Raw genomic sequence first — 57,671 nt, forward strand, 5'->3', positions numbered from 1 at the left:
CAAAACCAGTTGCCGAAAAACGCTCCCAACTACTTCGCCCTGAACATCCTGCCTGCGGATAAACAGGCCTTCACCGATCACCTGATCACGGTGTCGGCAAAATCGGCACCCTTGTACCCGGTAGTCCCGGGCCGCCTGATCAGCATCAACGGCGAACCGGTGCAGCAAATCGTCACCAAGGAATCAGCCGGGGATCGGGCCATCCAGCGCGACCTGAGCCTGACCTGGGCGGCGGACCTGCCAGCGGGCAACAAACTCACGGCCGGCAATTGGTGGAACCAGCAAGCGCTGGACGATATTCCCGGTGTGTCGGTGGAAGGCAAGGTCGCCGAAAGCCTGAAGCTCAAGCTCGGCGACCATCTGGTTTTCAGCGTTGGCGGGGTCAATCGCGAGGCGAAAGTCACCAGCCTGCGGGAGATCAACTGGGACAACTTCCAGCCGAACTTCTTCATGATCTTCCAGCCTGGCACCCTGAAGGATCTGCCGGCGACCTACCTGACCAGTTTTTACCTGGCACCCGGTCATGACCCACAAATTGTCGAGCTGTCCCGTGCCTTCCCGGCGGTAACGATCCTGCAGGTCGAAGCCTTGCTGGAGCAACTGCGCAGCATCCTCGCCCAGGTCACCCTGGCGGTGGAATACGTGCTGTTGTTTGTGTTGGCGGCAGGGATGGCCGTGCTGTTTTCCGGTCTGCAGGCGACACTGGACGAACGCATTCGCCAGGGCGCACTACTGCGAGCGCTGGGGGCCGAACGACAATTACTGGTGAAGGCGCGGCGTATCGAGTTCGGCTTGCTCGGTGCGGTCAGCGGTTTGCTGGCGGCATTGGGATCGGAACTGGTGAGCCTGGTGCTCTACCGTTATGCCTTTGACCTGCCATGGCATCCGCATCCCTGGCTGTTGCTGCTGCCACTGCTGGGCGCCGTGCTGATCGGTGGTGCCGGGGTGTTCGGCACCCGTCGGGCATTGAACGCCAGCCCGCTGACAGTCTTGCGCGAGGGTTGATAGACTCCAGCCGTCGCCACCACAAGAAGTTGCCATGAGCCGTTATCGCCCTCCCCGCACCGCCGGCACCGCGCTGATCACCCCTGAAGGTGAAGCGCGGATGCGTGCCGAGTTCCATGAACTGTGGCATGTACGCCGACCCCAGGTGACCCAGGCTGTCAGCGAAGCCGCCGCCCAGGGTGATCGCTCGGAGAACGCCGAATACACCTACGGCAAAAAGATGCTGCGAGAGATCGACAGCCGCGTGCGTTTTCTCACCAAACGCCTGGAGGCGCTGAAGGTCGTCAGCGAAAAACCCAGCGATCCGAACAAGGTCTACTTCGGCGCCTGGGTCACGATCGAAGACGAGGACGGCAAAGAGTCGCGCTACCGCATCGTCGGGCCGGATGAACTGGACCTCAAGCTCGGCCTGATCAGCATTGATTCGCCGTTGGCCCGGGCCCTGATCGGCAAGGCGCTGGACGCCGAAGTCCGGGTGCAGACACCGACCGGTGAGCAGTGTGTTTATATCGTTGCGATCGACTATCCGTAAAATTCAACCGCGGGTGATCAGCCCTTGCCGGGCCACGCGGGTCAGTTGCCTGATCACTTCGGGCGCGTCTTCGAGGCTGGGGGATTGAATCACCGCCAGGTCGAAACTGTCGTCGGCAAAACGGGCGAGCGACTCACCGTCTTCGACAAACTGGATCAGGAAAGCAGCGGGGCCGCCGGTACGACGTGGCCAGCCATCGAGATAACGCAAGAGCGTCGGCTGATGTTTACCGCCAAGCAGGATTTTTGGATTGCGCTGGGTGAGATGTGCCGTGATCGGCGCGGGACGTACAACGGGGTTTAGTGCATTCATTGTGTCGTGTCTCTGCCTCAAAAGTCTGCATGGCAGGTGAGAGGCAACACCGAACCAGCGCTTTAGCGGTATTTCGAAGCCCGTTCCGGCTTCTATCGGCAACTGGATGAGTCACCTGGCGCCCCGCAAGTAGCTGTTTAAATCGGCGCATGGACAACATCCTAGAGAAGCTGACCGGAGAGTGTCAAGAATGACGCGCAACAAAAAAGGCCCGCACAATGCGGGCCTTTTCGTTGAGCCAGAGCGGTCAACCGGCGATGACACGGTCCGCCGACAGTTTGCCCGCGCCTTCGATCAATACCGCGATACTGCCACCGAGCAACGCCAGGGCGAATTCATAACCGTTGTTGGCCATGAACAGGCCATTGCTGATGTGCACCGTGAAAATCGCGACCAGCGACAGGAAGGTCAGGCCCAGGGCGGCTGGGCGAGCCAACAGGCCGACGATCAAGGCCAGGCCGGCGAAGAATTCGGTGCCGCCCGCCAGTGCCGCCATCAGGTAACCCGGTGTCAACCCGAGGCTTTCCATGTACTGCGCGGTTCCGGCCAGGCCATGGCCGCCGAATGCCCCGAAGAGTTTCTGCGAGCCGTGAGCGGCGAAGACAATGCCGACAACGATGCGCAGTACGGTCAGGCCGTAGCCGGCGCGGGTGAACAGTACCTTGTTGATCAGAGTGCTCATGCTGTTTCATTCCTTGTGTGTTGGTTGGCCGCTATATTAATCAGTAAACCGTATGTTAAAAGCGCAAAAAACCCGCCATAACAATCAGATAAGTTGATCATTTACGCGAAACGACCTTTTGTCCCTGGGGCTCCAACGACTCCCGCTCCCGATCGAACGCCAGGTAATACTTGTTCACACTATTAACATAGCTGACAGGCCCCATACCCACCTGCTCCAAGGCAACGCGTTCGACCTGGAAGAACCACTGGTTGGGATTCAAACCGCGCCGCCGCGCTTCGGCGCGCATGCCCTGAACCCGCTCCGGCCCGATGTTGTAGGCCGCCAGCACGAAGGCCATGCGTTCGCGCTCGTTGAGTTTCGGGCTGGCAAAGAACTTGCGCCGGATCATCGCCAGGTACTTGGCCCCGGCCTGCACATTGCCATCAAGCTCCTGAAAATTGTTGACCCCCACCCGCTGCGCAGCAGCAGGCGTGATCTGCATCAGGCCGGTCGGGCCACCGCCACTGCGGGCGGTGGGCTGCAACGCTGATTCCTTGAACGCCAGCGCCGCCAGGTTGAGCCAGTCCATGCCTTGGGCATCGGCGTGTTTCTGCAGCACCGGGCGAAGTTTTTCCAGGCGCTGGCGGTCCGCCTTGGCCAATGGGTAATGCACTTGGTAGAGACGCCGATAGATCCGCAGGAATGCGGCATCCTGATCCGACGGTTTTTTGTAGACGGTGAGGAAGCGATCGATGCTGGCACGCAGCATCGAGGCATCACGGCGCACGAACCAGAATTCCTCTCCCGGATCACTGATGACTACCTGTTTGTCCACACGCAATTTGGGCAGGATCTTGCCCCAGCGTTCGGCAATCGGCTGCTCGACGATGGTCAGGTGGAAGATGCCGCCCTGCACCATCTCCAGCACATCCTCGACGGCAAGGCTCGGATCGACCCATTCGATTGTGACCGGTGGCAGTTTGTGCAGGGCAAGCTTTTGATTGATCTGGCTGACGGCATCCCCGGCGGCGCTGCCGGCCGGTAACGCCAGGGTCTTGCCGGAAAGCTGTTCAAGTTTGCTGTAGCGGCGTTCGCCCTTGATACCGACCAGGACCAACGGAATGTTGCTGGCGATCGGCTCACTGGTGCTGACGGCGAAGCCTGGTTGCAGATCGAGCAACTCGCCTGGCGCCACCAGGTCGCCCTCCCCGCGCTGCAATGCGCCGAGCAGTTGATCCTTGGCCTTGGGAATGATTTTGAGGGTGATTTCCTGCCCGTCACGGGCATGGCCGTTGAGGTATTGCTCGAACGCTCTCAGGCGATGGTATTCAACCCCGATCGCCTGCCCCTGGACTTCGCCGGAACTGTTGCGGCTCTGGTTGACCAGCACCCGCAGCACTCGACTGCTGCGGATTTGCGCAAGGTCGCGCACCTGGCTGGCCGGTACGGCTTGCAGCGGCCCGGGCAGCCGCGCAACCGCCGTCATCGGCAGTAGCAGCGAACAGCACAGCAGTAGCAAAACCGAGGGACGAATCATCCGCTCTCCGGAAAGAATATGAGGCGCGCTTCAATGATGAATGGCATCAAGCACAGCAACAAAACAGAGCGCCCACGGCGCTGACAACGTGCGAAAGACTGGCACAATGATGGCGAAACTACCAACCCGGCCCGTCCCGAGGCTCAAGAGACAGCGTTAACTCGTTGTAGTTCTTGGCTTTTCTTATAAATCCGTAGCTCTGATATGCTTTCCGGCCTTTGAGCCGAGGTAGCACCATGCAACTCATCGATATCGGCGTCAACCTGACCAACGCCAGTTTTGCCGACAAACACCAGGCCGTGCTCGACCGCGCCTACGCGGCCGGCGTGTGCCAACTGGTGCTGACCGGCACCAGTGTCGAGGGCAGTGAACAGGCCCTTGAGCTGTGCCGACAACTGGACGAAAGCGCCCAGCGCCTGTTCTCAACTGCCGGTATCCACCCTCACTGCGCCAGCGACTGGAACGCCGACAGCGCCCGAGGTTTGCGCAGCTTGCTCAAGGAGCCGAACGTGGTGGCCGTGGGCGAATGCGGGCTGGATTTCAACCGTGACTTCTCCCCGCGTGCGCAGCAGGAAAAGGTCCTCGAAGAACATCTGGCCATGGCCGTTGAGTTGCAACTGCCGGTGTTTCTGCACGAACGCGACGCCAGCCAGCGTTTGCTGGAGATCCTGCGCGACTTCCGCGACCGGTTGCCGGCCGCCGTGGTGCACTGCTTCACTGGCGAGCAGAAGGCTCTGTTCAGTTATCTAGACCTGGACTTGCACATCGGCATTACCGGCTGGATCTGCGACGAGCGCCGGGGCACGCATTTGCATCCGCTGGTCAAGGAGATCAAGCGTGGACGCCTGATGCTCGAGAGCGATGCACCCTATCTGCTGCCACGCAGCCTGCGCCCCAAGCCGAAAAACGGGCGAAACGAACCGGCGTACCTGACCGAAGTATTGCGCGAAGTAGCATTGCATCGCGGGGAAAGCCAGGAGGATCTGGCGGCGCACACAACAGCCTGTGCGCGGGCGTTTTATGGCCTGCCGATGATCTCCTGATCACCATAAACCCCACAGGTTTGAAGTTGATCTGCATCAAGAGTCGACTACCTGAGTAGCGGCACAATAATGGCACCTTGCCAAAACTGTTTCCGCTATCAGAGAAGACCTCCATGGGTGCCTGGCTTAGCAATATCTCGCTGAAATACAAATTCTGGGCGGTCAATGCCGTCGCCTTCGTCACCACGCTGCTGTTGGTGCTGTACGCCGTCCACCTCGAGCAACAGGCCCGCGCTGATGCGTCCCAAGCCTCGGCTCAGGCGCAAGCGCGATTGCTGCTCGACTGGCCTGCCGGGCAGCCTCTGCCCCAGACCAATAACCTGCTGACGTTCGATCGCGCACAGACTCCGTCGTTGAACGGGCAACCCATGCCGGAACTCACCCACGCAAACGGCTGGGTCGAGATCAACTCGATGCCGCTGTTCGGTGACAATCCGTTGATGGGTGCCGAAGTGTTCGCGCGCGCCGACGGCCAGCGGGTCGCCGTGATTGCCCACGGTCCAAGCCTGGGCCAGGTGTTCAGCGAGCGCTTCAGCCACTACGCGCTGGCGGTGTTCATCCTGATGCTGGCGATGCTCGGCGCATCGCAGCTGTTGATCCGCTTCCTGCTCAGCCAGCTCAACACCTTGAAGGACGTCATGCTGCACGTGGAGAAAACCGGCGACCTGTCGGCCCGCGTGCCATTGGCTTGCAGCGACGAGGTCGGGCAAATGGCCAATGCCTTCAACGCCATGCAGGCCGGTTATCTAAGGGTGGTCAACACCGTTGCCAGTACCGCCCGGCAACTGGATGACGGTGCCGCGCGGCTGGCGGCGAGCATGAATGAAGTGCGTCACGGCATGCTCGGCCAGCAGAGCGAAACCGATCAGGCCGCCACGGCGATCAATGAAATGACCGCCACGGTCTATCACATTGCCCAACACGCGGGCGCCACCCGAGACCTTTCACAATCGGCCGACACCCTGGCCGGCAGCGGGCAGGAGGTCGTGAACCGGGTGCAGCGTTCGATTGCCGGACTGTCCACCGGCGTCCAGCAGACCGCCGAGATGATTCAACGCCTGGCCGAGGACAGCCAGAAGATCAATGGTGTGGTCAACGTGATTCACAGCATCGCCGAGCAAACCAACCTGCTGGCACTGAACGCCGCCATCGAAGCGGCCCGGGCCGGCGAAATGGGTCGCGGCTTTGCGGTAGTTGCCGATGAAGTGCGCAACCTTGCCAAACGCGTGCAGGCCTCGACGGACGAAATCACCCTGATGGTCTGCGCGTTGCAGGCCGGCACGCGGGACGCCGTGGACTTCATGCAGGAGAGCTCGCTCAAGGCCGACGATTGCGTGCAACAGGCGCAAGAGGCCGGCGCGGCATTGGCCGAAATCACCGGCGCGGTGGCGCAGATGCGTGAAAGCAATACGCAGATCGCGGTAGCGGCCGAGCAGCAGAGCCAGGTGGCGGAAGAGATGAACCGGGCGGTGGTGAGCATCCGTGACGTGACCGAGAACACGGTGCAGCAGACGGTGACCTCGGCGAATACCAGCAATGAGTTGGCGGCGTTGGCTGGGGAGTTGAGCAAGGCGATAGGTCAGCTCAAGCTTTGAGGGCCCTTTCGCGAGCAGGCTCGCTCCCACATGGGATCTATGTATGCCCGGAATCATATGGTCACCGAAGATCAATGTGGGAGCGAGCCTGCTCGCGAAGGCGTCAGAACCGACACCATCAATTCCAGTCATGTCACCTATCAAGCCAATAGCCAGCCTTGATTCGCGGCCAGCATTGACCGGGCCTATTCTTAATCACATGTATTGAACATGGATCGAGGATCAGCATCATGGGCAAGCGTCACCCCAACCTTCCCGCCTGGCAATGGCGAGCGTACCCGAACAATCACCAGCACCCGACCAATCTGGTGTTGCACCTGATCGCGGTGCCGCTGTTCATCGTGGCGTTTCTGCTGATTGTGTCCGGAGTGTTCAGCCTGACCCTTTCGAACATCGCCATCGGCGTGATCGGCGTGATTGCAGCGTTGGCCTTGCAACGCCACGGCCACAGCATGGAGACGCAAGCTGCCGAGCCGTTCGATGACCGCAAGGATGCAATATCGCGCCTGTTGGTCGAACAGTTCCTGACTTTTCCGCGGTTCTTCCTCAGCGGTGGCTGGTGGCGCGCCTGGCGTGAGCGCCACCGCCGTCACTGAGTCAGGCGAATACCGTCACCGTCTGCCGGCTCATGGCGATCAACCGGCCGTCGGCGCTCCACATTTTCGCGGCGGCATGCCCGTAACCGTCGGCGGCGTGCTCGGTCTCGACGAGGTATTTGCACCATTGCAGGGTGTTCAATTGCAGCAGCGGCTGCACGAATTCGATGGTCCAGGTCAGCGTGCTGCCCATCGCCGGCTTTTTCAGAAACGGCATCAGGGCCGGCGGCCAGGCGTCTACCAGGGCCAGGATGTGCGCCTCGCTGATGGCTTCTTCTTTCACATCGCCGCGCAAACGCACCCAGCCACCCATTTGCCGCGATGTGCTGCCGCTGAAGGGCAGCCCGCCGACACTCCAGCGCATCGCCAGATGCCGCATGAACTCCGGGATGACACCTTCGATAAAGGGTAATTCCTGGCACTCGTCCCAGTGCTTCATTTCAGGTGCCGGTTCAGCGGTCACCGCCACTTCCGAGGGACGTGAGGCACCAAAGCTGCCCTGGATCAACGTCACCACCTGCCCCTTCTGCATCACCCGGCCCAACACCTGGCTGACGGCCTTGCCTTCGCGCAAGACGTCGACTTCAAAACTGACCGCAACCTCAGGCTCGACCGGGCCGACAAAGGTGATTGCCAACGAGCGCACCGGGCGATCCGCCGGCACCCGGGCACGCATGGCTTCGTACTGCAAGGCGGCCACCAGGCCACCGAAACTGGCGCGCCCCTGGGCCCAGGAGGCCGGGACAGACAGTTCCTGCGGGTGGCTACGGACAGCGTCGAGCAGTTCGGAAAAACGCATGCAAACCTCAGCGGGCGAAAAAGGATGAAGGGATCTTACCCAGCCGGAGCAGGCTATACAGCACCCATTCCGGCCAAATTGACTGACAGATGAGCCGCACAAGGCTCGTGCCTACAATGGATCTGCGGTGTTTTCAGGATTTGAAACAGGCCTTGCCGAGTTTTTCCAGCACCCGGTCCGCACGGCTTTCGGCCTCGGCCATGGTGGCTTGCCACACGGCAACACAGGGCTGCAAATCCGCTTCCTGTTCGGCCATGGCCAGCCATTGCAGGCAATCGTGCCAGTCACCCAGCGCCCCTTGGGCCGATTTCAACCGGGGCATGGCCGCTTTCGGCAAACGGTCCAGCTCGGGGTAAGCATCGATGCCGTAGCGCACACGCTTGATCAGCAGGCGCAGCCGATGGCGGTCGTGGGCGGGGTCGTGCAGTGCCTTGTTGAGTTTTTGCCACTGTTTGCCCAGGCGTTTTTCGATGAGTTTGCGCAAGCCCTTGAGCAACCCCTGGCGCTGGGCAGCCCGTAGAAAACGCGGAAACGCATCGAGGACGATCAGCAATTGCGCGAGTTCGGTACTGGCCGCCACGGCCGGATAGGCCTCGGCCATTTGCGCCATGCGCCACTGTGCAGCTTGAGGTTGGCCATGCTCGAGCAGATAAGCCGCCAACACTTCACGATCACGCAATGGCGTGGTCAGATCACCCACCCGTGAGGCGGCCGCTTCCAGTTGTTCGACACCCGGCAACTCGCGCAAAGGCCGCAACAGGCTGCGCAACCGCCGCACGGTAGTGCGCAGATCGTGTAACGCTTCAGGGTCAGTACGCTCTTTCAAGCGGGCCTGACAGGCCAACACACGAACTTCCAGGCCCAGAACGCGGGCCACCAACCGATCGATCATGAGGGTTTGCTCCGTAAACAGCGCCATGCGTCACCTGTAGGAGCTGGCTTGCCAGCGATGGCGATATCAGGCCACGGTAACATTCGAGAGCCTATCGCCGGCAAGCCAGCTCCTACAGGAGTAGCAGTGTTTTCAACGCCCCGCGCGCGATTCACGAATATAGAAACGAGCCTTCTCGGCTTTTTTGGTGCAGCCTTCGAACCCCTCGAATTGCTGCTGGGTCTTGGCGGCGGTCAACAGCGACAGGGCCTTGGAGTAGCTGACCGTCCCGGCGAAACCTTCGGCTTTGGCCAGGTCCAGTTCATGCCAGGCCGCATCCAGGCCACTTCCGCAACTGTCGCGATAAGCGGTTTTGCCGGCACAACCGGCGAGCGCCAGGGCAATCAATGGCACACAGATCCAGGCTTTCATCACTCACTCCTCAAAGATAGGTCAACAGTCATGCAGGTAAGACGGTGCGGCGACGCAAAAGTGCCGTTGGTCCGCCGTGCGAACTATAGCGCTGACGAGAACAACCCTGTGCCGCCATGGAGTGTCGAAAATACGACGCTCCTGCTTCATCGAGCGACCATGGCGATTGAAGCATGACCCTCGATGGGTGCATTGTTGAACCATTAAAACGAGGGCGATTGATGAAAAAGCGTGTCGCACTGGTATTGGGCTCGGGTGGGGCCCGGGGTTATGCACATATCGGGGTCATTGAAGAGATCGAACGGCGCGGCTATGACATTGCCTGTATCGCCGGTTGCTCCATGGGCGCGGTGGTGGGCGGGATCTACGCCGCCGGCAAACTCGATGAGTACCGCGACTGGATCGAGAGCCTGGATTATCTCGACGTGTTGCGCCTGGTGGACGTCAGTTTTCGCCTGGGGGCGATTCGTGGCGAGAAGGTGTTCGGGCAGATCCGCAAGATCGTCGGCGAGATCAACATCGAAGACTTGCGCATCCCCTACACCGCCGTTGCCGCCGACCTGACCAACCAGCAGGAAATCTGGTTCCAGGAAGGTTGCCTGCACCAGGCGATGCGCGCCTCGGCAGCGATTCCCAGCCTGTTCACCCCGGTGATGCAGGGCAACCGCATGCTGGTCGATGGCGGCATTCTCAACCCGCTGCCGATCGTGCCGGTGGTGTCGAGCCATTGCGACTTGATCATCGCGGTCAACCTCAACTCCACCAACCAGCGCCACTATCAATTGCCGGTCATCCAGCGTCCCGCCGCCTTCAAGACCCGCTTCGACAGCCTGATCAACTCTCTGGGCTCGAAGCTGCCGTTCCGCCGCAAACAGGCCGAGCAATTGTTGATCCTCGAGCAGGAAGCCCTGAGGGCCGAAGGCGCAGATTTCAATCCGTGGATCGAATCCGCCGAGCCTGAAGCCCAGCAACCCGCGGCGGCGCCGGAATCCAGTGGCGCACCGCGCTCCGCCACCGGTTCGTTCATCATCGACAACGTCGGACCGGCGTCCTTGCTGGACTTGATCAACCAGAGTTTCGAGGTGATGCAGACATCGCTGGCGCAGTACAAGATTGCCGGATATCCGCCGGACATCCTGATCAACGTGCCCAAGCGCGTGTGCCGGTTTTTCGAGTTCTACAAGGCGCCGGAGCTGATCGCACTGGGAAGGGAGATTGCGCGGGATACGCTGGACCGGTATGAGAAGGAGCAGAACTGAAAGCCTGAAAGTTCTCGAGTGAATGTAAGGGCCTCATCGCGGGCAAGCCCGCTCCCACAATGACCGCGTCGATCACAAATCCTGTGTACGCCGCTAACCCTGTGGGAGCGAGCTTGCTCGCGAAGGGGCCGGATCAGTCACCACAAATTTTCAAAACTATTCACTCAACAACCGATACCCCACCCCAGCCTCTGTGACGATGAACCTGGGTCGGGTCGGATCATCCGCCAGTTTCTGGCGCAGGTGCCCGACCACGATGCGCAGGTAGTGCGTGTCTTCGGTGTGCGTCGGCCCCCAGATGTCCTTGAGCAATTGCTGCTGGGTGATAACCCGCCCGGGATGCCGCGCCAGTTGCGCGAGCACGGCGTACTCCTTGCGGGTCAGCGCGACTTCGATGCCGTCGAGCAGCACCCGGCGATACGCCAGGTCGACCGTCAATGGACCGAAGCTCAGCGCGGCTTGCGGGACCTCGCCGACGGTTGCCTGGCGCAACAGCGCACGAATCCGCGCCAGGAATTCCTGAATGCCGAAGGGCTTGGTCACGTAGTCATTGGCGCCACCATCCAGGGCCTCGACTTTCTGCCCTTCACTGGCACGCACCGAGAGCACCAGCACCGGCACCGTCGACCACTCGCGAAAATCGCGCAGCACCTGTTGGCCGTCCATGTCGGGCAAGCCGAGGTCGAGCACCAACAAGTCCGGCTTGTTCAACGCAGCCTGGGCCAATCCTTCACTGCCGGTGCCGGCCTCCAGCACTTTGTAACCCTGGGAAGCGAGGCTGATGCGCAGGAATTTGCGGATCTGCGGTTCGTCGTCGATGACCAGGATGGTCGCAGTCTGGCTCATGAGTTCACATCAACACTTAGAAGTGGCAAGAGAGTAGCGCATGCACGATCAGGCTTCACTCTCGTATCCGGGCTGAGCCTGTAGCGGCAGGTGCAACGTGATGCAGGTACCGCGCCCGTCGATGCCGTCGGCGACGCTGATGTGCCCGCCATGGGCACCGACCATGCCCTGACAGATCGCCAGCCCCAGTCCGGTGCCCTGCCCGCCACGATCACCTCGCGCCGCGGTGTAGAACATGTCGAAAATCTTCGCCCGCTCCTCCTCCGGAATCCCCGGTCCCTCATCGCTGACCGAGAAAAACAACTCACTGTCATCGGCCCCGGCGCGTAGTTGTAAACGCCCGCGGGGTGGCGAAAACCGCGCAGCGTTTTCCATCACGTTGATCAGTGCCTGTTCGATCAGCGCGGCATGGACGAACAGCAGCGGCAAATCCGCCGGCACTTCGGTGCTGACCTGCAGCGACGCGAGTACCGCGCGCAAGCGATTGAGCGCGCTGCCGACGATATCCGCCGGCGACACCCAGTCCCGCGCCAACTTCAGGGCACCGTGGCCGAGGCGGGTCATGTCGAGCAGATTCTGGATATAACGATCAAGGCGCTCGGCTTCATCGCGAGTACCTTCGAGCAACTCACGCCGGTCCTCCAGCGGGATCGCTTCGCCCAGGGCCAACAGGCTGTCGATACTGCCGCGCATGGACGTCAACGGTGTACGCAAATCATGGGACACCGAAGCCAGCAAGGCACTGCGCAGTTGCTCGGTTTCACCGTGCAGCCGCGCCGCTTCCAGGTCATCGGCCAGTTGCGCCCGGGCCAGCGCCTGGGCCAGCGGCTGGCTCAGCGCGGTCAACAAGCGGCGGCGCTGGCCGCTCAGGGTCTGGCCTTCCCTGGCGCAGACACCGAGCAACGCCAGCGGGCCGTCCTCCACCGATAACGGCCACCACCACCAGCGGCCGAACGGCAAGGTGCCAGTGCCCGCACCCGCCGGTTGGTCGTGCTGCCAAGCCCAGTCGGCGGCAGCGCGTTCGGCTTCGGTGAACTCCAGCGGGCCACCGGTTTCGACTTTCCAGCCGTTTTGCCCATCGCGGTTGAGTAGACACAGTTGCACGTCGCTCCAACCGTTGAGGTGCTGGGCGGCCGCGCTGACCACGGCCTGGCGATCGGTGGCGGCGGTCAGTTTGCGCGACAGGTCGAGCAGTTCGGTAGTCTCTTCCTGGGTATCGCGCAGGGCCTGCAATTGCCTGCGCTGGCGCGCCGCGAGGTTGCCCGTGAGGGCCGCCATCAGCAGGAAGAACAACAAGGTCAGCACGTCTTCTTCGCGCTGGATGCTGAAAGAAAAATTCGGCGGAATGAACAGAAAGTCGTAGGTCAGAAACGACAGCGCCGCACAGGCCAGCGCCGGCCCGAGACTGCTGCGCACAGCCACCAGCAGCACGGCGGCGAGGAACACCAGCGAGATGTTCGGCAGCGGCAGAACACTCGCCACGGCCCAAGCCAGGGCGCTGGCCAGAATCGTCGCGACCACGGCCAACGCGTAATCGAACCAGACCAGCGCCCCCATCGACCGCTGATGAGGCCGATGCTGTGCGTGATCGCTATCGAGCACATTGATTTCCAGTCCGCGCGCATTGCGCAACAGGCGCGCCGCCAGCCCGCCACCGAACAGGCGACGACGCAATCTCGGCCGGGACTGGCCGACCAGCACCAGGCTGGCACGCCGCTCGGCGGCATGCTGGATCAGGGTTTTCGCCACCTCACCGGCGCGCAGCAACACCACTTCGCCACCCAGGCGTTCGGCCAGTTGCTGGGCACTTTGCAGGCGCAGGCGCGACTGTTCGTCACGCACGCTGCCGTTGTCCACATGCACCAGGCTCCAGGGCAGGTGCCGCCGCTGGGCCACGCGGCTGGCATGGCGTACCAGACGCTCCGCCTGGGCATCGCCATCGACCCCCACCAGCAAACGCCCGCGCACGGCCGGTGCCGCTTGACCGAGTTGGCGATAACCCTGGGCCAGATCGTTATCGACCTGAGCCGCCGCGGTTTGCATCGCCAGTTCGCGTAGGGCCGTGAGGTTGGTCTGGGAAAAGAACGCGTCGATGGCCGCCCGCGCCTGTTCCGGTACATAGACCTTGCCGTCGCGCAATCGCTCGAGCAGTTCCCGTGGCGGCAAGTCGATCAGCAGCAGTTCGTAGGCTTCCTGCAACACCCAGTCCGGCAGGGTTTCGCGGACCTGCACGCCAGTGATGCCGCGTACCTGGTCGTTGAGGCTTTCCAGATGCTGGACGTTGACCGTGGTGTACACGTCGATGCCGGCGGCGAGCAGTTCCTGAATGTCCTGCCAGCGTTTTTCGTGACGGCTGCCGGGGGCGTTGGTGTGTGCCAGTTCGTCGACCAGCACCAGTTTTGGTTTGGCTTTGATCAGTCCGTCGAGATCCATTTCTTCAAGCAACACGCCCCGGTACTCCGAGCGCACCAACGGCTGCTGCGGCAAACCGCCGAGCAGTGCTTCGGTTTCGGCCCGGCCGTGGGTTTCGACGACGCCGGCCATGACCTTCACCCCTTGGCGCAGCTGGATGTGGGCCGCCTGCAGCATGGCGTAAGTCTTGCCCACCCCCGGCGCGGCGCCGAGAAAGACCTTGAGGCGGCCACGGCCATCGCGGGGCAGGTCTGCTAACAGCGCGTCGGCGCGGCCGGAGTTGCTCATGCTTGGGAATCTCTTTTTTCAGATGTTGTTGTGGTGATTGTGAGGCCGTCATCGCGAGCAGGCTCGCTCCCACATTTGGAATGCGTACTCCTGTGGGAGCGAGCCTGCTCGCGAATGGCTGCGCCGCCGATCTACAGGTTTTCCAGCGCCAGATTCAACTCAAGCACATTCACCACCGGCGGGCCTACCAACGGCTGCTCGATGTGGGCATCCAGCAGTTGTTGCAGGGTCGCTACCGGTAGATTGCGCGCCGCCGCGACTCGCGCCAGTTGATAGGCAATCGCCGCCGGTGGCAAGTGCGGATCGAGGCCGCTGCCGGACGTCGTGACCAGCGCCAATGGCACCGGCCCCTGGCCTGGCACAAACAGTTTGGTGGCATCGTCGATCACCCGCGTTGCCAGCGCCGGGTTGCTCGGCGACAGGTTGCTGGCGCTGCTCGACACCGTGGCAAAGGCACCGGCGGAAGGCCGTGGGTGGAACCAGGCGTCGCCAACGAAGTCCTGGGCGATCAGCGAGGAACCGCGGACCTTGCCGTCGGCATCACGCACCAGGCTACCGTTGGCCTGATCCGGGAACGCAACCTGGGCCACGCCAGTGACCACCAGTGGATAGGCGACGCCGGTGATCAGCGTCATCAGGACCAGCAGGCTCAGGGCCGGGCGTATCAATGTGGACATTTCAAAATCCTCGAATTCACATGAAAATCCTGTGGGAGCGAGCTTGCTCGCGATGGATCTGAAGGCGCCGCGCTTTGTCAGAAAGGGCGCGTTATCGTTAACGCCCATCGCGAGCAAGCTCGCTCCTACAGAGGGCAGTCAAACCAGATGCAACGCCGTCAACAGCATGTCGATCGCCTTGATGCCCACGAACGGCACCAGGATCCCGCCCAGGCCGTAGATCAGCAGATTGCGTCGCAACAACGCCGCCGCACTCGCCGCCTGCACGCGCACACCGCGCAATGCCAGTGGAATCAGCACCACAATGATCAAGGCGTTGAACACGATCGCCGAGAGAATCGCGCTCTGCGGACTGCTCAGGTGCATCACGTTGAGCACGCCCAGTTGCGGGTAGATCGCGGCGAACAGCGCCGGCAGGATCGCGAAGTACTTGGCCACGTCGTTGGCGATGGAAAAGGTCGTCAGCGCACCGCGGGTGACCAGCAATTCCTTGCCGATCTGCACCACGTCCAACAGCTTGGTCGGGTCGCTGTCGAGATCGACCATGTTCGCGGCTTCACGTGCCGCTTGCGTGCCGTCATTCATCGCCATGCCGACGTCCGCTTGAGCCAGCGCCGGGGCGTCGTTGGCGCCGTCGCCACACATCGCGACCAGGCGACCGTCGTTTTGCTCGTGACGAATGCGCGCCAGTTTTTTCTCCGGCGTGGCCTCGGCCAGCACGTCATCCACACCCGCTTCGGCGGCGATGGCAGCGGCGGTCAACGGGTTGTCGCCGGTGACCATGACGGTGCGGATCCCCAGCTTGCGCAGCTCGGCGAAACGCTCGCGGATGCCGGGCTTGACCACGTCCTTGAGGTGGATCGCACCCAGTAATTTACCGTCGGCACACACCAGCAACGGGGTGCCGCCACTTTGCGCGATCCTGTCGATTTCACGGGACAAGGGGGCAGCCAGATCAGCCCGCTTGAGGCCGACGAACGCCAGCAGCGAATCCACCGCGCCCTTGCGGTACACGCGCCCTTGATAGTCGACACCGGACAGGCGGGTTTCGGCACTGAACGGTACGGCTGTCAGCACCTCGGCGGACGGTTCCGGTTGCGGATGAGTGCCGCGCAGGTACTCGACGATCGACTTGCCTTCAGCGGTGTCGTCGGCCAGCGAGGCAAACAACGCACCTTCAGCCAGTTCCTTGGCAGTGACGCCCGGAGCGGCATAGACCGCTGTGCAACGACGGTTACCGAAGGTGATGGTACCGGTCTTGTCCAGCAGCAGGACGTGCACGTCCCCCGCCGCTTCCACCGCACGACCGGACTTGGCGATCACGTTCAGGCGCACCAGGCGATCCATCCCGGCGATACCGATGGCCGACAGCAAACCGCCGATGGTGGTCGGAATCAACGTGACCAACAGCGCCACCAGGAACACCAGCGGCAGGCTGCCATTGGCGAAGTGCGCGAACGGTTGCAGGGTCACGACCACCAGCAGGAAGATCAGGGTCAGGCCGATCAGCAGGATGTCGAGCGCCACTTCGTTCGGGGTTTTCTGGCGTTTGGCGCCTTCGACCAGGGCGATCATGCGGTCCAGGGTCGACTCGCCAGGGTTGGCGGTAATCTTCACCAGCAGCCAGTCGGACACCAGCCGGGTATTGCCGGTGACGGCCGAGCGGTCGCCGCCGGACTCGCGGATCACAGGGGCCGATTCACCGGTAATCGCCGCTTCGTTGACCGCCGCGATGCCTTCGATCACCTCGCCGTCACCGGGGATCATCTCCCCCGCTTCGACGCGCACCACATCGCCTTTGCGCAGGCTGGTGGCCGGCACCACCTGGAACGTGCCGTTGCCGGTTTTGCGCCGGGCGCTCAAGCCCTCGCTGCCGGCCTTGAGGCTGTCGGCGCGGGCCTTGCCGCGACCTTCAGCCAAGGCTTCGGCGAAGTTGGCGAACAGCACGGTGAACCACAGCCACACCGCGATTTGCGCGGCGACGAAAGTCGGCACCGCCGTGTCGGGAATGAAGCACAACACCGTGGTCAGGATCGCGGTCAGTTCGACCACCAGCATCACCGGCGCACGCTGCAATTGCCGTGGGTCGAGCTTGACGAAGGCTTGCACCAGCGCCGGGCGCCACAGGGCCGAGATCGCGGTTTTCGGTTGCTCCGGTGCCTTGGCGGCGACCGGTTTGGTTGCGGGCATATTCATCATCAGCTCCTTAGAAGCCCATGCTCAGATGTTCAGCGATAGGGCCCAGCGCCAGGGTCGGCAGGAAGGTCAGGCCGCCCACCAGCAGAATGGTCACGGTCAACAGGGTCACGAACAGCGGGCCGTGGGTCGGGAAACTGTTCTGGCCAATCGGTGCGGCTTTCTTCATCGCCAGGCTACCGGCCAATGCCAGGACCGGGAGGATGTAGCCGAAACGACCGATCAACATGCCCAGGCCCAGCATCAGGTTGTGGAACGGGGTGTTGGCACCGAAGCCACCGAACGCGGAGCCGTTGTTGGCACTGGCCGAGGTGTAGGCATAGAGCAACTGACTGAAACCATGGGGCCCCGGGTTGCTGACGGCGGCCACCGGGCCAGGCAGGCTGGCGGCAATCGCGCCGAGCACCAGCACGCCGATCGGCATGACCATCAGGGTCACGACCAGCAATTGCACTTCTTTGGCTTGCAGTTTCTTGCCGAGGTATTCCGGTGTGCGCCCAATCATCAGGCCAGCGAGGAACACCGCGATCAGCACGTTGAGCAACATGCCGTAGAGCCCGGCGCCGACACCCCCGAAGATCACTTCGCCGACCATCATGTTGACCAGCGCCACCATGCCGCTCAGCGGGTTGAGGCTGTCGTGCATACCGTTGACCGAGCCGTTGGACGCGGCCGTTGTGGTCACCGACCACAGCACGGTGGCGGTGGTGCCGAAGCGCGCTTCCTTGCCTTCCAGCGGCGCGGTCTGTTCGACAGCGGCATTGTTCAACGAAGGGTTCGGCTGGTACTCCGCCCACAACGAAGTCGCACCGCCGATCAGGAACAATGCCAGCATGCAGGCAATGATCGCGCGGCTCTGACGCAAGTCCTTCACGTAATGGCCGAAGGTGAAGACCAGCGCGACGGGGATCAGAATGATCGAGGTCACTTCGAACAGGTTGCTCCACGCCGTCGGGTTCTCGAACGGATGCGCCGAGTTCACGCCGAAGAAACCACCGCCGTTGGTGCCCAGTTGCTTGATCGCAATCTGACTGGCAGCCGGCCCCAGCGGAATCACTTGGTCAACACCCTGCATCGTCAGCGCATTCACGTACTGCGCGAAGGTCTGCGGCACGCCCTGCCACACCAGGTACAGCGCCAGCAGCAGGCACAGCGGCAGCAGGCCGTAGAGGGTGGCGCGGGTCATGTCGACCCAGAAGTTGCAAAGCGATGCGCTGGATTTGCGCCCGATGCCACGGCACAGCGCGACCAGTACCGCCAGGCCGGTGGCGGCGCTGACGAAGTTCTGTACGGTGAGGCCGACCATCTGGCTCAGGTAGCTCAGCGACGCTTCGCCGCTGTAGGCCTGCCAGTTGGTGTTGGTCATGAAACTGACGGCGGTGTTGAACGCCAGCGTCCACTCCTGGCCCGGCAGGTTTTGCGGGTTCAGCGGCAAGTGGTCCTGGAACAACAGGATCGCGAACAGCAGCAGGAAACCCGCGAGGTTGAAGGCGAGCAAGGCCAGCGTGTACTTCTGCCAGCTCTGTTCGGCCTGCGGATCGACACCGGCCAGACGATAGCAACCGCGTTCGACCGGGCCGAGAACCGGCGTCAGCCAGGTGCGCTGCCCTTCCATCACCTTGTAGTAGAAACGTCCGAGAAACGGCGCCGGGACCAATACCACCGCGAAGAACGCGAGGATCAGCCAATAGTCATAACTGTACATGGCCGCTCCTAGTTCCGGTCCGCGCGCAACAGCGCAACCAACAGATAAATGAACAGCCCCACTGCCAACAGCAGTGACACCCCATCCAGAACGCTCATGGAAGTTCTCCTTGTAACGGCGTATTGCCGCGTGTAGATCCATTGTCGGGAAGGAGGCTGTAAAGGAACGAGACCGAGGGCGCGCGCGGGGCATAAAGAAAGCGTAAAGAGTGGGTTTACGCGGGGGTTACGGCGTGCGGCACGGAAAAAGCCGGGTGTGACGTACGTAACGGGCTAAATTGTGCGCGAGAGTAGTGAGTGACAGCTGCAACTCATGGATAATCGAGCCTGATCGGCGCGACGCAACCCTATGGGGGTCAGGAACTCTTGCACCTCCCCGCTCGCGCCTGCAAGCTACCGCCATTCGCATTACTGAAAAAGGCTGGCCCAACGTGCGTATCCTTATTACCGGCGGAGCCGGTTTCATAGGCTCGGCCCTTGTTCGCGAGCTGATCCAACACACCGAGCATGAAGTGCTCAACCTGGACAAACTGACGTATGCCGGCAATCTCGAATCGCTGACCAGCATCGCCACCGACACTCGCTACGAGTTCGTTCAGGCCGATATCGTTGACCAGGCGACCGTCAGCGCCGTGCTGGCGCGTTTCCAGCCGCACGCGATCATGCACCTGGCAGCGGAGTCCCACGTCGATCGCTCCATCGACGGGCCATCGGAATTCATCCAGACCAACATCGTCGGCACCTACAGCCTGCTCGAAGCCGCCCGCGGCTATTGGCAAACCCTGGCGGAACCCGAGAGAAGCGCCTTCCGCTTTCATCACATTTCCACCGACGAGGTCTACGGCGACCTGCACGGTGTCGATGATCTGTTTACGGAAACGACGCCCTACGCGCCGAGCTCGCCCTACTCCGCCAGCAAGGCAGCGTCCGACCATTTGGTCCGCGCCTGGCAACGAACCTATGGCCTGCCGGTGCTGCTGACCAATTGCTCGAACAATTACGGGCCGTTCCACTTCCCCGAGAAACTGATTCCGCTGGTCATCCTCAATGCCCTGGCCGGCAAGCCCCTGCCGGTGTATGGCAACGGCCTGCAAGTGCGCGACTGGCTGTTCGTCGAGGATCACGCCCGGGCGCTGCTCAAGGTAGTGACCACCGGCACCGTCGGCGAGACCTACAACATCGGCGGGCACAACGAACAAAAGAACATCGACGTGGTGCGCGGCATCTGCGCCCTGCTTGAAGAACTGGCACCGCACAAGCCGCAAGGCGTTGCGCATTACACCGACCTGATCACATTCGTCCAGGACCGTCCCGGCCATGACCTGCGCTACGCAATCGACGCCGGCAAGATTGAACGCGAACTGGGCTGGGTACCTGAAGAGACTTTTGAAACAGGCCTGCGCAAGACCGTCCAGTGGTACCTGGACAACATGGAGTGGTGCCGCCGAGTCCAGGACGGCAGCTATCAAGGTGAACGCCTTGGCGCCATCAACCCCAAGGAGCTGCTCGCATGATGAAAGGTATCGTTTTGGCGGGTGGCTCGGGCACGCGCCTGCACCCGATTACGCTCGGCGTGTCGAAACAGCTGTTGCCAGTCTACGACAAGCCCATGATCTACTATCCGATCTCGGTGCTGATGCTGGCCGGCATCAAGGATATCCTGCTGATTTCCACCCCGCAGGACCTGCCGCAGTATCGCAATCTGCTGGGTGACGGCAGCCAGTTCGGGGTGAATTTCAGTTTTGCCGAACAGCCTTCACCGGACGGCCTGGCCCAGGCTTTCCTGATTGGCGAAGCGTTCATCGGCGATGACCCTGTGTGCCTGATCCTGGGCGACAACATCTTCCACGGTCAGCACTTTGGCGAGCAACTGCAGAGCGCGGCAAAACGCTCCTCCGGTGCCACCGTGTTCGGTTACTGGGTCAAGGACCCCGAGCGCTTCGGCGTGATCGATTTCGACAGCGACGGCCGTGCGCTGTCCATCGAAGAGAAACCGAAAAAACCGAAATCCAGCTATGCCGTCACCGGCCTGTATTTCTACGACAACGATGTGATCGAGATCGCCAAGGCGGTGAAACCTTCGCCTCGCGGCGAGCTGGAAATCACTGACGTCAACAATGCCTACCTGCAGCGTGGCGACCTGCAGGTCGAGCGATTTGGTCGCGGTTTCGCCTGGCTCGACACCGGCACCCACGACAGCTTGCTCGAAGCCTCTCAATACGTGCAAACCATCGAACACCGCCAAGGGCTCAAAGTCGCCTGTCTCGAAGAGATCGCCTATGAAAATGGCTGGATCGACCGCGAACAGCTGCTCGAGCGCGCCCGTTACTTCGGCAAGACCGGGTATGGCCAGTACCTCGCCAAACTGGCCGGGGAAGAGCAATGAAATGCTGTGATCCCGCTTCGCCCTGTGTCAAGACCGGACTGTTCCAGTGAAAGTACTCATCAATGGCCGGCACGGTCAGGTTTCACATGAATTGCAGCGGCGACTGGCGGCTGTCGGCGAACTGATCGTCTTGGGTCGCGATCAGCTCGATCTCGCGCAGCCCGAGCAGATTCGCCGTCAGGTGCAGAACATCCGGCCTGACCTGATCATCAACGCCGCGGCCCATACGGCGGTTGACCTGGCAGAAAGCGAGCCGCAAGCAGCCTTCGCCATCAACGCCGTAGCTCCCGGTGTCCTTGCCGAAGAAGCGTTGGCGCTCGACATTCCGTTGATCCATTACTCCACGGACTATGTATTCGACGGGATGAAAGCCGGGCCTTACACCGAGGACGACACGCCCAATCCGCTCGGGGTGTACGGCAAGAGCAAACTGGCCGGTGAGCAGGCCGTCCGGGACGTGCAAGGCAAACACCTGATCCTGCGTACCAGCTGGGTCTATTCAACCCATGGGCGTAACTTTCTGCTGACGATGCAACGTCTGCTGCAAGAGAAACCGGAGTTGCGTGTCGTCGCCGATCAAATCGGAGCGCCGACCTGGGCCGGCACCATCGCCAACAGCACCCTTGCCCTGATTGAACGCTGGCAGGCGAACGAAGTGGCTGACTGGGGTACTTATCACCTGAGCGCTCAAGGCGAGACCTCCTGGTTTGGCTTCGCCCAGGCGATCGGCGAAGCGCTGCGACAACAGGGCAAGCCCTGCGCCACGCTGATTGCGATCCCGTCCAGCGATTACCCCACACCCGCCGCCCGGCCGCTCAACTCGCGCCTCGATTGCAGTCGCCTGCAGCGCGACTGGGGTGTCAGCCAACCTGACTGGCAAACGGCGCTGCGCGAATGCCTGACTGAACAACCCTGAGCATCAACCGGTCCCCGGACCGGTGTCGGGTAGCGGGCATGCGGGCTCGCTCGCGAAAGCGGCACTGGCCGCAACGGCGCCCCTGACTGACGCACAAAGTTCGCGCATTCAGTAGCGAACATCCCCGATACGACAGCTTTCCCGCTATTACGACGTACCACCGCAAAATGGCACGTCCGCTGCAAAGCCCTCCCCTGAGCTTTCCAAACCACTCAGGGAGCAATCACATGAACACACAACTAAAACCCACACTGGGCACATTGCATCTGTGGGGCATTGCGGTCGGGCTGGTGATTTCCGGGGAGTATTTTGGCTGGAGCTATGGCTGGGGCGTGGCCGGGACGTTGGGCTTCCTGGTGACCTCGTTCATGGTCGCCACCATGTACACCTGTTTCATCTTCAGTTTCACCGAGCTGACCACCGCCATTCCTCACGCTGGCGGCCCCTTTGCCTACAGCCGTCGCGCCTTTGGCGAAAAAGGTGGATTGATCGCCGGACTGGCGACCTTGATCGAATTCGTCTTCGCACCACCGGCGATTGCCCTGGCCATCGGCGCCTACCTCAATGTGCAGTTTCCAGCCCTGGACCCGAAACACGCGGCAGTCGGTGCCTACATCGTGTTCATGGGCCTCAACATCCTTGGCGTGAAACTGGCGGCGACCTTCGAACTGGTGGTCTGTGTGTTGGCGGTCGCTGAACTGCTGGTGTTCATGGGCGTGGTCGCTCCGGCCTTCAGCTTCAGCAACTTCGCGCTCAATGGCTGGGCCGGCTCCGACGTGTTCGGTGCTCCGGCGATTGCCGGGATGTTCGCGGCAATCCCATTTGCCATCTGGTTCTTCCTCGCCATCGAAGGCGCGGCCATGGCCGCCGAAGAAGCCAAGGACCCGAAACGCACGATTCCCAAGGCCTACATCAGCGGTATTCTGACCCTGGTGCTGCTGGCGATGGGCGTGATGTTCTTCGCCGGTGGCGTCGGCGACTGGCGCACCCTGTCGAACATCAACGACCCGCTGCCGCAGGCGATGAAAACCGTGGTAGGCGAAAGCTCGGGCTGGCTGCACATGCTGGTGTGGATCGGCCTGTTCGGCCTGGTGGCGAGCTTCCACGGGATCATCCTTGGCTACTCGCGGCAGTTCTTTGCCCTCGCCCGGGCCGGTTACCTGCCGGCATCCCTGGCCAGGTTGTCGCGCTTTCAAACCCCGCACCGGGCGATCATCGCCGGCGGCGTGATCGGCATCGCAGCCATCTACAGCGACGGCCTGATCAACCTCGGCGGCATGACGCTGACCGCCGCGATGATCACCATGGCCGTGTTCGGCGCCATCGTGATGTACATCATGAGCATGCTCAGCCTGTTCAAACTGCGTAAAACCGAGCCAAACCTGGAGCGCACCTTCCGCGCCCCCTGCTACCCGCTGGTGCCGTTCATTGCATTGATGCTGGCGGTGGTGTGCCTGGTGGCAATGGCCTGGTTCAACACCTTGATCGGTCTTATCTTCCTGGGCTTCATGGCGGCGGGTTTCGTCTACTTCATGCTCACCGCGCAGTTGCGCGCCGACGCACCGGCGGATGCGATGCTGACCGGACATTGAATGCGTTCGGGTGAACCTTGAACAACAGGCATAGAATGGGGTGATAGCGATGGAACTGCGATGATCCCCCATCACTCGAAATGCTATGCACGATCGGTTGGCGAATCCTCGCCCGCCTGCTTCTCAAGGAGAGTCCTATGCCCTGGTATGCCTGGTTGATTCTGGTCGTTGCCATCGGCTCGATCGTTGGTGGTCTGATGATGCTGCGTGACACCGCCAACAAGGTCGAACTGACTGAAGAGCAACGTAAGCGTGTCGCCGAACGCAATGCGGAAATGGACGCCAAGGAAGCGCAGGACCGCTGAATGAAAACCCCGCCTGCAACGGCGGGGTTTATTTTTACGTGGAATCTCCCGAAATCACGCCGCTTTGTACCCATATCGAAGCATCTGCATGCTTTTTAGAAGTAGAAGTACAGTCACCATGCAATTTTCATTGGTTAATATGGACCGCATTGATGCGGAGATATCAGATGCGTTACTCGCAGGACCATAAAGCCCAGACCCACCAACGCATTATCAAGGAAGCTTCAGCGCGATTCCGACGCGACGGCATCGGCGCGACCGGGCTGCAACCCCTGATGAAAGCACTTGGCTTGACCCACGGTGGCTTTTACTCGCACTTCAAGTCCAAGGACGAACTGGTAGAAAAAGCCCTGCAAGAGGCTGGCGTACAAGTCGATGAGTTGTGCGCGCAAATCTTCGCCGAGGAACACCCGCTCGAAGCATTCATCGACACCTACCTGTCCGAATGGCATCAAACCTCACCTCACGAAGGTTGTCCGTTGCTGACCATCTCTTCGGAACTGGGGCTGCGTGGCCAACCGAGTCCAACCAGCGACGCCGTGCTCCAGGCGCGACTCGATCAGATCCGCCACACCCTTGACGCAGAGCACAGCGCCGAGCGCAGCATCGTCATCATGTCCACGCTGGTCGGCGCCTTGCTGTTATCGCGCAGTGTTGCAGACGCCGAGTTTGCCCAACGGATTCTCGACGTCGCACGTGAACACCTCAAACGCTCCGCCCAGGACTAACCCTGCCAACGCTTGAACAACACGCTGGCATTGACCCCGCCAAATCCGAAGCCGTTGGACAACGCGTATTCGATGGCCATCGGCCGCGCACTACCATGAACGATGTCCACGCCTTCAGCGGCAGGGTCCGGGTTCTCGAAATTGAGGGTCGCCGGCACGACCTGGTCGCGAATCGCCAGCAGCGTAAAGATCGCTTCGAGTCCGCCCGCTGCACCGAGCAAATGCCCGGTCGCCGACTTGGTCGATGTCACGGCAATGCCGTTTTGCGCACCGAACAACGCCTTGATCGCCGCCAACTCACCCAGATCACCCACCGGAGTCGAGGTGGCATGAGCATTCAAATGCTGGACCTGAGCCGGAGAAACACCGGCCTGTGCCAATGCCAACGACATCGCTCGCCGCGCCCCACTGCCATCCTCGGGGCCGGCGGTCAGGTGATAGGCATCGGCGCTGGTACCGTAGCCGACCAGCTCCGCCAGCGGCTGGGCGCCCCGGGCCAGCGCATGGTCCAGAGACTCGATGACCAGCAGCCCGGCCCCTTCGCCCATGACAAAGCCATCGCGCCCGCTGTCGAAAGGTCGTGAAGCGCGCTCGGGTGTTTCGTTGTAGCCGCTGGACAGGGCACGAGCAGCCGCGAACCCGGCAAGGCTGACCCGATCGATCGCCGCTTCCGCACCGCCGCACACCGCGATATCCGCTTCACCCGCACGAATCAGCCGCGCCGCGTCGCCAATCGCCTGAACCCCGGCAGCGCATGCCGTGACCGGCGCGCCTAGTGGCCCCTTGAAACCATGCTGGATCGACACATGACCGGCCGCGAGGTTGACCAGGAATGAAGGAATGGTGAATGGCGACAAACGTCTCGGCCCACGGCTATCGGTGGTGCGCACCGCGTCGGCAATCGCGCCGAAACCACCCACTCCGGAACCGATGATGGTCGCCGTGCGCTCCTGGGCATTGGCGTCCAGCGCTTGCCAGCCGGCTTGCTCCAGTGCCTGACGCGCGGCTTCCATGGCGAACAGAATGAAGCGGTCCATCTTCTTCTGTTCCTTGGGCGGGGTTGCCCGGTCCGGATCGAAACCCGCCAGCGGATCATCTGCCAGCGTCGGCACCGCACCGCCTACCTTGGCCGGCAGGTCGGCAACCACCTCATCCGGCAGATTGCGCAGCCCGGAACGCCCGGCCAGCAAGCGCTCCCAGACCACTTCGACACCGCTGCCCAACGGCGACACCAGGCCCATGCCCGTTACAACCACACGACGATCTTTCATACCGCACACACCTCAAGCCGGTTGATGGCGCTTACCGATAACGGGAAGCGGCCTTGCTTTTGGAAAGGTTAGGCGCCATCACATGACGCGCCGCCACGAACGCCTCCCAATCCGCCGCATCGGGCAAAGAAGGAATGGTGACCAATTCACCCTGATCCAGGCCCGACAACGCCGCATCGACCATCTCCCCCGCCTCCATCACCATGTCTGCTGGTATCTGTGACGCATCGATGCCAGAGCGCTCCCAGATCTCGGTGCGTGTCACACCGGGCAGCACCGCCTGGAGCTTCACCCCGGTGCCGTCCAGCTCGGCGTTCAACGATTGAGTCAGGCTCAATACATAAGCCTTGCTGGCGCTGTACGTCGCATTGAAGCGCTCGGGAAACAATGCCACCACCGAAGCAATATTGATGATCGTGCCGCGCCCGGCCTTGGTAAAACCTGCTGCGGCCGCCGCGGCCAATCGCGTGACAGCGGTGATATTCAACTGGATCATGCGCTCCAACTGATCGAGATCGGCATTGGCCAATAATCCGTCCGCCGCCACACCGGCGTTATTGAGCAACAGGCTGATGCTCGAGTCGCTGCGTAATCGCTGTTCGAGTTGCAGCACGTCTGCTTTCTGGGTCAGATCCGCCTTCAGCACTTCGACCTTGATCCCATGCTCCGAGCGCAGCTTGCTTGCCGCTGCCTGCAGTCGCTGCTCGTCGCGAGCCACCAGCAACAAATCAAAACCGCGGGCTGCCAACCGCTCAGCGTAAACCGCCCCGATACCGGAAGATGCGCCAGTGACGAGAGCCGTACCTTGGGACTGAACTGAATTCATGACATTGCTCCTGAAGGATGCTGAATGACGCCTGACGCCAAAGCACTTCGGCGCAAGCAGTTTATATTATAGTCATAATCCAAACTCAATATGATAGCCGTAATTTTTTCCCCCGAGAAACACTCGGCTCTCGTCGGTGGCCCGGGCAAAATCAGAGTAGACCCTTAATGAACATGAAAGCGCGTCAAACCCATGTGATGGAATGAACGGTATTGCGTGACTTCCGACCAATGGTGGAGGGAATGAAACACGTGCTTTCAACGGCACCGAAGCGCAGGATCACACGTGTCGAATCAGTCTTTAATCCGCCTTGCGTTGGTAACTGCGAGCGTTTCTCACCCTTGCTGTTTGGTATCAAATGCAGGAAAATCCAAAAAAATTTAACCAGATGTAAATTTTCCAACCTGGATGACGATAATTTTCCGGAAACACTGTGGAGCGTCTGTCCAAATTTTTCAGAGCGTGTAATGAACATTCCAGTAAATACAATTGATACCCCTCGACACGACGTTGCTGAAGTAAAGGAGCTGATTGGTAGCATCTGGAGCCAACGGCCGATTGTTTTACTGTTTACTGCACTGACTGTTACCGCCGCCATTGCTTATGCCTTATTGGCAACTCCGGAATATGAAGTCGAAACAACTCTTCGACCTGTTCCAATGGCAGACCTGGACGAGTTGAATGAAGCCGGACTTTACAGAATCCAGCCAAATGAAGCGCTGAATAACATCGGCTCTTCCATGCAGTCTTATGATGTCCGCCTGAAGTTCTTCCAGACCAACCCACAGTTCCTTGCACCATTGCAGGCACCAGGGCAATCCATTGAAGAGGCATTTGAAAAGTTCAACGAAAAAGCATTTTCGCTTGAAAAAATCGACCCTAGAAAGAGCTCCAGCCTTACCGAAGCCGTTGGTCTTAGTCTCAGATACCCTCAGGGTGTAGATGGTGTAGGCATCTTGAAAGGTTTTACCGACTTCGTCGTCAAAGCCGAAAAAGAAAAAGTCGCTGCAAACCTGAAAACACTGATTGCCAACCGCATCGAGAATGTAGAAAAGAAACTGGAGTCAAAAAAATCCGTCTATGAGGCGGAAAGAGACTCCAAGATCGCGCACCTGCTGGAAAAAGATCAATTAAAGAAACAAGTACTTCAAGACGAACTCAAAGCACTGCGTCAACAACTGCAAAGCCGTCGCCAGAACCGCATCAAAGAGCTTGATGAAGCCATCGTCATCGCCAAGAAACTCGGCATCGTAAAACCCACCACGCCTTCGGCGCTGGGAGATGGAGAGCAGGCACATCAGGGCAACATGATCCGCACTGAAGTCAACAATCAGAAAATACCGCTGTATTTCCTGGGACAGGCGGCACTGGAAGCGGAACGCGCCACCCTGGTAACTCGTAATTCCGATGACTTCACCGAGCCGCGCATCGATGAAATTCAAAAAGAACTCAGCCTGCTGGCCACCAACCGCGAAGCGGCACTGCTCAAAGAACGCAATCATCCTGAGCTGTTTCTCAAGGAGTTCGCGGATATCCGCGGAGAGTTGACTCACTTGAAACAACTGGATGTAAACTTCGATCAGTTCAACCTGGTTCAAGTTGATAAAGATGCCACACCGCCTCTAGGGCCGATTAAACCGAAGAAAGCCCTGATCGTTGGATTTGGCCTGGTCTTCGGACTCATCCTCGGCGTCGGTGTCGCGATTCTTCGTCGCGCCCTGTTTTCACTGCAGGCATCTCGTCGCTAATTGTCGAGCGCTGCGCTTGCTCTGCAAGCGCAGCCGACTTGGTTAACGGACGACAACTTATTCGCGCAGTGCCACTGATGAAGTGATCGCCTGATCATTCCCGCTCAACCAGACATTAACGTTCTCGACACTTTCTTCCGACAACTTTCCGGCCCAACGATTCAGGATGAACAAGTTGGTTATAAAGTCGTATTGAGTCTTGAGCAGATCGCGACGTGCCTTGAATTCGTTCTGCACGGCGGTCAATACATCCACAGCATTGACCACGCCGTAAGTAAATGCCTTTTCTGCTGCAATGCGCGACTGCTCGGCCGAGGCCAGTGCATTACGATTGGCATGAATCCTTTCCACACTTGAGTCTGCAGTCAAATACGCGTTGGTCGTTTCCTTCACCACCTGACGGCGCGTCGCTACCAACTGCTGCTCTGCGGTGAGCTGATCCTGATACAACTGCCTTACCCGCGCGGACGTCGTGCCACCGCTATAAATCGGAATCTGTACCCCCACACCCGCGACATAGCTGTCGGTCTTCGGCGCCAACGAATTGTTGTAACCCTCGTTGGTCTGCTGTGCACTCAGGTTCAGATTGACTGTCGGATAGTGCCCGCCCTTACCGGAGCGCAGAGCAGCCTCGGCAGCGTCCTGAGCATTTTCACTGGCCTTGATCGCCGGATTGTCGGCGATCGCCAGGTTTACCCAGCTTTCCAGGCTTTCGGCGGATACCTTCAACTCGACATCATTGCGGACACGACTGAGCTTCTCTTTGACCGGTCGTCCGATAATTTCCGACAACGCAACACGGCTAAGGCTGACCTGGTTCCGCGCATCGACTTCCTGGGCCGCCAGCGAATCGACTCGCGCCTGCAGATCCAGCAAATCGGTAACCATCGCCAGCTGCTTGCTGTAAAGCGCACTCACCCGGTCGAGGTTTTTCTGGGTAGCCCTGCGTTCGGCCTGCACCAGCTCAAGCTCATCATCGGCAGCCAGTGCAGCGAAATAACGCTGCGCAAGGTCCACCGTTGCCTCGGCCTGAGCCTCCTTCGACTCGGAGTCCGCCTGCTTTGCCAGGCTTTTATAGCGCTGGTAGTTTTCCCAGGCAGCCTTGTTGTACAACGGCTGGGTCAAGCCCACCGAATAGTTACGACTGTTGTAGGCCTCGTCGACTTGAAGGTTGGTCTGCTTGATCCGGTTGTAACCGGCATTGGCCGTTACCGAGGGCAACAGACTGCCGAATGCCTGGTTTTGCTCTTCGAGCCCGGATTGAGCCTTGGAGTAGGAAGCGATCACACGGGGGTCTTCCAGGCGTGACTCACGGTACAGCTGCATCAAGTCAACCGAGTAGTTCTGCTTGCTGACCGAAGCCGTTGGCGGTGTCGCGACGGGCGCTTCGACAGCGTGAACAGGCAATGCCATCGAGCCCAACACCAGGCAGGGAAACAGGCGCACGATCACTCCTCGATCATCGACTGGGCGATAACGTTACGTGCCGGCTGCAACAAGTACTGCAGCATGGTGCGCTCTCCGGTGTTGATCAATACGTCTGCCGGCATGCCCGCCAACAGCTTGCGGTCACCCAGTTTGCGCGCTCCTTCGCCCGTCACGCTGATCCGGGCCAGGTAATACGGCGCACTGGTTTTCTCGTTGATCAGGCGGTCGCCGGATACGCTCGTCACTCGACCTTCGATGACAGGAGTCGTAGCCGTGTTGAAGGCGTTGAAGCGAATGTCCGCCAACTTGCCGACAGCGATTCGGTCGATGTCATTGGGCGAAACCTGCGCCTCAACCACCAGATCGGAAACCGATGGAACGATATCCAGCAAGGGCGTCGCAGGGCGCACAACGCCACCGATGGTGTGAACCGTCATGCCGATCACCATCCCGTCATCCGGAGCGCGGATAACCACCCTGCTCAGCCGATCCTCCAGCGCCGAGGCTTTTTCCTGCAAGTCGTAGGCCTTGGTCTGGGTCTCTGCCAACTGTTTGGTAACGTCGGCGTTGAAGTCCTTGTCGATCTGCAGGATCTGCAACTGGGTTTCGTTGATCTGCAACCGGGTCTTGATGTTTGTCGAGCGGTGGTCCGCCACTTCGGACTTGAGCAAGTCCAACTTGCGCGCTTGTTCCAGCATTCGCTGTTTATCGACAAACCCCTGGGCCAGCAATTCTTTCAGTTCGGCAATTTCGCCACTGTAGGACTCTTGCAAGTTGGTCTTGGTACCGATCATGGTGTCGGTTCCCTTGATTTGCTGGTTCAACTGACCAATACGCTCTTGCAGGACCGAGATCTGTCCAAGTCGCGAGCTACGCCTTGCATTGAATACCTGAGTCTCGCCGTAACGCGCCTCGGCACTTCGCTGATTATCGGAAATGAGGTCCTTCGGGAATGCGATCGCCGGCAGGTCATCGCGCTCGGCGAGCAGGCGCGCCTCCATTGTCCTGGCAGCAATCAACTGACTGCGGGTCATTTCATACTCGGAGCGCAGTTGAGCGTCATCGAGCACGATGATCGGGTCGCCTTTTTTCACGACATCGCCATCATGGGCAAGCAGGTCCTTGACGATCCCGCCCTCCAGATGCTGCACCGTCTTGCGATACGTTTGCACGGTAACGACGCCCGGCGCGTAAGCCGCGCCGTCGAGCGGAGCAAACGTCGCCCATCCGCCAAACAGGCCGAACGTCACGAATACAATGAGAAATCCCTTACGGCGTACGGATCCGTCGGACATGGGCAGATCTGCGAAAGTATCGGCAGGAGTGGTGAGCGTGCGGTTCATCGATAACTTCCTGTCAACCTTCGGTCGAAGCGACTTCTGTACCTGCCCGTGCGGCGGGCTTTTGCTGGGCGGGCAACTGTTGTGCATTGAGTTGCGCGAGGACCTGATCCCGCGGACCGTACAAACTGATGGTGCCGGCGTTCATCACCAGCAAGCGGTCGAGCTGGGCCAGAATCGAGGTCCGGTGGGCGATCACGAAAACCGTTGCCCCGGTGAGTTTTATCTGTTGCAACGCCAACGCCAGCGCGCGCTCGCCGACTTCGTCGAGGTGAGCGTTTGGCTCATCCAGCACGATAAGCCGCGGGCTGCCATAGATTGCGCGGGCCAACCCGATGCGTTGCCGCTGCCCGCCCGACAGATTGATGCCCCCCTCGCCGATGACCGTGTCGTAGCCGTCGGGCAGCATCAGAATCATTTCATGGACACTTGCGGTCCTGGCCGCCAGCACCACCTTGTCGGGATCCACGACACCAAAACGCGCGATGTTGTCGCTGATAGTGCCTTCGAACAATTCAATGTCCTGCGGCAGATACCCGAGGTGTGGTCCCAATTGGCCTTTGTCCCAATTGGCGATATCGGCAGTATCCAGACGGACGACGCCATGCTGCGGCTTCCACACGCCCACCAAGGCCTTGGCGAGCGTCGACTTGCCCGAGGCGCTTGGGCCGACGACACCGATCATTGCACCGGCCGGTGCGTTGAAACCGATGCCTTTGATGATCGGGGTCTTGGCACCGGGAGCCCCCAGGGTGAGGTTCTCGACCGTCACATGACCGATCGGAGCGGGCAATTGCATACGCTCGGGTTCGGCACTTTGCTGGTCGAGAATACTGTTCAGACGCGCGTACTGCGAACGGGCCGCGATAAACCCCTTCCAACTGCCGATCATCAAGTCCAGAGGGGCCAGCGCTCGGCCCAACAGCACGGAACCTGCAATCACCAGCCCGGGGTTGATCTCATGGCTGACCGCCAGATAAGCGCCAAGCCCCAGAATCAGTGATTGAACAAGCAGGCGAAATGTTTTTGATATCGAGGTGATGATCCCGCTGCGGTCACTGGCTCGGGATTGCAACAGCAGCACTTTCTTGTGGCGCAGACTCCAGCGCGACATGAGGGAGTCAAGCATGCCCATGGATTCGATCACTTCGGCATTGCGCAAATTCTTGTTGGTTTGCAGCGTCGAACCAATGCTCTCTTTATTGGCCGCTGCCAGAACCTTGCCCGTGGATTGCTCATTGATACTGGCCAGCGCCAGCAAGATCACCGCACAACCGATCGCCGTCCAGCCAAACCAGGGATGAAACAGGAACAGCACCGCGACATAGATCGGCAGCCACGGCGCATCAAAAAACGCGAACAGGCCATTCCCGGACATGAATTGACGCAGCCCGGTCAGGTCGCTGAGCGGTTGGGCCGACGCGTCCTGGCCACCGCTGTCCAGTGCCCGCTTGAAACTGGCCCGGTAGACATCCCGGCCGAGCAGGACGTCGAGCCTGGTGCTGACACGGACCATGATCCGCGAGCGTACCCACTCCAGCAGCCCCATCGTCACCAGCAGGAAGGTCAGAATAATGGTCAACATGGCCAGCGTCGTCAGGCTGCCGCCCGTGACTACCCGTCCGTAGACCTGAAGCATGTAGAAGGTCGGGACCAACATCAGTGCATTGATGAACAGGCTGAAAAAACCCACCGATATGAAACTGCTCCTGCAGGCCCTCAGGGCTACCTGCAAGCTGTTTTCGGGCGTACTGCGTATCATCTCGGAACTGACAACCTAGTGTGTTGATCGGGGATTGCGGGGCGCGCGAGTGTATCACCTGAGCAACGTTTGCAGAATGAAATCGCCACTATCCTGGCTGGGTGATGCAGTCGACGAGCAGCGCTGGTCGTGACTCTCTGAGGTGTCATGATTCCGCTATAGTCAGTATGGGTTATTTAACATAGCGGCCAAATGACTGTAATATATGTGAAATTATTGGCCTGCAACGCCGTTTACAGAGCGATTCGGGTACAGGGAGCGGCCACCCAATCATTGCGGAGTCAATTTTGACCAATTATTTTGCTTTACTCGCCAATATCGTCCGACAAGAAGCGGCTGCAACGGGCATGCTGATCCAGGATGTGGCGCGTGAACTACTGTCCAACAATACAACTCACTCGGATGGCGCCTGGTGGGCAGTCCACGGCAATGACCCTTATTATTCCGCCGAGCAAATTTATAAAACCGTCACAGGTGACCCGACTGCGGAACGCGCAGAACTTCTGTGCGGTAACATAGTTAACGTATTCAACGGCCTCTGCTCGGAGCTAGGCCTGCAAAAACGCACCATCTGGACGTACTCAGACTCCCAGGGATACTTCCAGGGACATACGTACATTGAAATTTTCAATACCACAACCAACAAGTGGGAAATCCAGGACGCGGACTATAACGTCTATTACACCGACGTTCGCACGGGCGAGCGTGTCGGTGTCAAAGACATGATGAACGCAGACGATATTGAAAACTTCATTCCTCATAATTCCAGTGTATCCGGATGGTCAGAGACAGGTGCAGAAGGCTTGCGCCTGGCCAATCTCTATGCAGCGCAAGTCATCACTACAGAGCATAAGCTCTATACCAGTAGCGACAGTCTGAGCGACACCTTGCTGGCCAGCATTTCCAACTCCCTCAGTGGAGTTTTTGACTATACGGTAGTGGCCGCTGCGGGCGATCCAGCCGTCACGCACTTTACCGATAGCAACGCAACCACCGAAAACTCACGAGCCACGATAACAGGGACCGCGGGTGCGGACTTTATTTCATATGACGGCAGTTCGATCAGCCCGGTGTTTGCCAATCTGATCGGAGGAGAGGGTAATGACACGCTCGCTCTGCATTTTTCCGCTGGTCAACTCTATGGCAATGCAGGCAATGACGTCCTGATTGGCGGAATGCGGGCGGATCTCCTGGTCGGCGGTACAGGTGATGACTACATGTCCGGCGGTGCCGGTGCAGACCAGTATGCGTTTTCCAAGGGCGACGGCTTCAACGACGTCGTCGACAGTTTCGGTGTAGGTGCAGATCAACTCGTTTTCCTCGGCGTCAGCGGTGCCGGCGGTACAGGCCGCACACAAATTTCGCAAAGTGATTTCAACTTGAGGATCGATCAGACAATCACCGATGACGGCGTCTATCTTCGTTATGACATCGATGGCGATGTACGTTTTGATGGAGGGATGTTGCTCGAAGGCCGTACGACTCTGCTCACCGCCAGCGACGCTACTTTCATTTTCAACGCTGATCCGCTCAAAGACTTCAAAACCGTGGCTGCCACTGGCAATGGCGGTTACGGGTACGCCGATCAAATCTTCGGCGGCAGCTCGGCAGACAAGATCCTCTACACCGGCACCTCAGGCGCCATACTGGCTGGCAGTGTCACCGGCTTGAACAGCGGCAATGACGTCATCCAGTCTCGTTCGGATGCAAATTGCTCGCTGAACGGTCACGATGGCAACGACGTATTGATCGGAGGTAACGGAAGCGACTTCATCGTCGGCGGTACCGGTAACGACCTGTTGATCGGCGGAAACGGGCACGACTTCTTCACATTCACCGCGGGTTCGGGCTCAGACACCATCCAGGACTTCAAACAAGGTGAAGACACCCTGTATATCTACGGCTGGACGGCTTCGACCAAGGCCGTGACGCAAACGCTGCAAGACAACGGGCTGCTTGTGACTTTCGACACCGCCGGCGATGGCGCTCACGGTGGCAATATCACGCTACTGGGCCAGACGACCTTGCTGAACAATACCGACATGTTGTTTGCCTGAGTCAGGGCGTTAGTTTCTCCAAAGAAAAAGGCCGATCAATGATCGGCCTTTTTCGTTTCTACAACACCTCAGTTCACTTCGATCCTGTCGCGGTTGCGGTCAAGAATCGCTTTGCCGATGCCCTTCACTTCCAGCAACTCGTCAACGGATGCAAACGCACCGTTACTATCACGATAAGCAACAATCGCTTTGGCCTTGGCCTCGCCCACTCCAGCCAGCTCGCGTTGCAGCGTAGGTGCATCAGCACTATTGAGATCGACCTTGCCGAGTGGTGCCGTGGCGGCCACATCCTGCACCAGAGGCGCTTTCATCACCTCCGGCGGGTTAGCAGGCGCGGCGATTGCCGTAAGGGAGGCGCTGGCGAGAAGGGCAAAAACCAGAGAGTGGAAACTGCTTGTACGCATTAGTGAAGCTCCATGCCGTCGTTTGAGAAAGCAGCTTTTCCGAAGCTGCTCTCCAAACTTAGGCCATGACATTCAGCTGTCAAAAATGTGTACGTTACCGGATATGAAACAATCAGGGTTCGAGGCGGCGCTGCTGATAAATCCAGTCGACAATCTCACCGTCCGGGGTATAGCCGCTGACAGTGTCGCGCAGCAACTGGCGGACGCGTGCATAGTCGTCCTGGTCCACGGCAGCCAGCAACTCGGTCAACTTGACCTTCAGCACATCCCAGGACAGATGATCCTCGTTGGCCGTCATGATCATCGGGTGTTGGGTGGCCGCCACGTTGTCTCCAATCAGCAGCTCTTCGTACAGCTTCTCGCCCGGACGCAGCCCGGTGAACTCGATGGCGATGTCACCGTGCAAGTTCTTTTCCGAGCGCACGCTCAGGCCGGAAAGATGGATCATCTTCTCGGCCAGCTCGACGATCCTCACAGGCTCACCCATATCGAGTACGAACACATCACCACCCTGCCCCATGGAGCCCGCCTGGATCACCAACTGCGCAGCTTCAGGGATGGTCATGAAGTACCGAGTGATCTTCGGATGCGTGACAGTCAGCGGACCACCCGACTTGATCTGCTTGTGAAACAACGGAATGACCGAACCCGACGATCCCAGGACATTACCGAACCGCACCATCGTGAAGCGCGTCTTGTTCACACGCGAAACATTGCTCGTATCGCCGAACAATACCGGAGCCAACTCACGACTCAACGCCTGCAACGTCAACTCGGCAAGACGCTTGGTGCTGCCCATGACATTGGTAGGTCGCACAGCTTTGTCCGTCGAAATCAGGACGAAGTTGGCCACTCCCGCCTGGAGTGCGGCCTGGGCCGTATTGAGCGTGCCGATCACATTATTGAGCACACCTTCGGCAATGTTGTGTTCGACCATGGGCACATGCTTGTAGGCCGCGGCGTGATACACCGTGTCTACTCGCCAGGTTTTCATGACATCCAGCAACTTGTCCGGGTTACGAACCGACCCGAGAATCGGCAGGAGACGGATGGACAGCGACTCTCGGGCGACCCGCTGTTCCAGCTCCGACAAGATGGAGTAAAGATTGAACTCACTGTGTTCAAACAACAGAAGCGTTGTCGGGCGCAGCGCCAGAATCTGCCGGCAAAGCTCGGAGCCAATGGAACCACCAGCGCCCGTGACCAACACCGACTGCCCCGTGATGCAATGTTCGAGCAAGTCAGCCTGAGCCGGGACTGCGTCCCGTCCGAGCAGGTCGGCAATGTCTACTTCCTGGATATCGTCGACCTTGACCCGGCCACTGGCGAGGTCCATGAATCCCGGGACACTTCGAACGTGCAGCGGAAAGCCTTCCAGAAACCCGAGAATCTCGCGGCGACGTCCACGGTTGGACGAAGGAATGGCGAGCAGGATTTCCTGGGCGCCAGTGTTGTCGATCATTTGCTGGATATTTTCAGGCTGAAACACCTGCAACCCGGAGATCACCCTGTCGGCGATGCCACTATCGTCATCGATAAAGGCCACGGGCCGCATGACACGCCCCATCCGCAGCGCGGCAACGAGTTGATTACCCGCTGCCCCCGCGCCGTAGATAGCAACTTTCGGCAGTCCATCATCCCGGTTTGTAAACGGAACGTGCTGAGTCGCACTGAACCAGTCGCCCATAAAATACTGACGCATGACCAGGCGAAGGCCGCCGATCATGATCAGGCTCAACCACCAATAGTTGAAAATGATCGAGCGAGGAACGACGTTTTGATGATTACTGTACCAATACACCACAACGCCAAGTATCAAGGATGAAAGTGTTACGGCCTTGATAATGGCAATGAGCGCGTCATTGCCAAAATAACGCATGACGGCACGGTACATGCCAAAGCGGACGAAAAGAGGAATGGCGATGACAGGTGCACTGACAAAAAGCCAGACATGCTCAGTGAACGGGTTGATCAACTCGTCCACCCCCAGACGCACGACAAACGCCATCCACAGGGCAAACCAGACCAAGGAAGTATCAGTCATAACCTGCAGAATGCGTTTATGTCGTCTTGGCAGACTTAACAACTTTGCCCGAATCTTATCCATAACCCCTCTTAACACCTCTCGAAGCTCCTAGCATTGATACAGCAACTACAGCTTTCGGTAACTCGCTTGCCGACAAAGCAATGCTCAAGACCCAATGCATCAATCACGCCTTGCCGACGATTTCCAACTCGCCTGCGTGAAACTTGAACGCCAGCAACACCAAAGGCACGTAGGCCAGGATCAATCCTGTCACGCCATCGACATATTGCATGACGACCAATATAGCCACTGGCACTAACCACAACAAATTGATCGCTGCGATTGCCAGCGTGACCGACCGATGGCTGCGATATTTTCGTGAAGCGTACTGGTAGCCATGGCTGCGATGAGCCTCATAAACCTTGTCACCGCGCAACAGCCGACGAATGAGGGTAAAGGTGGCATCCACAATGAAGACGCCCAACAAAATGAGCCAGGCCCAGAGAAACAGAGAATTGGTCCAGGCCGCGTGAAGCGACATCACCGCCAGTACGATGCCCAGGAAACCACTGCCGGCATCCCCCATGAAAATTTTCGCTGGCGGAAAATTCCAGGCAAGGAAACCCGATACGGCCATCGCCAGTACAAGCGGAGCAATGGCGAGACTGGTGTTGCCCGCAACCCAGTAGACCAGGCAAGCACCGACACAGGCGCAAATCGCCTCGACGCTGGCCAGGCCGTCAATGCCATCCATGAAGTTGTACAGGTTGAGCATCCAGACCAGATAGAACGCCCCGATGACATAGCCGAACCAGCCGAGACTGAACTCGTGACCGAACAGATTGATCGGCGCCATTCCCCCAATCCAGCACAATGCCCAGATGGCACCACTGAAATGCGCAAGCAGGCGCCAACGCGCGGCAATATGCCCATGGTCATCGAGAAAACCAACGATCGCGATCCAGCCGCCGGCCCCCAGCAGAGCCAACGCCAACGGCCAGGCGACGGCATCCGTCCAGGCCAGGACAGGCAGTGCAATCAGAAAACTCAAGACGATAGCCACACCACCACCCCGAGGGGTCGGGACCGAATGTGAACTACGCGCGTTAGGAACATCTATCAAGCTGCGTGCCAATGCGTATTTGCGCAATGCACCGGTGCCCAAGAATGAAACACCCACCACCAACGCCAACAACCATATTGTGTTCAAAGGTCAACTTCCTGAAACAGCCAAAACCGGTTCTGCAAGGAACCGGCACTGTCATAAGCCAGCTTGGCGCTGGCTTTCCTTGTAGTGATTGGCAGTCGACGCAAGCGCCTCATCTACGCTGATCGGAGGAATCCAGCCCAGCAATTCTCGAGTCTTGCTTATATCGACCTGCAGCGTCGACGACGCTCAGGATTTCGACCAGACAGTACGATTGATGTAGTCGGTGTAACTCAACACGACCCGAACTACCTGCTTCGACACAGGACCTGCCTGGTAATCCCTCACGACCGGGATAACGCGCTGGCTGCGATCATGCTGGCTGGTGACCACCCGTACAGCATCCAGCACGCCTTCCACTTTCAGGCCACTCATGATGAGAGTGCCTTCATCCATCCCTTCCGGGCGCTCGTGCGCATTACGAATGGTAATGGCAGGCAAATTCAGAAGAGAGGCTTCCTCGGTGATGGTGCCGCTGTCGGACAGCACGCAGAACGCCGACATCTGCAACTTGATGTAGTCGAGCAGACCGAATGGCTTCGAGAAACGAATCAATGGGTGATCGAGGGATTCTCCAATCGCTTCCAGGCGCTTGCGGGTGCGAGGGTGCGTGGAGACGATAATCGGATACTGGTATTTGTCCGCCAGGGCGCGCAGCGTTTTGAGCAAGTCGCGAAGGTTTTCCGGCGTATCGACGTTTTCTTCACGGTGAGCGCTGACGATGAAGAACTTGTCCTGCTCCAGGCCTTCTCGTGCCAGCACGTCGGAAGTGAGGATTTTCGGCATGTAATAGTCGAGCACCTCCTCCATGTGCGACCCGGTCTTGATGATGGTTTCAGGACGAATGCCTTCGGCGATCAGGTAGCGGCGGGCATGCTCTGTCAGGACCATGTTGATATCGCTCAGGTGATCGAGCACCTTGCGATTGAGCTCTTCAGGGACGCGCTGGTCAAAGCAGCGGTTACCGGCTTCCATATGGAACACAGGAATCTTGCGGCGCTTGGCGGCAATGACGGCCAGGCAGGTGTTGGTATCGCCGTAGAGCAGAAGCGCATCAGGCTTCTCGGCCTCGAATACTTCATCCGCCTTGGAAATCACTTCGGCGATGGTCTTGGCTGCGGTATCGCCTGCAGCACCCAGGAAGTAATCAGGCTTGCGAATTTCAAGGTCATCGAAAAAAACCTGATTCAATTCGAAGTCGTAGTTTTGACCCGAGTGAACCAACACATGATTAACCTGCTTATCAAGCTCGGCAATGACGCGGCTCATCTTGATAAGTTCTGGTCGCGTACCGACCAGCGTCATGACCTTAAGCATCAAGCTGCTCCTGAATGTATTCCAGATTCAACAGAACTTTCTTCACGCCTTCCACATCCAGACGCTCGGTATTGTGCGAGGTGTAATCGTCCAGATCGGAAATTTCCTTCTCGCCTTCAACAAAGAACTTCTTGTAGTTCAGGTCACGATTGTCCGATGGAATGCGGTAGTAACGCCCCATGTCTTCGGCTTTGGCCATTTCTTCGCGAGAGATCAGCGACTCGTAAAGTTTTTCGCCATGACGGGTGCCAATGACCCTGACGTCATTGTCGCGAGCAAAGAGTTCCTTGAGCGCTTGCGCCAGGTCCTCAACGGTCGAGGCAGGTGCTTTCTGGACGAAAATATCACCTTGCTCGGCGTGTTCGAACGCGTGCAGAACCAGGTCGACGGAATCCTCGAGCGACATCAAAAAGCGTGTCATGTTCGGGTCGGTGACGGTCAGCGGCTCGCCACTTTGCAACTGCTTGATGAACAACGGGATAACCGAACCGCGCGACGCCATGACATTGCCGTAGCGGGTTGCGCAGATCACCGGGCCTTTAGCCGGGATCATCCGCGACTTGGCAACCATCAGCTTCTCGGCCATGGCCTTGGAAATACCCATGGCATTAATCGGATAGACAGCCTTGTCGGTACTCAGTACAACGACACGCTGCACACCCGAAGCAATGGCCGCATTCAAAACGTTTTCGGTACCCATGACGTTGGTACGCACGGCTTCCATCGGGTAAAACTCGCAGGAAGGTACCTGCTTCAGGGCCGCGGCGTGGAAAATGTAATCCACACCCACCATGGCCTGATCAAGGCTGTCGCGGTCACGTACGTCACCGATGTAGAACTTCACTTTGTCATTGGACAAAGCAATGCGCATGTCTTCCTGCTTCTTCTCGTCACGGCTGAATACGCGAATCTCTTTTACGTCGGTATCCAGAAAACGCTTCAACACCGTATGGCCAAACGAGCCCGTACCGCCCGTGATCATCAAAACCTTATTATCAAACATATCTACCACCTTCCAAAACCTGATTGAATTTAATGATCAACGCAACGCGCGCATCGATTTAACCAATTCCAACCATGAAGGTGGAACGTAACCGGTTGCAGCCTGAAACTTCGAGGAGTTCAGTGAGCGATCTATAGAAAGTTGACTGTCCGCGATGATATCGATTTCCTTTTCGTAAACTTCCGCTACCAGTTTCAGAAGAGACAACTTGTCAATCGGAGCCACCGATACATGGTAAAGGCCATGAAGCTGCGGATTCGGTATTACGTAGTCGCGAATGACACGTGCCAGTTCCGCCGTAGGCAACCCCGAAAAAATGGCCTTTTCATAGCCTTTGACGGCGCCATTCTGGGAAAGAAACCAGTCGACCAGCGAATACTGGCTTCCCAATTCGTGACCAATGATGGAGGTCCGCAGGGTGATCGCATTCGATTCGGCATGCAGCTCGCCAATGTACTTCGACTTACCGTAGAGATCTTCCGCGTCGGAGGTATCCTCTTCGGTGTACGAACCCTTGCGACCGGAGAACACGCAATCGGTGCTGATATGAATCAGGCGTGCCCCGGACAGCGCGCACAGCTTGGCAATGCGGTGCGGCAACATCGCATTGATAGGCAGAGCCGACAGAGGATCCTTGGCATCAGCCAACTGCTTGATCAATCCAACGCAGTTGATGACGACATCCGGCTTGACCCGTGCCAGTACCGAAACCAGGGAGTCATGGTCAAGCACGTCAACGTTACTGATCAACGAACCGTGGGTGTCTTCAGAAAAGTATCTGGCGCCATTCGGGTTGCGCAATGTGCCCCACACCTCAAGGTGCGGGTTTCCGTGGAATTGCCTGAACACCGTGCTACCCAGCATTCCGGTGACCCCTAACACAAGAACCTTCATTTTGACCTGCCTTTCAATTCGTTAATCCTGCTGTGGAGAAGCTCGACCAGGCGCTGGCTTTGCCGCTCCATTTCGAAATGCTCGAGGTAGTACGCTCGCCCTGACTGCCCCAACGATTCCCGTTGTTCCAGAGTCATATGGAAAAGTTGTTCAATGCTCTTCGCCATACCTTCGGCGTCCTGCGCCGGACTCGTCAGACCAGCCCCGGCTTCCTGAACGATGCGGGCCCCCTCGCCATCCAGTGCAGCAATGATGGGCCTCCCTGCTGCCAGGTAAGCCTGAACTTTACTGGGGATGGTATAGGAGAACGCCTCATTCTGCTTCAACGTCACCAACAAACCCGCTGCCCGGCTGAAAAAATGTGGCATTTCGCTCGCCGGGAAACGCCCGGCAAGGATGAGGTTGTCCAATGCTCGTGATTGCTTCTGACTTTCGATCCAGCTCAACATGCTGCCGCTGCCGACCAGAACAATTTTAAGGCCGGATAAACCGCGAAGCTTGTCCGCCACCTCGACGAGGGTTTCAACCGACTGGGCAGTCCCGAGGTTTCCGGCGAAAACGAGGCAGAAGTTATTCTCGAGCTCTGCCAGCAAGGGCGCGGGAATCCGCGTTTGCTCAGTACTTGGAGGCACGTCCTGATAGGAGTTTGGGTAATACACAATCTTACCCGGGTCAGCATAGCGGGCGACCGGCTCACGGAATGCTCGCGACTGAACCAGAAGCGTATCGACGAACGCGTAAATGCCTCTCACCATCCAGCCCGCGGCACGCAGCGCTGTTTTGTTCTTGACGAATCCCGTTGCACTCAGGCTCTCTGGCCAAAGATCTTGAACCCATACAGCCAGATGGCTCTTGAGCTTCCACTTCAGATAAATGGCAGGGATGGCCGCCGTAATGGGAGACATTGCAAATACAAAGATCGCATCGTAATTTTCGCCTTTGACTGCACGCGGAAAGTATCTCAGCCCATTCACAACGAAAGACAAATAATTGAACAGCAGGTTTTTTGCGCCCGATGAACCACGAGGCCTGAGCGGTGCGCGACAGAGCTTGACCGAAGAGTCGTAGATTTCTTCCTGGTATCCAGAAGCACTGTAACCGTCGAATACAACTCCCTCCGGATAGTTTGGTTTCCCGGTGAGAACCTTTACGACGTGCCCCTGTGCAGTTAAAGTCCTGACCAGATCATTAATAATAAAAAATTCCGGCCAGAAATATTGCGACACCACAAGAATTTTCATCTATCAAACACTTCCCTTTGCGCGCCCGGCCAAAGCCAGCAACTCGAACCACGTTTTTCTCGAGGTGTTTTCCCAGTCAAACTTGTCACTTTGCGTTACTGCCTCGGTGGACAATTTCTTCAAAATATCTGGGCTCGTTAACGCCTCGGTGAGAACATCTTGTATGTTTTTTGAATCAAACGGCGAAAAATAAAGTGCAGCCTCTGCTCCAAATTCCGGCATAGGCATTACATTGGAACAGATCATTGGCCTACCGGAGGCCATCGCTTCAAGAAGAATATTCGGGCAGTTCTCACAGGACGAAGCAAAGAGATTCAGATAGGCGTGATGATACAGAGGAGGAAGGCTCTGATAAGGAATAGCGCCCAACAACAGCACCTGACTTTCCAGGCCAAGTGTAGAAATCAGGGCTTTTACGCGCTCGGCCTCTGGCAGATGTGTTTCACCCACGAAAATCAGCGGAAACCTTTCACGAAGCTCCTGAGGGAGGTTTGCGTAGGCACTGACAACCTCATAGTGATGTTTGTAAACATCAAATCTCGAGACATATAAAATGTAATCACCCGCCGGAAGAAAATCAGGGCGAACGGGGTTGCTGCTGTGAGTTCGAAACACCGAACCGATGCCATGGGGGATGGTGACGGCGTTTTTCACCTTGGTCAGCGACTCGATTACACTTCGCGCGTAATTGGAGATGAAGATTGTCAAATCAGCTTCCGACATGCTCTTGAGCATAATCCGGTTCAACAACCAGTTCCTCAGGCGCTGTAATCCCAACGGGATACTTTTGCGTACGCGCAGATCAAACGGGATCATGTTCCGAAACATCGTTGCAACCTTGCAGCCTGCAGGCGCACGAGTGCTGACGACCCCACCGGGGCAAAACAGTACGTCGGCCTTTTCCGCCTTCAAGATCCGGGGCAGCGCCCACTTTTCCCAGAGCGCCCTGAGAATCGGGTTCTCTGTGGGCCAGGCCGGTTCGACCCGACGGATGCGGGGATGATCCGGCAGCTTCAGTGAAGCCGGGGCGAAGACAACGATCTCAAGATCTTCGTTGACGGGAACAAATTGAAAAAGATTGATCAGGTATGTCTGACCTCCGCCAAGTCGGGCAGAGAGCGCGTTGAAAACTATCTTCATAGAACACCATTGCTCAATATAATTAACGACTATTTTTATCAAGCCAGGACTGGAACATTAGAATATTCCACAAATGAAGACTGCGATCGTAGGTTCCGTTTTGATGCTGGACCCATGCCGAACGAATTTTCTGACAATCAAAATAACCTTCTCTCTTGATTCGCTCTTCCGTCAACAACTCTTCCGCCCACTCTCTAAGCGGCCCACGCAGCCATTGCGCCAGGGGAATGGAGAAGCCCGCCTTCGGCCTATCGAAGAATGAATTGGGTACATAGCGTTTCAGCAACTCACGAAGCGGCCACTTCCCGACACCATTTTTGATTAATTGGTCTGAAGACAAGGAAAACGCCAGTTCCGCAACTCGATGATCGAGCAATGGCGCGCGGGTTTCGAGGCTCGCGCTCATGGCGCCGCGGTCTACTTTAACCAGCAAATCGTCAGGCAAATATTGAGAAACGTCCCACCGACGCATTTCCTCAATATAGTCGTCCGCCGATTCCCAGCAAATAGCGCCCTGACCTTGACTGCCAGCTCCCAGCACGACGTTGTCGTCAGGCTGCCACTGCGACATCAAACCGGTGTACATCTGTGCCAGACTCTCGGATGCCAGCAACTCGGACATTCTGTAGATGCGGCGACCATTCACTTTTGCTCGTACCGAACCCGGTAAAACAGAGCAGACGTTGTCCCACCCCTTTGAGGAAAGCGAGCGAAGTGAGTAAGCCATGACACGGCGTGCAGGCAAAGGCAGCTTTTCTATACGCGCCCATAAGCCGGCAGTGATCTGGTAGCGGGGATAACCGGCAAAAAGTTCATCACCGCCGTCCCCGGACAGCGCAACAGATACATGTTGCTTGGTCATCCTGGAAACCAGGATTGTAGGGATCTGCGAGGAGTCAGCGAAAGGCTCGTCGTAAATTTCCGGCAAATGCGGAATGATCGAAACGGCGTCATCCGCACCTAGATAAAACTCAGTGTGATTCGTCCCCAAGTGCTTGGCGATCGCCTTCGCATAAGGGGCTTCGTCAAACTCAGGCTCATTGAAGCCGATGGTGTAAGTGTTGATACTTGAGCTGCTTTGCGACTGCATCAACGAAACAATCAGGCTTGAATCCACCCCACCGGACAGGAACGCACCGAGTGGAACATCCGCAATCATCTGCGACTTCACCGCCGCTGACAGCCTTTCACCAACAACGTCCACCACCTCTTTGTCGCTAGCCTGCGACAACTCATCCCTTAATACACTGGATTGCGCCAGTGACCAGTATGAAACAGGTGTCTGCCGGGAAGAAAAAGAGTCCACCGTCAGATAATGAGCTGGCGGAAGTTTCTTAATACCTTCGTAGATAGACTCAGGGGCTGGAACATAGCCAAACCTGACAAACTTCGCCAAAGCATGACGATCAATGCGCAGATCATCAGTAAAGGCCGCCTTGATTGCTTTCAACTCGGAGGAGAAAACAAACCGGTTACCGACAATACCGTAATACAGGGGTTTTTCCCCCATACGATCCCGGGCTAACGTAATTGTCTTGCTGACTTTGTCCCAGACGGCGAATGCAAACATGCCGACCAGATTTTCGAGCGTTGTTTTTACACCCCACGCCTCGATCGCAGCCAGCAGGACTTCCGTGTCAGAGTGACCACGCCAGATACGTGTCGAACCGGAGTCAATCAGCTTTTGTCGCAACTCATTGAAATTATAGATTTCACCATTGAACACAATAACGAAACGTTCGTTATCGGACACCATTGGCTGACTTCCATGTACCGACAACTCCAGAATGGAAAGCCGCCGATGGCCCAGCGAAATCCCACTATCGGCATCTGACCAAACTGCTCCGTCATCGGGCCCGCGATGTATCAGCGCATCCACCATTTTGCCAACGGCAAAGGCGCTCTGCTGATCCAACTTCCACCCGACAACTCCCGCAATTCCGCACATACCTACGCTCTCACTCCAGTGAAAATATTTAAACTCACTTCAAAACCCGAACGAGTTTCATCGCGAAGAATAATCCAAATGACAATACATAAAAAACCATCGCATTCAGCAAGCTTATTTCACCATACCAAACCCAGTGCATAACCGATGCAGCACAAAGCATATACAGAAAAAGCTGCAAGAAGTCCTGATCGCGCCAGCCCGAATCGACAAAACGCAAGAAACAGACGCTGATGAACCCGTTGAAGAATACACCAAACAAGCCGAAATTTTCGAACGCCACACCAGCGGCATGGATCCCGCCCATCCCGGTAATGAAGTACCAGTAGGCCGGGTTATCCACCGTAATGGGCTTCACTACACCGAAAGCCGAATAGATAGGAGAAGGTGCCAGCGAAAGAAACATGTCGAGGTAGGTCTGACCATACCGCAGGTGCTCGCCATCCCAGAAGCCCGTCAACTGCTGGACGAGCGGCAGGATGATTGCATTCCATGAGTTGAACAAAAAGAATTGTTCAATGTTATCTGTAGTTAAATCAACATCCATGCGTACCATGGAAACAATAACGCCGCTGCTCAGAACTACCAGCATAAAAGCCGCAACACACAACAATGTTTTGAATTTGATGAGATGGCTGTAGCGAAACATCAAGCCCAGCACATAGGCCACTACCAACACAACAAAGTCCCGATCTCCGGTCATCGCGTTGGCAACGGAATAAGCCAGCACCAGCAGCGCCGAGAAGGTGAGCATGTACCATGATGGATAGGCAAACGCCAATGCAGTGACCGCAATGATAGAAAAAACCACCACAGCCTCGACACCCGCAAACATCTCGAGCATCGCCTCCACATTTATCAGCCTGAACAAAACAAAGAAGACCGAGACTGAAAGAAACACCAGCCCTGCCAACTTGAAGTCAATTGGAGAGAAAAAAGCGCGGCGCGAAGAGGAGATGTCGGCAGGCACCAAAAGCCCCAACAGGTAGGCAGTCAGCCCGCCAGCGACACCTAGAAACCAGACAAGCGAAAGTCTGAATACGAACTGCTCATCAAGGTAAAAACTATAGTCTCCGATCGGCCAAAGCGTAACGGTATCGCTCCATAGGCTGCTTACCAGCCCAAGGAAGGGCACCGAATAGCAGACGGCGTATAACGCAACCAGATATTTTTTGGATATCAGGCACAAAATAATTTGAACGACCAAAATCAGCAAGCATGTCGAAACCAGTAATATAACCATGAACCTAACTCAAAAAATTAAAGCAACAGAACCGACCACCAGGTCCAACACTGGCCCCAACATCACTTGCAGTCATGCGTATAGCCTGAGCATGAATCATATCGAATACACCTTTCATTGCAGCAACTTACGTCCACCCAAGGACGCAAGCACCACAATTTGCGCAACCAGGGCCAGTATGAATGACCTGAAAAGATCAATCGCCAACATGTCGCCCTTCATACCCGCATAAGCCGTCGACGCCAGATAGACAATCGCATAAATGCAACTAGCCAGAAAAACTACCTTCGTCAGGTTTTTGCTGTGCAGGATCTGAGTAATGATAGTAGTCACAAGGCCAAGACCGCCCGCCAACACTGCATAAGCCAGAAGGTCGGTTTTACTGCACAAACTGCTACCCAGAAAACACAACCAGTAACTCTGCGTCAGAATCATGAACAAAGGCAAACAAATCGAAACTGCAACACCGAGCATCAAATACAACTTGCTGGAATTCTTGCCATGACCCGCCAGCTTGACGATGGCATATGAAGCAAGCGAACTCGGAAGAACCGTGACCAAAATATAAAAAAGAAAAAACAGATTGAAATAGCCCACTTCAGAAACATTCAAACTTGAATTTGCAAATATCATCAGACAAATGATATGAACAGGTGCCCCCAGAAGCATGCTTCCAGCGATGGCAGGAGCACCAGAACGGGTGAGCAGAGCGGCCATCTTTGCAAAAGAGAAGTACTCACGCACTCCTCCTTCTTCAGGGCTGAACTTGCTCGCCTTTATCATAAAAAAACCGAACGCAGGAGCGATCAACGTGCAGAGTGCAAGTGTCAGAATGACACCCTCTATACGCCCTTCAACCTTCGCGATAGCCAGTACCAGGAGTAATCCAAGCAGCCCATGGGCGGCCAAGGCAGCCACCCATCTTCCAGAGGTGTTAAGCGAGAACATCAGACCGGTTATGGTCAGATTGCAAACACAGGCAAACCCGAGGAAAAACGCGCCGGTCATCAAGTAGCCAGCACTCAGCTCATAAGAGGACGCAGGCGCCGGGAACACTGAAAAAACAGCGACACAGAGGGCACCCACAACGATGCCGCCCCATGCCATGAGACTCAAGGAAGTCCTGTAGTTTACATTTTCGGCATTCATTACCGCATAGCGACTTAGCGCCACACTCAAGCACTCCCCCACCACAGTCGCGATGCCTGTTACGATCGCGTAGTGGTAAGAGAATACGCCGTACAACTCAACCCCTAACATTCGAGCCAGGCTGAACAGCAAAACAAACATGCAAAGTTTGTTTGCCAAAACTGTAATAGCACAGATCCCTTTAATCACAAGAATTAACTTCTTGCGAAGAACGAAACGTACCAGTCAGCTGCTTTCAACATACCTTCGCCAACATTGAAGAGAGGTTGATAACCCAGCAGATCCTTTGCCTTGTCAATATTGGCTTGCGAATGCCTTACATCACCTGCACGAAAATCCCGATATACCATTTCAGAGGTAGTCGTGACATCAACATTGGACAAAGCACCCTTGATACAAGCAAAGACCTGATTCAATGTCGTGCGGTCGCCCACGGCGACGTTATAAACATTGTTTTTTGCTTCAGGACTCGCACAGGCAGCCAGAATATTGGCCTGGACCGCATTCTCTACGAAGCAGAAATCGCGACTCGTTTCCCCATCACCATTAACGAAAACCTCCTCGTTGTTGATCATGGCCGCAGTCCACTTGGGAATAACTGCTGCATAGGCGCCATTTGGATCCTGACGCTTGCCGAACACGTTGAAGTAACGAAGACCAATGGTTTTGAAACCGTAGGTGCTGGAAAAAACCTCAGCGTACAGTTCATTTACATATTTCGTGACGGCATAAGGAGAAAGAGGTTTTCCGATAACCCCCTCAACTTTAGGCAGTCCCGGATGATCGCCATAGGTAGAGCTGGAAGCTGCGTAGGTAAAACTCTTCACCTGTGCATCTTTCGCCGCGACCAGCATATTCAGAAAGCCATCAATATTGGTGCTGTTCGTGGTAATCGGATCATTGATGGAACGAGGGACGGACCCGAGCGCCGCCTGATGCAGAACGTAGTCCACCGGAACATCAGTGGCCGCATCAAAAGTCATCGCCTTTCTGCAGTCTTCAATATTTCTGATATCCCCGGTCACCAGCACGAATCGCGCCCATTGCTCCGGGCTCACTACCGACTGCACTTCGTCGAGATTACGTTGATGCCCGGTCGCAAAGTTATCGAGCCCAACAACCCGCTGATCCAACTTCAGCAGCGTCTCCAATAGGTTGGAGCCGATAAATCCGGCGACGCCTGTGATCAACCAAACCTTGGGAGACTGTTGAATTTCAGCTTTGACTTTCTCGAAACGGATCATGTAATTCTCGACTTGGCATTTTTATGTCAGTGATAACGAATCAGGGTCTTCACAGACCCCGAGGATCACAAACGCAGATCTGACTGAGAGGCATCCAGCAGATACTTGAGGTCATAGAGAACGTGTTCGGCTTTACCCAGGCTCCGGATGCTCTCAGCGCCCATCGCGGCAAACTCGTTATGTGCCACAGCCAGAATAATACCGTCGTAGGAATTGACCTCTGGTTGACTGATAGGAGTAATCGAGTACTCATGCATTGCTTCAGCCGCATCGACCCACGGGTCGTACACATCAACGACAATATTGAATTCAGCGAGCTCATTTACGATGTCGATGATTTTGGTGTTGCGCAGATCAGGGCAGTTCTCCTTAAACGTCAACCCCATAATCAGCACTCGCGCACCATCAACATGAATTTTGCGCTTGAGCATTGCCTTGACTAGTTGAGAGACGACGTAAGCGCCCATACTGTCGTTCAAACGGCGACCGGCCAGAATGATTTCAGGGTGGTAACCAATAGACTGAGCCTTATGCGTCAGGTAGTAAGGATCTACACCAATGCAATGCCCGCCTACCAGACCCGGACGAAATGGCAAGAAGTTCCACTTAGTACCGGCGGCCTCCAGAACGGCCTGGGTATCAATACCCATTTTATTGAAAATCAATGCCAACTCATTGATCAGCGCAATATTCAAATCGCGCTGCGTGTTTTCAATAACCTTTGCAGCCTCGGCAACTTTGATGCTCTTGGCCTTGTGAGTACCAGCGATAATGATTGTGTTATACAGCGCATCGACAAGATCGGCGACTTCTGGAGTTGAACCCGCTGTCACTTTTTTAATGGTAGTGACACGATGCTCTTTATCGCCCGGATTTATGCGCTCCGGACTATAACCTGCAAAAAAATCAACATTAAACTTTAGACCGGATACTTTTTCCAATACCGGTACACAGTCTTCCTCGGTAGCGCCAGGATAGACCGTTGATTCATAAATAACGATATCGCCTTTTTTCAGAACGCGACCAATGGATTCACTCGCTTTAATCAAAGGCGTCAAGTCCGGGCGCTTGTGCTCATCGATCGGCGTAGGCACGGTAACAATAAATACGTTGCAGGCAGACAACTCATCCAGCGCGGAGCTAAAGCTCAATCCTGACGCGGATTGCAACTCATCATCAGACACCTCGAGAGTAGCGTCATGACCGGCCTTCAGCGCTTCAATTCGTCGCTGGCTGATATCAAAACCAACCACTTGCATTTTTTTGCCAAACTCAACCGCCAGCGGCAAGCCCACATAACCGAGACCCACTATGGCCAACTTCACATCTTCGAGTTTAAGCATTGTTTTCCCTTGCCATTCATCAATATTAAGTCGATCGTTAAGCACTTCACATCTCGCGCGTCAGAAACGTACGGCATAGCTGCGTAAACTGGAAATTATACCGAAAGCTCCGCTGGGAACCACAATCATTTTCAGCAGTCCGGGAAAGAATATCCCGACCCTTGGCGTAACTGCGAGGAGCACCGCACCGCCCGGGATAATAGCCGCCAATGAAACGACTGGAAACTGCCGACGATCAATTCGTGACCATCACTGCCTATCACACTGCGGAGCAAAGCTCGACCCCTCCCATCGAAAAAACGCCGAGCTGGGTGATTACGAGCCAGGAAACATATCACGCATGATTTCGTCGAAGCCGGACAGACAGACAAATCGAAATTCGATTCATCTGGCACTGCCCGCCCGGGAGCAGAAGCCAGCTTCCTTCCCGGGTTAAATTAATGCCCCATCGCTCGGCGATAGGGCACTGAAATATTACTGACAGAGGGTATAAAGCTTAATCATCCGATTTTGCTGCGAAGAACCCACGCAACAATACGACAGCCAAACCCAGAATAAGGCCGGAAATAATACCCAAGACAAGGATCAATGCCTTGTTAGGCTTGACCGGGGCATCTGGCAGCTCGACATCTCCGTCCTGGCGATAGACAGACACCGCCGTCGCGTCAGTTTTCAACCCTTTGAAAAAGTTGTACTTACCCTGAAGCTCACGCAAACGATCCGTGAATGGGTCATCCGACGTGCGGGCCTGGAGATTCTCGATTTCCGCCTTCAGCGCTTTCGAGCCACGCATGTACGTAAGCTGACCAGACTCACCACCCGCAATAACAGACTGACTCAGCGTAATGGCGGGCGGCCTCTCCAATCCAATCGACTCGGCAATGCGCAAGGCTTCAGTCAACCTGGCAATCGAGTCCTCTTTCGCCATGCGACTGGCATCCCTTGCGGAGCTTATCTGCTGCTCCAGATTACGAGCACGAACCTCAGACTCGATCGAAAGGTTCCTGATCATTTCATTTTTGGCTAAATCGCCAGCCTGGGCGATGTACGCTGCAGCCCAATTTCTGGCCTGCTCAGGGTTGCTGGTCTGTACGACAACCAAATATCTGTCCGAGGCCTCCTTGAGTGGAGAAACGACACGGAGCACCTGAGAGAAATCCCCATACAAGACATCCTGGGACTTTTTACGCTGTTCCTCGGACAAACTTGGTAGATAGACTTTGTAAAAAAAATCCCGACGCAGCGACTCTGCCTGCAAACGACGAATGTATATCTCGTAGACATCCTTAACATTATAAGGCGCCAACTCTGTATCTCTCGTACGCCCGTAGTTAAAGTTAGCAATATCGTTCTGAGTTGGCGGAATTACGAAAGCCTTCGCTTCATAAATTGGAGTAGCGACAAAAGCGTAGCTCGCTGCAGCGACTGCCCCAAGGACAACAAAAGCTAAAATGATAAATTTCTGACGTGAAATAGCGCGAACAAACCTTTGAAACTCAAAATCACTTGAATTATTTTCTTGTCTGGAGTCGCCCTGCATATACTGGTAGCCTTTTACTTATAAAGTTACTTTACATTCCACGAACACAGACATTGAGAACCATCAACGTAAATCTCCAGGACTCAAGCTGCAACCGTACCGCGCATCCTCCCTAAAAGAGCGTTCGCAGCACACTACATAGCAAAACCCCGACTGAGCGCTCGAACACCCAGCGTCAAGCTTAATGAGGAATTTGCCGCACTCTCCTCCTGGACCTCAAGGCATAAACGGCTACCATCAACCCGCCCATGATCATTCCGGCCAGGAATGCGACAACTCCAACAATTGATACCTGCAGCTCGGGGGATGCAAAACCGAAAAAGGAAACGACAACAAGCTGCTGATTTTCCAATACAAAAAGCAAACACGCGACCGCGACCAACAATACCAGCCCCGTGATTGCAAACCGCATGAAGCGACTCCCGGCACGCCAGCTACTCCTCAACGTAACCTTCCTCCTCTTCATTCACCCGATCACGCAACTCTTTCCCCGGCTTGAAATGAGGAACAAATTTGCCATCGAGACTGACTGACTGACCGGTTTTCGGATTGCGACCGACACGCGGCGCTCTGTAGTGCAAGGAGAAGCTGCCAAACCCACGGATCTCGATGCGATCACCGGTAGCCAGACATTGGGACATTTGTTCAAGCATGGTCTTGATGGCCAGTTCCACATCCTTGGATGAGAGCAGCCCTTGGTGGGTGACTATTCGTTCGATCAACTCGGACTTCGTCATATTTTTCCCTTCCTTTTCAAGCAGCTAGATCAGCGCTTCAAAGGTTTTAGCACGCCCCGATCAATTTGAACAGCCCGAGTTTTTGACATTTTCCACCAGCAAAGGGATGCCCACTTCCAAAGCAGCGGAACACTGATCGTGCACTCTCACGCCGGCCTACAGACAACCAACATGGTGCGCGTCAGATAGCCTGCGGGGTTGAAGCCAAAGGGGCCCTCATCCTCATCTTTGGCATCATCGGACCTGGCTAGAACTTTGTAGCCCTGCGCCTTGCACTCCTTGTTCGCCCGCTTGCGGCACTTCTCCCATCCGGACCCCAACCCCGAACAATCAATCTCGATACCACTGACCCCGCGCACTGCGTGAGTCTTGGCATTAGTGCCGCAGCCAGCCAGAACCAGTACCGCCATTACTACGATGAGCCTGTTCATTCGCTTCCTTAGGCCAGGCACGCCGCCCGACTGTCGTTCGCTTCAAGCAAAAGACTAGCTGTAAATAAACGATTCATGCTGATGTAGAAAGAGACCACTTGCCATGGGCACTAGTTTCACGGCAGAAGCAAAACAAGGAGCCAGCCAAGGCCCCCAAGGAAAGCGTCACATCACCCACTGAAGGCGAAACGAGTACTACTCACCCTTCCCTCGTGCGCATCACTTTGAATTCCCGCCCCGACTCGATCACCGCCTCATCTGCACCGAGCGGTGCGCGCCATCCGAGAAGATTGCAGGCTTTACTGGAGTCCACGACCAGAGATCCACAGAGCTGTTCAAAGGCACCTCCCATCCCCGCAACGCGAGCCCCCCAACGCATAAGTCCTGGCGGCATAGGCACGAGCAAGGTCCGCTTCCCCATTCCTTGCGCCAAGCGCTCGATAATCTGGGGCGTGGAAAGATCCACCCCATCAGAAATCAGGAACGTTTCGTTAGCGGCCGCTGGATGCTCTATACACAGGGAAATGAAATCCACCAGGTTGCGCAATGACACCATGCTGCGGCAATTATCGACCGATGCAAGTGGCAACGGCAGGCCAATGGCAACCAGTTTCAATAAACGCCGAAAATTTCCAGGTGCGTGGCCTGCATACACAAGCGGTGGACGAATGATGACGAGTTCCATGTCGGAACCCTTCAGAAGCTCACGCAGAGCCTGTTCAGCTTCCCACTTGGATATCGCATAGTCCGCTTTGGGAGCAGGCATTGAGGACTCATCGAATGGCGTACTTGTTGTGCTTGATCCGTTCACGCCAATGGAGCTGATAAAAATGAAGCGTTTCACACCCGTGGCCAGTGCCTTTCGCGCCAGATTCAATGTGAATTCAACATTGTCTGCGCGATAGAGATCGAGAGGCGAACTCGAGGTTTCCTTCAAGACGTGCGCGCGACCGGCAAGGTGGATCAGCGTGGTGACGCCCTCAGGAAAAGGTGCATCGGCCCAGGCTACGTTACTGTTGATTATGACTTGAGCTACTTCACTCGGAACTTTCTGACTCTGACTGCGAACCAGCGCAGTGAGATCCACATTCTTTTTTGCTATGAGTTGCTGCACAAGCTCCTGCCCGATAAAGCCGGTAGCGCCGGTGATCAGTATCTTTTGTGAGGGAGTCAAGAATGCCGCTCCGAGAGTCGAAGGATTAAATTCATAGCGCCGCGAACCAATGACGTTTACGCGGGACGCATCAAAATCAGGATATAAAAAAAGGGCGACCGAAGCCGCCCTTTTTTATGGTCTGACAGAACTTAGTTCTGCTTTTCCATTTGTGCACGCAGCAGGTCACCCAGAGTGGTGGCCACAGGAGCATCAGTAGCTACTGGCTTGTCGCGCAGGCTCTGAATTGCTTCTTTCTCGTCTTCAACGTCTTTCGACTTGATCGAGAGCTGGATTACACGGCTCTTGCGGTCAACGCTGATGATCTTGGCTTCTACTTCTTCGCCTTCTTTCAGAACGTTGCGCGCGTCTTCAACGCGGTCACGGCTGATTTCGGAGGCTTTCAGAGTCGCTTCGATATCGTCGGCCAGAGTGATGATGGCGCCTTTAGCGTCAACTTCTTTCACGATGCCCTTAACGATTGCGCCTTTGTCGTTCTCTTGAACGTACTCGGAGAACGGATCGCTTTCCAGTTGCTTGATACCCAGGGAGATGCGCTCGCGCTCTGGGTCAACCGACAGGATAACGGTGTCCAGCTCGTCGCCCTTCTTGAAACGGCGTACGGCTTCTTCGCCCACTTCGTTCCAGGAGATGTCGGACAGGTGAACCAGACCGTCGATGCCGCCGTCCAGACCAATGAAGATACCGAAATCGGTGATCGACTTGATGGTGCCGGAGATTTTATCGCCCTTGTTGAACTGGCCAGAGAAATCTTCCCATGGGTTAGATTTGCACTGCTTGATGCCCAGGGAGATACGACGACGCTCTTCGTCGATGTCCAGAACCATGACTTCCACTTCGTCGCCGACTTGTACGACTTTCGAAGGGTGGATGTTCTTGTTGGTCCAGTCCATTTCGGAAACGTGTACCAGACCTTCAACGCCTTCTTCCAGCTCAGCGAAGCAGCCGTAGTCGGTCAGGTTGGTTACACGAGCGGTAACGCGAGTGCTTTCTGGGTAACGGGCTTTGATAGCAACCCATGGATCTTCGCCCAGTTGCTTCAGGCCCAGGGAAACACGATTGCGCTCGCGATCGTACTTCAGAACCTTGACATCGATCTCGTCGCCAACGTTGACGATTTCGGAAGGATGCTTGATACGCTTCCAAGCCATGTCGGTAATGTGCAGCAGGCCATCGACGCCACCCAGATCGACGAATGCGCCGTAATCGGTGAGGTTCTTGACGATACCTTTGACTTGTTGGCCTTCCTGCAAGGATTCCAGCAGAGCTTCGCGCTCGGCGGAGTTCTCGGCTTCCAGGACGCTGCGACGGGAAACGACAACGTTGTTGCGCTTCTGGTCCAGCTTGATGACCTTGAATTCCAGCTCTTTGCCTTCCAGGTGCGTGGTGTCGCGCACTGGACGGACGTCAACCAGAGAACCTGGCAGGAACGCACGGATGCCGTTAACGTCGACAGTGAAGCCGCCTTTAACCTTACCGTTGATAACGCCCTTGACCACTTCTTCGGCTGCGAAGGCTGCTTCCAGAACAATCCAGCATTCAGCGCGCTTGGCTTTTTCACGGGACAGCTTGGTTTCACCAAAGCCGTCTTCAACCGAGTCCAGAGCAACGTGAACTTCGTCACCGACGTTGATGTTCAGTTCGCCAGCGTCGTTGTAGAACTGCTCAAGCGGGATGAGTGCTTCAGACTTCAGGCCAGCGTGAACGGTTACCCAGCGAGCTTGGTAATCGATATCAACGATAACACCGGTGATGATGGAGCCTGCCTGAAGGTTCAGGGTTTTTAGGCTTTCTTCAAAGAGTTCCGCAAAGCTTTCGCTCATTTTAATTCCTGTTGATGAGGGCGAAGAATACGCCCATCTCCACACCCCAGACGGTGTGGGTTAGTTTCATTTAAAAGAAGCCACCGCAGGACTATGACTGGTCCCCTGCGGCCTTCTTGGTCACCCGGCGATATCGCGAATGGCGATCTCGCTCATGATGCGTTCCAGCACCTGGTCGATGGACAATTCCGTGGAATCCAGCTGTATGGCGTCAGCCGCCGGTTTGAGCGGGGCTACCGCTCGCTGGGTGTCACGCTCATCGCGCGCACGTATCTCATCTAGCAGACTCGACAGACTAACACCCTCGACTTTTCCCTTCAACTGCAAATATCGACGGCGCGCCCTCTCCTCGGCACTGGCGGTCAGAAAAATCTTCAGCGGTGCATCCGGAAAAACCACGGTGCCCATGTCGCGGCCATCGGCCACCAGCCCCGGCGCTTCCTGAAAAGCACGCTGGCGTTGCAACAGCGCCTCGCGTACAGCGGGCAGCGCAGCCACCTGGGAGGCGCCGGAACCGACGCTTTCGGTGCGGATGACATCGCTGACTTCATCACCTTCCAGGATGATCCGCTGCAGCTGACCGTCCGTCGCAGCGATGAACTGCACGTCCAGATGAGCGGCGAGTTTCTTCAGCAGCTCTTCATTGGTCAGGTCGACGCCGTGGTTATGCGCAGCGAAGG

At 57.1% G+C, this 57,671-nt stretch carries 50 protein-coding genes and 1 pseudogene (2 of these 51 running past the window's edge); 14 read left to right on the forward strand and 37 right to left on the reverse strand.

Annotated elements, in window-relative coordinates; genetic code table 11:
• Window positions 1-1,005, forward strand: a pseudogene (locus AB4O16_RS08375) (ABC transporter permease); it begins 1,499 nt to the left of the window's first position.
• 34 nt (window positions 1,006-1,039) lie between these two features.
• The gene (greB, locus tag AB4O16_RS08380; RefSeq protein WP_115947228.1) at window positions 1,040-1,537 is read left to right on the forward strand and encodes a transcription elongation factor GreB; all 498 of its coding nucleotides are present in this window, start codon (window positions 1,040-1,042) and stop codon (window positions 1,535-1,537) included.
• A gap of 3 nt (window positions 1,538-1,540) precedes the next feature.
• Here greB and AB4O16_RS08385 read toward each other — a convergent pair whose 3' ends face one another.
• From AB4O16_RS08385 to AB4O16_RS08395, 3 genes are all read right to left on the reverse strand, one after another.
• Window positions 1,541-1,849 (reverse strand): class I SAM-dependent methyltransferase, encoded by a 309-nt coding sequence (locus AB4O16_RS08385; protein WP_160386030.1) that lies wholly within the window; start codon window positions 1,847-1,849, stop codon window positions 1,541-1,543.
• Window positions 1,850-2,096: 247 nt separating this feature from the next.
• Window positions 2,097-2,531 carry a DoxX family protein gene (locus AB4O16_RS08390; protein ID WP_160386029.1) on the reverse strand — a complete coding sequence of 145 codons (435 nt, stop codon included), beginning with the start codon at window positions 2,529-2,531 and terminating at the stop codon, window positions 2,097-2,099.
• Between the two features lie 97 nt (window positions 2,532-2,628).
• On the reverse strand, window positions 2,629-4,050 hold the full coding sequence (locus AB4O16_RS08395) for an MltF family protein (RefSeq protein ID WP_460157509.1): 1,422 nt from the start codon (window positions 4,048-4,050) through the stop codon (window positions 2,629-2,631).
• 236 nt (window positions 4,051-4,286) lie between these two features.
• On the opposite strand from AB4O16_RS08395, the gene AB4O16_RS08400 reads away from it, so the two are divergent.
• From AB4O16_RS08400 to AB4O16_RS08410, 3 genes are all read left to right on the forward strand, one after another.
• Window positions 4,287-5,093: a TatD family hydrolase gene (locus tag AB4O16_RS08400; RefSeq protein ID WP_460157510.1), complete on the forward strand. Its 807-nt coding sequence runs from the start codon at window positions 4,287-4,289 to the stop codon at window positions 5,091-5,093.
• A gap of 113 nt (window positions 5,094-5,206) precedes the next feature.
• Window positions 5,207-6,688 (forward strand): methyl-accepting chemotaxis protein, encoded by a 1,482-nt coding sequence (locus AB4O16_RS08405; RefSeq protein ID WP_460157511.1) that lies wholly within the window; start codon window positions 5,207-5,209, stop codon window positions 6,686-6,688.
• A gap of 230 nt (window positions 6,689-6,918) precedes the next feature.
• Window positions 6,919-7,284, forward strand: coding sequence for an Mpo1-like protein (locus AB4O16_RS08410; RefSeq protein ID WP_160386025.1), 366 nt, complete (start codon window positions 6,919-6,921; stop codon window positions 7,282-7,284).
• A 1-nt stretch (window position 7,285) separates the two neighbouring features.
• Here AB4O16_RS08410 and AB4O16_RS08415 read toward each other — a convergent pair whose 3' ends face one another.
• The 3 genes from AB4O16_RS08415 to AB4O16_RS08425 form a co-directional block, all read right to left on the reverse strand.
• A complete protein-coding gene (locus AB4O16_RS08415; protein ID WP_460157512.1) occupies window positions 7,286-8,083 on the reverse strand; it encodes an acyl-CoA thioesterase in 798 nt (265 codons plus the stop codon).
• Window positions 8,084-8,216: 133 nt separating this feature from the next.
• Complete coding sequence (locus AB4O16_RS08420) at window positions 8,217-8,975, reverse strand: CHAD domain-containing protein (protein WP_460157513.1); 759 nt, start codon at window positions 8,973-8,975, stop codon at window positions 8,217-8,219.
• Window positions 8,976-9,107: 132 nt separating this feature from the next.
• Window positions 9,108-9,386, reverse strand: a complete 279-nt coding sequence (locus AB4O16_RS08425; protein ID WP_010461623.1) for a hypothetical protein — start codon at window positions 9,384-9,386, stop codon at window positions 9,108-9,110.
• Window positions 9,387-9,607: 221 nt separating this feature from the next.
• Here AB4O16_RS08425 and AB4O16_RS08430 point away from each other — a divergent pair, with 221 nt between their 5' ends.
• Window positions 9,608-10,645: a patatin-like phospholipase family protein gene (locus AB4O16_RS08430; RefSeq protein WP_150717560.1), complete on the forward strand. Its 1,038-nt coding sequence runs from the start codon at window positions 9,608-9,610 to the stop codon at window positions 10,643-10,645.
• Between the two features lie 156 nt (window positions 10,646-10,801).
• Here AB4O16_RS08430 and AB4O16_RS08435 read toward each other — a convergent pair whose 3' ends face one another.
• From AB4O16_RS08435 to kdpF, 6 genes are all read right to left on the reverse strand, one after another.
• Window positions 10,802-11,491, reverse strand: a complete 690-nt coding sequence (locus tag AB4O16_RS08435; protein ID WP_160386022.1) for a response regulator — start codon at window positions 11,489-11,491, stop codon at window positions 10,802-10,804.
• Window positions 11,492-11,539: 48 nt separating this feature from the next.
• Window positions 11,540-14,191: a DUF4118 domain-containing protein gene (locus AB4O16_RS08440; protein WP_460157514.1), complete on the reverse strand. Its 2,652-nt coding sequence runs from the start codon at window positions 14,189-14,191 to the stop codon at window positions 11,540-11,542.
• Between the two features lie 131 nt (window positions 14,192-14,322).
• On the reverse strand, window positions 14,323-14,868 hold the full coding sequence (gene kdpC / locus AB4O16_RS08445) for a potassium-transporting ATPase subunit KdpC (protein WP_460157515.1): 546 nt from the start codon (window positions 14,866-14,868) through the stop codon (window positions 14,323-14,325).
• A 138-nt stretch (window positions 14,869-15,006) separates the two neighbouring features.
• A complete protein-coding gene (kdpB, locus tag AB4O16_RS08450) occupies window positions 15,007-17,064 on the reverse strand; it encodes a potassium-transporting ATPase subunit KdpB (protein WP_460157516.1) in 2,058 nt (685 codons plus the stop codon).
• A gap of 10 nt (window positions 17,065-17,074) precedes the next feature.
• Window positions 17,075-18,769, reverse strand: a complete 1,695-nt coding sequence (gene kdpA / locus AB4O16_RS08455) for a potassium-transporting ATPase subunit KdpA (RefSeq protein ID WP_460157517.1) — start codon at window positions 18,767-18,769, stop codon at window positions 17,075-17,077.
• Between the two features lie 8 nt (window positions 18,770-18,777).
• Window positions 18,778-18,867 carry a K(+)-transporting ATPase subunit F gene (gene kdpF / locus AB4O16_RS08460; RefSeq protein WP_007899818.1) on the reverse strand — a complete coding sequence of 30 codons (90 nt, stop codon included), beginning with the start codon at window positions 18,865-18,867 and terminating at the stop codon, window positions 18,778-18,780.
• Between the two features lie 332 nt (window positions 18,868-19,199).
• Here kdpF and rfbB point away from each other — a divergent pair, with 332 nt between their 5' ends.
• The 6 genes from rfbB (at window position 19,200) to AB4O16_RS08490 (ending at window position 24,695) form a co-directional block, all read left to right on the forward strand.
• Window positions 19,200-20,282, forward strand: a complete 1,083-nt coding sequence (gene rfbB / locus AB4O16_RS08465) for a dTDP-glucose 4,6-dehydratase (RefSeq protein ID WP_460157518.1) — start codon at window positions 19,200-19,202, stop codon at window positions 20,280-20,282.
• Complete coding sequence (gene rfbA, locus AB4O16_RS08470) at window positions 20,279-21,154, forward strand: glucose-1-phosphate thymidylyltransferase RfbA (protein ID WP_150717567.1); 876 nt, start codon at window positions 20,279-20,281, stop codon at window positions 21,152-21,154. The genes rfbB and rfbA overlap by 4 nt, the downstream gene beginning before the upstream one ends.
• A 46-nt stretch (window positions 21,155-21,200) precedes the next feature.
• Complete coding sequence (gene rfbD / locus AB4O16_RS08475; protein WP_460157519.1) at window positions 21,201-22,070, forward strand: dTDP-4-dehydrorhamnose reductase; 870 nt, start codon at window positions 21,201-21,203, stop codon at window positions 22,068-22,070.
• Between the two features lie 227 nt (window positions 22,071-22,297).
• The gene (gene eat / locus AB4O16_RS08480) at window positions 22,298-23,662 is read left to right on the forward strand and encodes an ethanolamine permease (protein WP_160386015.1); all 1,365 of its coding nucleotides are present in this window, start codon (window positions 22,298-22,300) and stop codon (window positions 23,660-23,662) included.
• A gap of 137 nt (window positions 23,663-23,799) precedes the next feature.
• The gene (locus AB4O16_RS08485; protein WP_079246726.1) at window positions 23,800-23,967 is read left to right on the forward strand and encodes a DUF2897 family protein; all 168 of its coding nucleotides are present in this window, start codon (window positions 23,800-23,802) and stop codon (window positions 23,965-23,967) included.
• A 167-nt stretch (window positions 23,968-24,134) separates the two neighbouring features.
• A complete protein-coding gene (locus AB4O16_RS08490; protein ID WP_460157520.1) occupies window positions 24,135-24,695 on the forward strand; it encodes a TetR/AcrR family transcriptional regulator in 561 nt (186 codons plus the stop codon).
• Here the strand turns inward: AB4O16_RS08490 and fabF are convergent.
• Together fabF and AB4O16_RS08500 are read right to left on the reverse strand one after the other, a co-directional pair.
• Window positions 24,692-25,966 (reverse strand): beta-ketoacyl-ACP synthase II, encoded by a 1,275-nt coding sequence (gene fabF, locus AB4O16_RS08495; RefSeq protein WP_160386013.1) that lies wholly within the window; start codon window positions 25,964-25,966, stop codon window positions 24,692-24,694. The two genes, AB4O16_RS08490 and fabF, sit on opposite strands and share 4 nt — an antisense overlap.
• 31 nt (window positions 25,967-25,997) lie before the next feature.
• On the reverse strand, window positions 25,998-26,792 hold the full coding sequence (locus AB4O16_RS08500; protein WP_160386012.1) for an SDR family NAD(P)-dependent oxidoreductase: 795 nt from the start codon (window positions 26,790-26,792) through the stop codon (window positions 25,998-26,000).
• A 242-nt stretch (window positions 26,793-27,034) separates the two neighbouring features.
• Between AB4O16_RS08500 and AB4O16_RS08505 the strand changes: the two genes are divergently transcribed.
• Window positions 27,035-28,540 (forward strand): Wzz/FepE/Etk N-terminal domain-containing protein, encoded by a 1,506-nt coding sequence (locus AB4O16_RS08505; protein ID WP_460157521.1) that lies wholly within the window; start codon window positions 27,035-27,037, stop codon window positions 28,538-28,540.
• A 57-nt stretch (window positions 28,541-28,597) separates the two neighbouring features.
• Here the strand turns inward: AB4O16_RS08505 and AB4O16_RS08510 are convergent, their stop codons facing one another.
• The 3 genes from AB4O16_RS08510 to AB4O16_RS08520 are packed head-to-tail and all read right to left on the reverse strand — an operon-like array spanning window position 28,598 to window position 33,067.
• Window positions 28,598-29,986 carry a TolC family outer membrane protein gene (locus AB4O16_RS08510; protein ID WP_460157522.1) on the reverse strand — a complete coding sequence of 463 codons (1,389 nt, stop codon included), beginning with the start codon at window positions 29,984-29,986 and terminating at the stop codon, window positions 28,598-28,600.
• Between the two features lie 2 nt (window positions 29,987-29,988).
• Window positions 29,989-31,311, reverse strand: coding sequence for an HlyD family type I secretion periplasmic adaptor subunit (locus AB4O16_RS08515; RefSeq protein ID WP_160386011.1), 1,323 nt, complete (start codon window positions 31,309-31,311; stop codon window positions 29,989-29,991).
• Between the two features lie 13 nt (window positions 31,312-31,324).
• A complete protein-coding gene (locus AB4O16_RS08520; RefSeq protein ID WP_160386010.1) occupies window positions 31,325-33,067 on the reverse strand; it encodes a type I secretion system permease/ATPase in 1,743 nt (580 codons plus the stop codon).
• Between the two features lie 290 nt (window positions 33,068-33,357).
• On the opposite strand from AB4O16_RS08520, the gene AB4O16_RS08525 reads away from it, so the two are divergent.
• The gene (locus tag AB4O16_RS08525; RefSeq protein ID WP_460157523.1) at window positions 33,358-35,127 is read left to right on the forward strand and encodes a calcium-binding protein; all 1,770 of its coding nucleotides are present in this window, start codon (window positions 33,358-33,360) and stop codon (window positions 35,125-35,127) included.
• 68 nt (window positions 35,128-35,195) lie between these two features.
• Here AB4O16_RS08525 and AB4O16_RS08530 read toward each other — a convergent pair whose 3' ends face one another.
• From AB4O16_RS08530 to cmk, 20 genes are all read right to left on the reverse strand, one after another.
• Window positions 35,196-35,531, reverse strand: a complete 336-nt coding sequence (locus tag AB4O16_RS08530) for a ComEA family DNA-binding protein (RefSeq protein WP_460157524.1) — start codon at window positions 35,529-35,531, stop codon at window positions 35,196-35,198.
• A gap of 112 nt (window positions 35,532-35,643) precedes the next feature.
• On the reverse strand, window positions 35,644-37,638 hold the full coding sequence (locus AB4O16_RS08535) for a polysaccharide biosynthesis protein (RefSeq protein ID WP_160386007.1): 1,995 nt from the start codon (window positions 37,636-37,638) through the stop codon (window positions 35,644-35,646).
• Between the two features lie 103 nt (window positions 37,639-37,741).
• On the reverse strand, window positions 37,742-38,767 hold the full coding sequence (locus tag AB4O16_RS08540; protein WP_160386006.1) for an MraY family glycosyltransferase: 1,026 nt from the start codon (window positions 38,765-38,767) through the stop codon (window positions 37,742-37,744).
• Window positions 38,768-38,953: 186 nt separating this feature from the next.
• A complete protein-coding gene (gene wecB / locus AB4O16_RS08545) occupies window positions 38,954-40,081 on the reverse strand; it encodes a non-hydrolyzing UDP-N-acetylglucosamine 2-epimerase (RefSeq protein ID WP_160386005.1) in 1,128 nt (375 codons plus the stop codon).
• The gene (locus AB4O16_RS08550) at window positions 40,074-41,084 is read right to left on the reverse strand and encodes a polysaccharide biosynthesis protein (RefSeq protein WP_160386004.1); all 1,011 of its coding nucleotides are present in this window, start codon (window positions 41,082-41,084) and stop codon (window positions 40,074-40,076) included. Before AB4O16_RS08550 ends, wecB begins: the two co-directional genes overlap by 8 nt.
• 36 nt (window positions 41,085-41,120) lie before the next feature.
• A complete protein-coding gene (locus AB4O16_RS08555; RefSeq protein ID WP_160386003.1) occupies window positions 41,121-41,978 on the reverse strand; it encodes a dTDP-4-dehydrorhamnose reductase family protein in 858 nt (285 codons plus the stop codon).
• Window positions 41,975-43,219, reverse strand: coding sequence for a glycosyltransferase family 4 protein (locus AB4O16_RS08560; RefSeq protein WP_160386002.1), 1,245 nt, complete (start codon window positions 43,217-43,219; stop codon window positions 41,975-41,977). Before AB4O16_RS08560 ends, AB4O16_RS08555 begins: the two co-directional genes overlap by 4 nt.
• A 3-nt stretch (window positions 43,220-43,222) precedes the next feature.
• Window positions 43,223-44,359, reverse strand: coding sequence for a glycosyltransferase family 4 protein (locus AB4O16_RS08565; RefSeq protein ID WP_160386001.1), 1,137 nt, complete (start codon window positions 44,357-44,359; stop codon window positions 43,223-43,225).
• 22 nt (window positions 44,360-44,381) lie between these two features.
• Window positions 44,382-46,307, reverse strand: coding sequence for an asparagine synthase (glutamine-hydrolyzing) (gene asnB / locus AB4O16_RS08570; protein WP_160386000.1), 1,926 nt, complete (start codon window positions 46,305-46,307; stop codon window positions 44,382-44,384).
• Between the two features lie 34 nt (window positions 46,308-46,341).
• Window positions 46,342-47,523 (reverse strand): hypothetical protein, encoded by a 1,182-nt coding sequence (locus tag AB4O16_RS08575; protein ID WP_160385999.1) that lies wholly within the window; start codon window positions 47,521-47,523, stop codon window positions 46,342-46,344.
• Between the two features lie 141 nt (window positions 47,524-47,664).
• Window positions 47,665-48,888 carry an MATE family efflux transporter gene (locus AB4O16_RS08580; RefSeq protein ID WP_460157525.1) on the reverse strand — a complete coding sequence of 408 codons (1,224 nt, stop codon included), beginning with the start codon at window positions 48,886-48,888 and terminating at the stop codon, window positions 47,665-47,667.
• Window positions 48,889-48,893: 5 nt separating this feature from the next.
• Complete coding sequence (locus tag AB4O16_RS08585; protein WP_160385997.1) at window positions 48,894-49,943, reverse strand: NAD-dependent epimerase/dehydratase family protein; 1,050 nt, start codon at window positions 49,941-49,943, stop codon at window positions 48,894-48,896.
• Window positions 49,944-50,008: 65 nt separating this feature from the next.
• The gene (gene tviB, locus AB4O16_RS08590) at window positions 50,009-51,286 is read right to left on the reverse strand and encodes a Vi polysaccharide biosynthesis UDP-N-acetylglucosamine C-6 dehydrogenase TviB (protein WP_160385996.1); all 1,278 of its coding nucleotides are present in this window, start codon (window positions 51,284-51,286) and stop codon (window positions 50,009-50,011) included.
• A gap of 496 nt (window positions 51,287-51,782) precedes the next feature.
• Window positions 51,783-52,826: an LPS O-antigen chain length determinant protein WzzB gene (locus tag AB4O16_RS08595; protein WP_160385995.1), complete on the reverse strand. Its 1,044-nt coding sequence runs from the start codon at window positions 52,824-52,826 to the stop codon at window positions 51,783-51,785.
• Window positions 52,827-53,007: 181 nt separating this feature from the next.
• Window positions 53,008-53,238 carry a lipopolysaccharide assembly protein LapA domain-containing protein gene (locus AB4O16_RS08600; RefSeq protein WP_160385994.1) on the reverse strand — a complete coding sequence of 77 codons (231 nt, stop codon included), beginning with the start codon at window positions 53,236-53,238 and terminating at the stop codon, window positions 53,008-53,010.
• Between the two features lie 22 nt (window positions 53,239-53,260).
• The gene (ihfB, locus tag AB4O16_RS08605) at window positions 53,261-53,563 is read right to left on the reverse strand and encodes an integration host factor subunit beta (RefSeq protein WP_102700288.1); all 303 of its coding nucleotides are present in this window, start codon (window positions 53,561-53,563) and stop codon (window positions 53,261-53,263) included.
• Window positions 53,564-53,709: 146 nt separating this feature from the next.
• On the reverse strand, window positions 53,710-53,994 hold the full coding sequence (locus AB4O16_RS08610; protein ID WP_160385993.1) for a hypothetical protein: 285 nt from the start codon (window positions 53,992-53,994) through the stop codon (window positions 53,710-53,712).
• A gap of 199 nt (window positions 53,995-54,193) precedes the next feature.
• Complete coding sequence (locus tag AB4O16_RS08615) at window positions 54,194-55,168, reverse strand: UDP-glucose 4-epimerase family protein (RefSeq protein ID WP_460157526.1); 975 nt, start codon at window positions 55,166-55,168, stop codon at window positions 54,194-54,196.
• A gap of 131 nt (window positions 55,169-55,299) precedes the next feature.
• A complete protein-coding gene (gene rpsA / locus AB4O16_RS08620; protein WP_007973639.1) occupies window positions 55,300-56,991 on the reverse strand; it encodes a 30S ribosomal protein S1 in 1,692 nt (563 codons plus the stop codon).
• Window positions 56,992-57,111: 120 nt separating this feature from the next.
• Window positions 57,112-57,671: the 3' portion of a (d)CMP kinase gene (cmk, locus tag AB4O16_RS08625; protein ID WP_007985391.1), read on the reverse strand. 130 nt of this gene lie beyond the right edge of the window; 560 of the gene's 690 nt are visible here — the last part of the coding sequence; its start codon lies off the right edge, out of view — the gene reads right to left on this strand; its stop codon occupies window positions 57,112-57,114.

The organism is Pseudomonas sp. S2_H10, assembly GCF_054668285.1.

Coding starts and splice junctions, on each gene's coding strand:
- greB (WP_115947228.1), top strand. CDS start 1,040: ATGAGCCGTTATCGCCCTCCCCGCACCGCCGGCACCGCGCTGATCACC.
- AB4O16_RS08385 (WP_160386030.1), bottom strand. CDS start 1,849: ATGAATGCACTAAACCCCGTTGTACGTCCCGCGCCGATCACGGCACAT.
- AB4O16_RS08390 (WP_160386029.1), bottom strand. CDS start 2,531: ATGAGCACTCTGATCAACAAGGTACTGTTCACCCGCGCCGGCTACGGC.
- AB4O16_RS08395 (WP_460157509.1), bottom strand. CDS start 4,050: ATGATTCGTCCCTCGGTTTTGCTACTGCTGTGCTGTTCGCTGCTACTG.
- AB4O16_RS08400 (WP_460157510.1), top strand. CDS start 4,287: ATGCAACTCATCGATATCGGCGTCAACCTGACCAACGCCAGTTTTGCC.
- AB4O16_RS08405 (WP_460157511.1), top strand. CDS start 5,207: ATGGGTGCCTGGCTTAGCAATATCTCGCTGAAATACAAATTCTGGGCG.
- AB4O16_RS08410 (WP_160386025.1), top strand. CDS start 6,919: ATGGGCAAGCGTCACCCCAACCTTCCCGCCTGGCAATGGCGAGCGTAC.
- AB4O16_RS08415 (WP_460157512.1), bottom strand. CDS start 8,083: ATGCGTTTTTCCGAACTGCTCGACGCTGTCCGTAGCCACCCGCAGGAA.
- AB4O16_RS08420 (WP_460157513.1), bottom strand. CDS start 8,975: ATGATCGATCGGTTGGTGGCCCGCGTTCTGGGCCTGGAAGTTCGTGTG.
- AB4O16_RS08425 (WP_010461623.1), bottom strand. CDS start 9,386: ATGAAAGCCTGGATCTGTGTGCCATTGATTGCCCTGGCGCTCGCCGGT.
- AB4O16_RS08430 (WP_150717560.1), top strand. CDS start 9,608: ATGAAAAAGCGTGTCGCACTGGTATTGGGCTCGGGTGGGGCCCGGGGT.
- AB4O16_RS08435 (WP_160386022.1), bottom strand. CDS start 11,491: ATGAGCCAGACTGCGACCATCCTGGTCATCGACGACGAACCGCAGATC.
- AB4O16_RS08440 (WP_460157514.1), bottom strand. CDS start 14,191: ATGAGCAACTCCGGCCGCGCCGACGCGCTGTTAGCAGACCTGCCCCGC.
- kdpC (WP_460157515.1), bottom strand. CDS start 14,868: ATGTCCACATTGATACGCCCGGCCCTGAGCCTGCTGGTCCTGATGACG.
- kdpB (WP_460157516.1), bottom strand. CDS start 17,064: ATGAATATGCCCGCAACCAAACCGGTCGCCGCCAAGGCACCGGAGCAA.
- kdpA (WP_460157517.1), bottom strand. CDS start 18,769: ATGTACAGTTATGACTATTGGCTGATCCTCGCGTTCTTCGCGGTGGTA.
- kdpF (WP_007899818.1), bottom strand. CDS start 18,867: ATGAGCGTTCTGGATGGGGTGTCACTGCTGTTGGCAGTGGGGCTGTTC.
- rfbA (WP_150717567.1), top strand. CDS start 20,279: ATGATGAAAGGTATCGTTTTGGCGGGTGGCTCGGGCACGCGCCTGCAC.
- eat (WP_160386015.1), top strand. CDS start 22,298: ATGAACACACAACTAAAACCCACACTGGGCACATTGCATCTGTGGGGC.
- AB4O16_RS08485 (WP_079246726.1), top strand. CDS start 23,800: ATGCCCTGGTATGCCTGGTTGATTCTGGTCGTTGCCATCGGCTCGATC.
- AB4O16_RS08490 (WP_460157520.1), top strand. CDS start 24,135: ATGCGTTACTCGCAGGACCATAAAGCCCAGACCCACCAACGCATTATC.
- fabF (WP_160386013.1), bottom strand. CDS start 25,966: ATGAAAGATCGTCGTGTGGTTGTAACGGGCATGGGCCTGGTGTCGCCG.
- AB4O16_RS08500 (WP_160386012.1), bottom strand. CDS start 26,792: ATGAATTCAGTTCAGTCCCAAGGTACGGCTCTCGTCACTGGCGCATCT.
- AB4O16_RS08505 (WP_460157521.1), top strand. CDS start 27,035: ATGAAACACGTGCTTTCAACGGCACCGAAGCGCAGGATCACACGTGTC.
- AB4O16_RS08515 (WP_160386011.1), bottom strand. CDS start 31,311: ATGAACCGCACGCTCACCACTCCTGCCGATACTTTCGCAGATCTGCCC.
- AB4O16_RS08530 (WP_460157524.1), bottom strand. CDS start 35,531: ATGCGTACAAGCAGTTTCCACTCTCTGGTTTTTGCCCTTCTCGCCAGC.
- AB4O16_RS08535 (WP_160386007.1), bottom strand. CDS start 37,638: ATGGATAAGATTCGGGCAAAGTTGTTAAGTCTGCCAAGACGACATAAA.
- wecB (WP_160386005.1), bottom strand. CDS start 40,081: ATGCTTAAGGTCATGACGCTGGTCGGTACGCGACCAGAACTTATCAAG.
- AB4O16_RS08550 (WP_160386004.1), bottom strand. CDS start 41,084: ATGTTTGATAATAAGGTTTTGATGATCACGGGCGGTACGGGCTCGTTT.
- AB4O16_RS08555 (WP_160386003.1), bottom strand. CDS start 41,978: ATGAAGGTTCTTGTGTTAGGGGTCACCGGAATGCTGGGTAGCACGGTG.
- AB4O16_RS08560 (WP_160386002.1), bottom strand. CDS start 43,219: ATGAAAATTCTTGTGGTGTCGCAATATTTCTGGCCGGAATTTTTTATT.
- AB4O16_RS08565 (WP_160386001.1), bottom strand. CDS start 44,359: ATGAAGATAGTTTTCAACGCGCTCTCTGCCCGACTTGGCGGAGGTCAG.
- asnB (WP_160386000.1), bottom strand. CDS start 46,307: ATGTGCGGAATTGCGGGAGTTGTCGGGTGGAAGTTGGATCAGCAGAGC.
- AB4O16_RS08585 (WP_160385997.1), bottom strand. CDS start 49,943: ATGATCCGTTTCGAGAAAGTCAAAGCTGAAATTCAACAGTCTCCCAAG.
- tviB (WP_160385996.1), bottom strand. CDS start 51,286: ATGCTTAAACTCGAAGATGTGAAGTTGGCCATAGTGGGTCTCGGTTAT.
- AB4O16_RS08595 (WP_160385995.1), bottom strand. CDS start 52,826: ATGCAGGGCGACTCCAGACAAGAAAATAATTCAAGTGATTTTGAGTTT.
- AB4O16_RS08600 (WP_160385994.1), bottom strand. CDS start 53,238: ATGCGGTTTGCAATCACGGGGCTGGTATTGTTGGTCGCGGTCGCGTGT.
- ihfB (WP_102700288.1), bottom strand. CDS start 53,563: ATGACGAAGTCCGAGTTGATCGAACGAATAGTCACCCACCAAGGGCTG.
- AB4O16_RS08610 (WP_160385993.1), bottom strand. CDS start 53,994: ATGAACAGGCTCATCGTAGTAATGGCGGTACTGGTTCTGGCTGGCTGC.
- rpsA (WP_007973639.1), bottom strand. CDS start 56,991: ATGAGCGAAAGCTTTGCGGAACTCTTTGAAGAAAGCCTAAAAACCCTG.